The 55,368-nt window shown below is 71.1% G+C and carries 53 protein-coding genes (1 of these 53 only partly in view); 23 read left to right on the top strand and 30 right to left on the bottom strand.

The features are described 5' to 3' along the window. From tolA to FJ694_RS23700, 3 genes are all read left to right on the top strand, one after another. Positions 1-678 carry part of the coding region annotated (tolA, locus tag FJ694_RS23710; RefSeq protein WP_157269787.1) for a cell envelope integrity protein TolA on the top strand (this coding region is incomplete at its 5' end). 151 nt of the annotated region lie to the left of the window's left edge, so 678 of the 829 annotated nt are shown. Between the two features lie 133 nt (positions 679-811). Then, positions 812-1,465 carry a response regulator gene (locus FJ694_RS23705; RefSeq protein ID WP_232540199.1) on the top strand — a complete coding sequence of 218 codons (654 nt, stop codon included), beginning with the start codon at positions 812-814 and terminating at the stop codon, positions 1,463-1,465. Between the two features lie 263 nt (positions 1,466-1,728). Next, positions 1,729-3,321 carry a methyl-accepting chemotaxis protein gene (locus FJ694_RS23700; RefSeq protein WP_157269786.1) on the top strand — a complete coding sequence of 531 codons (1,593 nt, stop codon included), beginning with the start codon at positions 1,729-1,731 and terminating at the stop codon, positions 3,319-3,321. Positions 3,322-3,347: 26 nt separating this feature from the next. Here the strand turns inward: FJ694_RS23700 and FJ694_RS23695 are convergent, their stop codons facing one another. From FJ694_RS23695 to pedF, 7 genes are all read right to left on the bottom strand, one after another. Further along, entirely contained in the window at positions 3,348-3,647 is a 300-nt protein-coding gene (locus FJ694_RS23695; RefSeq protein WP_232540198.1) for a hypothetical protein, read from the bottom strand. 11 nt (positions 3,648-3,658) lie between these two features. Continuing rightward, a complete protein-coding gene (gene thiS, locus FJ694_RS23690; protein ID WP_157269798.1) occupies positions 3,659-3,913 on the bottom strand; it encodes a sulfur carrier protein ThiS in 255 nt (84 codons plus the stop codon). 38 nt (positions 3,914-3,951) lie between these two features. Next, the gene (locus tag FJ694_RS23685; RefSeq protein ID WP_198320959.1) at positions 3,952-5,235 is read right to left on the bottom strand and encodes an NAD(P)/FAD-dependent oxidoreductase; all 1,284 of its coding nucleotides are present in this window, start codon (positions 5,233-5,235) and stop codon (positions 3,952-3,954) included. A gap of 110 nt (positions 5,236-5,345) precedes the next feature. Continuing rightward, on the bottom strand, positions 5,346-7,193 hold the full coding sequence (locus FJ694_RS23680; protein ID WP_157269785.1) for an aldehyde ferredoxin oxidoreductase family protein: 1,848 nt from the start codon (positions 7,191-7,193) through the stop codon (positions 5,346-5,348). Positions 7,194-7,217: 24 nt separating this feature from the next. Beyond that, on the bottom strand, positions 7,218-7,694 hold the full coding sequence (locus tag FJ694_RS23675) for a 4Fe-4S dicluster domain-containing protein (protein WP_157269784.1): 477 nt from the start codon (positions 7,692-7,694) through the stop codon (positions 7,218-7,220). A 245-nt stretch (positions 7,695-7,939) separates the two neighbouring features. Further along, the gene (locus FJ694_RS23670) at positions 7,940-8,785 is read right to left on the bottom strand and encodes a substrate-binding periplasmic protein (RefSeq protein WP_157269783.1); all 846 of its coding nucleotides are present in this window, start codon (positions 8,783-8,785) and stop codon (positions 7,940-7,942) included. A 2-nt stretch (positions 8,786-8,787) separates the two neighbouring features. Then, the gene (pedF, locus tag FJ694_RS23665; RefSeq protein ID WP_157269782.1) at positions 8,788-9,282 is read right to left on the bottom strand and encodes a cytochrome c-550 PedF; all 495 of its coding nucleotides are present in this window, start codon (positions 9,280-9,282) and stop codon (positions 8,788-8,790) included. A gap of 272 nt (positions 9,283-9,554) precedes the next feature. On the opposite strand from pedF, the gene FJ694_RS23660 reads away from it, so the two are divergent. From FJ694_RS23660 to FJ694_RS23610, 11 genes are all read left to right on the top strand, one after another. After that, entirely contained in the window at positions 9,555-11,768 is a 2,214-nt protein-coding gene (locus FJ694_RS23660; RefSeq protein WP_232540197.1) for a sigma-54-dependent Fis family transcriptional regulator, read from the top strand. Positions 11,769-12,068: 300 nt separating this feature from the next. Next, positions 12,069-12,740, top strand: a complete 672-nt coding sequence (locus FJ694_RS23655) for an MBL fold metallo-hydrolase (protein WP_157269780.1) — start codon at positions 12,069-12,071, stop codon at positions 12,738-12,740. Positions 12,741-12,745: 5 nt separating this feature from the next. Next, entirely contained in the window at positions 12,746-13,513 is a 768-nt protein-coding gene (gene pedB, locus FJ694_RS23650; RefSeq protein WP_375140251.1) for a lanthanide ABC transporter ATP-binding protein PedB/LutE, read from the top strand. A gap of 132 nt (positions 13,514-13,645) precedes the next feature. Continuing rightward, complete coding sequence (locus tag FJ694_RS23645) at positions 13,646-14,602, top strand: PQQ-dependent catabolism-associated beta-propeller protein (RefSeq protein WP_157269795.1); 957 nt, start codon at positions 13,646-13,648, stop codon at positions 14,600-14,602. Beyond that, a complete protein-coding gene (locus FJ694_RS23640) occupies positions 14,602-15,777 on the top strand; it encodes a type 1 periplasmic-binding domain-containing protein (RefSeq protein ID WP_157269779.1) in 1,176 nt (391 codons plus the stop codon). Before FJ694_RS23645 ends, FJ694_RS23640 begins: the two co-directional genes overlap by 1 nt. 50 nt (positions 15,778-15,827) lie before the next feature. After that, on the top strand, positions 15,828-16,616 hold the full coding sequence (pedC, locus tag FJ694_RS23635) for a lanthanide ABC transporter permease protein PedC (protein WP_157269794.1): 789 nt from the start codon (positions 15,828-15,830) through the stop codon (positions 16,614-16,616). 10 nt (positions 16,617-16,626) lie between these two features. Further along, positions 16,627-17,331, top strand: a complete 705-nt coding sequence (locus FJ694_RS23630; RefSeq protein WP_157269778.1) for a MotA/TolQ/ExbB proton channel family protein — start codon at positions 16,627-16,629, stop codon at positions 17,329-17,331. Positions 17,332-17,338: 7 nt separating this feature from the next. Continuing rightward, entirely contained in the window at positions 17,339-17,944 is a 606-nt protein-coding gene (locus FJ694_RS23625) for a DUF2135 domain-containing protein (RefSeq protein WP_157269777.1), read from the top strand. Beyond that, positions 17,941-18,435 carry a hypothetical protein gene (locus FJ694_RS23620; protein ID WP_157269776.1) on the top strand — a complete coding sequence of 165 codons (495 nt, stop codon included), beginning with the start codon at positions 17,941-17,943 and terminating at the stop codon, positions 18,433-18,435. Before FJ694_RS23625 ends, FJ694_RS23620 begins: the two co-directional genes overlap by 4 nt. Next, positions 18,435-19,154 carry a hypothetical protein gene (locus FJ694_RS23615; protein ID WP_157269775.1) on the top strand — a complete coding sequence of 240 codons (720 nt, stop codon included), beginning with the start codon at positions 18,435-18,437 and terminating at the stop codon, positions 19,152-19,154. Before FJ694_RS23620 ends, FJ694_RS23615 begins: the two co-directional genes overlap by 1 nt. Then, a complete protein-coding gene (locus tag FJ694_RS23610; protein ID WP_157269793.1) occupies positions 19,151-20,158 on the top strand; it encodes a tripartite tricarboxylate transporter substrate binding protein in 1,008 nt (335 codons plus the stop codon). Before FJ694_RS23615 ends, FJ694_RS23610 begins: the two co-directional genes overlap by 4 nt. A gap of 10 nt (positions 20,159-20,168) precedes the next feature. Here the strand turns inward: FJ694_RS23610 and FJ694_RS23605 are convergent, their stop codons facing one another. From FJ694_RS23605 to FJ694_RS23585, 5 genes are all read right to left on the bottom strand, one after another. After that, positions 20,169-20,927 (bottom strand): hypothetical protein, encoded by a 759-nt coding sequence (locus tag FJ694_RS23605; protein ID WP_157269774.1) that lies wholly within the window; start codon positions 20,925-20,927, stop codon positions 20,169-20,171. 42 nt (positions 20,928-20,969) lie between these two features. After that, the gene (locus FJ694_RS23600; protein WP_157269773.1) at positions 20,970-22,709 is read right to left on the bottom strand and encodes a PQQ-dependent methanol/ethanol family dehydrogenase; all 1,740 of its coding nucleotides are present in this window, start codon (positions 22,707-22,709) and stop codon (positions 20,970-20,972) included. Positions 22,710-22,852: 143 nt separating this feature from the next. After that, entirely contained in the window at positions 22,853-23,887 is a 1,035-nt protein-coding gene (locus tag FJ694_RS23595; RefSeq protein ID WP_157269772.1) for a quinoprotein relay system zinc metallohydrolase 1, read from the bottom strand. Positions 23,888-24,054: 167 nt separating this feature from the next. Then, positions 24,055-24,864, bottom strand: coding sequence for a quinoprotein dehydrogenase-associated SoxYZ-like carrier (locus tag FJ694_RS23590; protein WP_157269771.1), 810 nt, complete (start codon positions 24,862-24,864; stop codon positions 24,055-24,057). Between the two features lie 127 nt (positions 24,865-24,991). Next, on the bottom strand, positions 24,992-27,226 hold the full coding sequence (locus FJ694_RS23585; RefSeq protein ID WP_232540196.1) for a TonB-dependent receptor family protein: 2,235 nt from the start codon (positions 27,224-27,226) through the stop codon (positions 24,992-24,994). Positions 27,227-27,360: 134 nt separating this feature from the next. On the opposite strand from FJ694_RS23585, the gene FJ694_RS23580 reads away from it, so the two are divergent. Next, positions 27,361-28,479, top strand: coding sequence for a substrate-binding domain-containing protein (locus tag FJ694_RS23580; protein WP_157269770.1), 1,119 nt, complete (start codon positions 27,361-27,363; stop codon positions 28,477-28,479). A gap of 13 nt (positions 28,480-28,492) precedes the next feature. On the opposite strand, the gene FJ694_RS23575 is transcribed toward FJ694_RS23580, so the two are convergent. The 5 genes from FJ694_RS23575 to FJ694_RS23555 form a co-directional block, all read right to left on the bottom strand. After that, complete coding sequence (locus tag FJ694_RS23575; RefSeq protein WP_157269769.1) at positions 28,493-28,825, bottom strand: cupin domain-containing protein; 333 nt, start codon at positions 28,823-28,825, stop codon at positions 28,493-28,495. A 4-nt stretch (positions 28,826-28,829) separates the two neighbouring features. Further along, the gene (locus FJ694_RS23570; RefSeq protein WP_157269768.1) at positions 28,830-29,867 is read right to left on the bottom strand and encodes an extracellular catalytic domain type 2 short-chain-length polyhydroxyalkanoate depolymerase; all 1,038 of its coding nucleotides are present in this window, start codon (positions 29,865-29,867) and stop codon (positions 28,830-28,832) included. A gap of 297 nt (positions 29,868-30,164) precedes the next feature. Next, complete coding sequence (locus FJ694_RS23565) at positions 30,165-31,016, bottom strand: ABC transporter substrate-binding protein (protein ID WP_157269767.1); 852 nt, start codon at positions 31,014-31,016, stop codon at positions 30,165-30,167. Continuing rightward, the gene (locus FJ694_RS23560) at positions 31,007-31,768 is read right to left on the bottom strand and encodes an ABC transporter ATP-binding protein (protein WP_375140252.1); all 762 of its coding nucleotides are present in this window, start codon (positions 31,766-31,768) and stop codon (positions 31,007-31,009) included. Before FJ694_RS23560 ends, FJ694_RS23565 begins: the two co-directional genes overlap by 10 nt. A gap of 8 nt (positions 31,769-31,776) precedes the next feature. Then, positions 31,777-32,487 carry an ABC transporter permease gene (locus tag FJ694_RS23555; protein ID WP_157269766.1) on the bottom strand — a complete coding sequence of 237 codons (711 nt, stop codon included), beginning with the start codon at positions 32,485-32,487 and terminating at the stop codon, positions 31,777-31,779. A 133-nt stretch (positions 32,488-32,620) separates the two neighbouring features. On the opposite strand from FJ694_RS23555, the gene FJ694_RS23550 reads away from it, so the two are divergent. Beyond that, positions 32,621-33,328, top strand: a complete 708-nt coding sequence (locus FJ694_RS23550; RefSeq protein ID WP_157269765.1) for a pseudouridine synthase — start codon at positions 32,621-32,623, stop codon at positions 33,326-33,328. Between the two features lie 87 nt (positions 33,329-33,415). On the opposite strand, the gene FJ694_RS23545 is transcribed toward FJ694_RS23550, so the two are convergent. From FJ694_RS23545 to FJ694_RS23505, 9 genes are all read right to left on the bottom strand, one after another. Continuing rightward, entirely contained in the window at positions 33,416-34,300 is an 885-nt protein-coding gene (locus tag FJ694_RS23545) for a S1/P1 nuclease (protein ID WP_157269764.1), read from the bottom strand. A gap of 8 nt (positions 34,301-34,308) precedes the next feature. Then, positions 34,309-34,866, bottom strand: coding sequence for a hypothetical protein (locus tag FJ694_RS23540; RefSeq protein ID WP_232540195.1), 558 nt, complete (start codon positions 34,864-34,866; stop codon positions 34,309-34,311). A 190-nt stretch (positions 34,867-35,056) separates the two neighbouring features. Continuing rightward, positions 35,057-35,257, bottom strand: coding sequence for a hypothetical protein (locus FJ694_RS23535; protein WP_157269763.1), 201 nt, complete (start codon positions 35,255-35,257; stop codon positions 35,057-35,059). A gap of 260 nt (positions 35,258-35,517) precedes the next feature. Continuing rightward, a complete protein-coding gene (locus tag FJ694_RS23530) occupies positions 35,518-36,597 on the bottom strand; it encodes a purine-nucleoside phosphorylase (protein WP_157269762.1) in 1,080 nt (359 codons plus the stop codon). 64 nt (positions 36,598-36,661) lie between these two features. After that, positions 36,662-37,216 carry an HNH endonuclease gene (locus FJ694_RS23525; RefSeq protein WP_198320958.1) on the bottom strand — a complete coding sequence of 185 codons (555 nt, stop codon included), beginning with the start codon at positions 37,214-37,216 and terminating at the stop codon, positions 36,662-36,664. Next, entirely contained in the window at positions 37,213-38,010 is a 798-nt protein-coding gene (locus FJ694_RS23520; RefSeq protein WP_157269761.1) for a hypothetical protein, read from the bottom strand. The genes FJ694_RS23525 and FJ694_RS23520 overlap by 4 nt, the downstream gene beginning before the upstream one ends. A 53-nt stretch (positions 38,011-38,063) precedes the next feature. Further along, entirely contained in the window at positions 38,064-40,127 is a 2,064-nt protein-coding gene (locus FJ694_RS23515; protein WP_157269760.1) for a PKD domain-containing protein, read from the bottom strand. A 163-nt stretch (positions 40,128-40,290) separates the two neighbouring features. Further along, positions 40,291-41,244, bottom strand: a complete 954-nt coding sequence (locus tag FJ694_RS23510; protein ID WP_157269759.1) for an alpha/beta hydrolase — start codon at positions 41,242-41,244, stop codon at positions 40,291-40,293. Between the two features lie 145 nt (positions 41,245-41,389). After that, positions 41,390-42,553 (bottom strand): MFS transporter, encoded by a 1,164-nt coding sequence (locus FJ694_RS23505; RefSeq protein WP_232540193.1) that lies wholly within the window; start codon positions 42,551-42,553, stop codon positions 41,390-41,392. Positions 42,554-42,705: 152 nt separating this feature from the next. On the opposite strand from FJ694_RS23505, the gene FJ694_RS23500 reads away from it, so the two are divergent. The 3 genes from FJ694_RS23500 to lspA all read left to right on the top strand — a co-directional run bounded on the left by FJ694_RS23500 (position 42,706) and on the right by lspA (position 47,363). Further along, positions 42,706-43,671: a bifunctional riboflavin kinase/FAD synthetase gene (locus FJ694_RS23500; RefSeq protein ID WP_157269757.1), complete on the top strand. Its 966-nt coding sequence runs from the start codon at positions 42,706-42,708 to the stop codon at positions 43,669-43,671. Between the two features lie 249 nt (positions 43,672-43,920). Beyond that, complete coding sequence (gene ileS / locus FJ694_RS23495) at positions 43,921-46,809, top strand: isoleucine--tRNA ligase (RefSeq protein WP_157269756.1); 2,889 nt, start codon at positions 43,921-43,923, stop codon at positions 46,807-46,809. Positions 46,810-46,835: 26 nt separating this feature from the next. Continuing rightward, positions 46,836-47,363, top strand: coding sequence for a signal peptidase II (gene lspA / locus FJ694_RS23490; RefSeq protein WP_232540192.1), 528 nt, complete (start codon positions 46,836-46,838; stop codon positions 47,361-47,363). 9 nt (positions 47,364-47,372) lie between these two features. Here the strand turns inward: lspA and FJ694_RS23485 are convergent, their stop codons facing one another. Continuing rightward, the gene (locus FJ694_RS23485; protein ID WP_157269754.1) at positions 47,373-47,984 is read right to left on the bottom strand and encodes a hypothetical protein; all 612 of its coding nucleotides are present in this window, start codon (positions 47,982-47,984) and stop codon (positions 47,373-47,375) included. A 126-nt stretch (positions 47,985-48,110) separates the two neighbouring features. On the opposite strand from FJ694_RS23485, the gene FJ694_RS23480 reads away from it, so the two are divergent. Next, on the top strand, positions 48,111-48,983 hold the full coding sequence (locus FJ694_RS23480; protein ID WP_157269753.1) for a DUF2189 domain-containing protein: 873 nt from the start codon (positions 48,111-48,113) through the stop codon (positions 48,981-48,983). Here the strand turns inward: FJ694_RS23480 and FJ694_RS23475 are convergent. Both FJ694_RS23475 and FJ694_RS23470 read right to left on the bottom strand, forming a co-directional pair. Further along, on the bottom strand, positions 48,974-49,513 hold the full coding sequence (locus tag FJ694_RS23475) for a GNAT family N-acetyltransferase (RefSeq protein ID WP_157269752.1): 540 nt from the start codon (positions 49,511-49,513) through the stop codon (positions 48,974-48,976). The two genes, FJ694_RS23480 and FJ694_RS23475, sit on opposite strands and share 10 nt — an antisense overlap. Further along, positions 49,510-50,502, bottom strand: coding sequence for a quinone oxidoreductase family protein (locus FJ694_RS23470; RefSeq protein ID WP_157269751.1), 993 nt, complete (start codon positions 50,500-50,502; stop codon positions 49,510-49,512). Before FJ694_RS23470 ends, FJ694_RS23475 begins: the two co-directional genes overlap by 4 nt. Before the next feature lie 178 nt (positions 50,503-50,680). Between FJ694_RS23470 and FJ694_RS23465 the strand changes: the two genes are divergently transcribed. From FJ694_RS23465 to FJ694_RS37820, 3 genes are all read left to right on the top strand, one after another. After that, positions 50,681-50,998 (top strand): putative signal transducing protein, encoded by a 318-nt coding sequence (locus FJ694_RS23465; RefSeq protein ID WP_157269750.1) that lies wholly within the window; start codon positions 50,681-50,683, stop codon positions 50,996-50,998. Further along, a complete protein-coding gene (locus FJ694_RS23460; RefSeq protein ID WP_157269788.1) occupies positions 50,998-51,909 on the top strand; it encodes a DMT family transporter in 912 nt (303 codons plus the stop codon). Before FJ694_RS23465 ends, FJ694_RS23460 begins: the two co-directional genes overlap by 1 nt. Positions 51,910-52,177: 268 nt before the next feature. Then, entirely contained in the window at positions 52,178-53,872 is a 1,695-nt protein-coding gene (locus FJ694_RS37820; protein WP_157269749.1) for a M10 family metallopeptidase, read from the top strand. Between the two features lie 28 nt (positions 53,873-53,900). Here the strand turns inward: FJ694_RS37820 and FJ694_RS23450 are convergent, their stop codons facing one another. Then, positions 53,901-55,226, bottom strand: a complete 1,326-nt coding sequence (locus FJ694_RS23450; protein WP_157269748.1) for an HlyD family type I secretion periplasmic adaptor subunit — start codon at positions 55,224-55,226, stop codon at positions 53,901-53,903. Positions 55,227-55,368 lie beyond the last annotated feature (142 nt).

Raw genomic sequence — 55,368 nt, 5'->3', positions numbered from 1 at the left:
AGGGAGAAGGCGGACAAGGCCGAAAAGGCCGAGCAGGAACGCCAGGCCCGGTTGAAGGAACAGCGCGAGCAGGCCGAGAAGGAACGCCGCGCCAAGGCCGAGGCCGAGGAAAAGCGCGCCAAGGCCGAAGAGGCCGAAAAGCGGGCCAAGGCGGCAGAAGCCGAGAAACGCGCCAAGGTGGCCGAGGCGGAGAAGCGCACCAAGGCCGAGGAGGCCGAGAAGAAGGCCAGGGCCGAAGCCCAGGCCAAGGCCGCGGCCGCGGCCGACGAGAAGCGCCAGCAGGCGCTGGCCGACAAGCTGCGCAAGGAGCAGATGGCCCGCATGATGGGCCAGGTCGGCGGCGCCGCCGACAGCCCCAGCGGCAACGGCGCGCCGGGCTCCACGGGCAAGGCCGCGCGCGACAGCGGCCCCTCGGCCGGCTACGCCGGGCGCATCGTCGCGCGCGTGAAACCCAACATCGTCTTCAGCGACGACATCAACGGCAACCCGATGGCCGAGATCGAGGTGCGCACCGCGCCGGACGGCACCATCATCGGCCGCAAGGTGGCGCGCAGCAGCGGCAACGCCGACTGGGACCAGGCGGTGCTGCGCGCTGTGGACCGCACCGGCGTGCTGCCGCGCGACACCGACGGGCGCGTGCCCGCGGTGATCATCATCGGCTTCCGCCCGCGCGACTGACCCGGTGCGGCCGGCGTGCCGCACCCTCGGTTTCCAGCCCCGGTTCATGCCCCCATCCCGCCGCAATCGGTGAATTTGCTATTCCTGCAAACACGGACGCCCACAAAAGCAACAAGTCGGCAAAAATGGACGAATGGCTGCCATCCGTCCCGCTCCTGAAAGTCCCGCCGCGATGGAGAACGCGGCCGACCACTGCACCACGCTGGAGGTGGCACGATGGCTGGGCATGGCGGTGCGCTCGGTGCAGCTGATGGTGGACCGCGGCGAGCTGCAGGCCTGGAAGACGCCGGGCGGGCATCGCCGCATTTCCCGCAGCTCCGTGGAACGCTGGCTGGCCTCGCACCACAGCGGCGCGCTGCAGGCGCCACAGCCCGTGCCCGCGGCCTCGCGCACCGTGCTGCTGATCGAGGACTCCGCGCATGCCCAGCACCTGGTGCAGCTGCTGGTGCGCGAGCAGTTTCCCGAAGTCGAGTTGCACGTGGCCGACGACGGCATTGCCGGCCTGGCCATGGCCGGCGAGCTGCAGCCGGCGGTGCTGATCGTGGACATCCTGCTGCCGGGCATCGACGGCGCCACGCTGCTGACCAGCCTGCGCACGCACCCGCAGTTCTCGCGTAGTCAATTAATCGTGCTGACCTCGCTCGACGAGGACCAGCGCGGCCCCTACGCCTTCGCGCTGGCCGGCGTGCCGGTGGTGCACAAGCCGCGCCTGGTGGTCGAGCTGCCGCCGCTGCTGGCCGAACGCCTGGCCCGCGCCGGCGTCGCACCGGGACCGCTGGCGCGCTGAATCCGGCGCCGCGCCCCGGCTGCGGCGGCGCAATTCCAGCATTTTGATCGGCCCGCCAGGCGGCCCGGCCGACAACCATGCGTGAAAACCTCACGCGCATTGCGTCACGCCGCACCGGCCTGCGCGACGCTCCACGCCTGTCCGCGGTCAAGCTTCTTCTAAGATGGGTTTCGTTACAACAACGTCACCTGGAGCGCCGGGCGGACGCGTCCGGTGCGCCGAGCCCGGCGCCACGCCGCCGCCGCGACGCAGGTCTCTTGCGCATGCGCTACAACGGACCCGTGACCGGCCGCGAATTCGTCCTGGAGGACGGCACGACGCTGGTGACCACCACCGACCTGAAGAGCCGCATCACCTACTGCAACCCGGCCTTCATCCGGGCCAGCGGTTACAGCCGGGATGAACTGCTGGGCCAGCCGCACAACATGATCCGGCATCCGGACATGCCGGCCGAGGCCTTCCGCGACCTCTGGGCCACGCTGCAGGCGGGGCTGCCCTGGTCGGCGCTGGTGAAGAACCGGCGCAAGAACGGCGACCACTACTGGGTGCAGGCCAACGTGACGCCGGTGCTGGAAGACGGCCGCGCCGTGGGCTATTTGTCGGTGCGCGTGAAACCGTCACGCGCGGCGGTGGCACAGGCCGAGGCGCTGTACGCGCGCATGCGCGAGGCGCCGCGGCGCTTCGCGCTGCACCACGGCGCGCTGCGCGAGCGCAGCCTCGCGGGCGCCGTGCGCGCGGCGCTGCGCTGGGGGCTGGGCACGCGCATCGTGGCGTTGAGCCTGGCCGGCACGCTGGGCAGCGGCGCGCTGGCGGCCAGCGGCCTGCACTGGGCGCTGGCGCTGTCGTCGGCGCTGGCGCTGGGCGGGGGCTGCGCGCTGCTGGTGCGGCGCATGGCGCTGGCGCCGCTGCGCGAGGCGGTCGCCACGGCGCAGCGCCTGGCCGCCGGGCAGCTTGGCACGGCGCCGCCGGCCACGGGCGACGACGAGGTCGGGCGCCTCATGCGCGGCCTGTCGCAGCTCGACGTCAACCTGCAGGCCATCGTGGGCGACGTGCGCCGCGAGGTGGAGGGCATCCGCCTGGCCTCGCGCGAGATCTCCAGCGGCAACCGCGACCTGGGCGAGCGCACCGAGTCGCAGGCCAGCAGCCTGGAGCAGACCGCGGCCTCGGTGGAGGAGATCGCCGTGACGCTGCGCCACAGCGCCGAGCATGCCGAGAGCGCCCGCGGCCTGGCGCAGCACGCCAGCGACGCGGCGCGCCGCGGCGGCGAGGCGATGCAGGCGCTGCTGCAGCGCATGGCCGAGATCCGCGAGGCCTCGCAGCGCATCGGCGAGATCATCCAGGTCATCGACAGCATCTCGTTCCAGACCAACATCCTGGCGCTCAACGCCGCGGTAGAGGCCGCGCGCGCCGGCGAGTCCGGCCGCGGCTTCGCCGTGGTGGCCGGCGAGGTGCGGGCACTGGCGCAGAAGACCTCGGAGGCGGCACGCGAGATCAAGCAGCTCATCGGCGAAGCCGCCGGGCGCGTGGAGGCCGGCAACGCGCTGGCCGAGAACACCGGCCACACCGTGCGCGAGAACGCGCAGGCCGTGGAGCGCGTCTTCAGCCTGATCAGCGACATGAGCCGCGCCGCCCAGGAGCAGGCCAACGGCGTGGCGCAGGTCAATGCCGCCGTGAGCCAGCTCGACGGCGTGACGCAGCAGAACGCGGCGATGGTGGAGCAGCTGTCGGCGGCGGCGCTGTCGCTGCACCGCCAGGCCGAGGTGGTGGCGGACTCGGTGCGCATCTTCCGCATCGGGCACGGCACGGCGGCACCGCGGCGCGAGCCGCAGGAGCAGGAGCAGACGCAGGCGGCCTGAGACGCCGCCCGCCTCCCCTCGCCGCCTCAGCCGCCGCCGCGCTGCGTGTAGAGGTCGAAGCGGCGCATGAACCGCACCCGCGCCGCCTCGTCCACGCCCTCGAACGCGAAGCGCAGCTGCAGCCGCGGCACGCTCAGCAGCGCGATGCGCCGCGGCGCCAGCGCTTCCCAGCGCAGCCGCAGGCATCCCGCGTCGATATCGATGTCGGCGCCGTTGGGTTGCGTACGCACCGGGTGCGGCGCCGCCGCGCCGGGCAGCCAGTGGCCCAGCTCGGCGGCGGTGCAGCCCATCTCCCGCTCGAACTCGGCGGGACAGTCCTGGAGCACGATCACCGGCGTCAGCCCCCGGCGATCGGCGGCCAGATGGCGAGCACGTCGCCCTCGACGAGCCGGCGCGTGGCGCGCTCCTCGGCCGGCACGAAGGCGCCGTTGACGAGCACCAGGTGCACCAGCTTCATGGGCAGGCCGTAGGGTTCGACGGCCTGTGCCACGGTACTGCCTTCGGGCAGCTCCAGCTGCACCGCGTTGCCGCGGCGCGCCTCGGGCGGCAGATACTCGGTGAGGCTGGCGTAGAGCTTGAAGGTGATGTGCATGTCGGCCACGGTACTGCAGGAGCTCAAGGCTTGTCCGGTCAGTGCGCTTGCGCGCTGACCAGCCCGCGCTGCTCCTGCGCCTGCGCGCAGGCAAGATAGGCCGGCACCAGCTGCGTCGGGTCGGCCTTGAGCTTTTCCTTCCACTCCGGCGTCAGGCGCACCTGGCCTTCGACCAGGCCGCGCATGGCGCCCACGTGCTGGGTCCAGCCCACGCTGTTGCAGCCCACCAGCAGGTCGCCGTCGAACTGCAGGCTCAGCGCCTTGCCTGACTCCATGTCCACCAGCTCGGCACTTTCGCCGCCGGGCACGCCCTGCCAGTTGCCGAAGCTCGTGGAGATCAGGCCCAGCGTGTCGAGCACGTTGATCTGCGTGACGCCGTTGAGGTAGGCCTTCTGGCCCACCATGTTGAGCGCGGCCACGCGCGCCTGCTCTGCGGCGTTGGGCTGGATGGCGCTGACAATGGTGCGGCCGCTGACGCGGTCGAACGCCTCCGCGCAGTCGCCCGCCGAATACACGCCCGGCACGCTCGTCTGCATGTGCTCGTCGGTGAGCACGCCCTGCAGGCAGCGGATGCCGCTGCCCCACAGGAAGCCGATGTTCGGCCGCACGCCGGTGGCGCTGATGACCAGGTCGGCGGGCAGCACCTCGCCGTTGGACAGTTTCACGCGCAACTCGCTGCCCGCGCGCTGGATCTCCTGCACGCGCGCGCCGGTGTGCACGTCCACGCCCTTGGACTGCACCCACTGGCGGATCATGCCGCCGGCGGTCGGGCCCATCATGCGCGGCACCATGCGATCGCCGGTCTCCACCACGCTGAGCTTCACGCCGCGCAGGGCCAGCGCCTCCATGATGATGCAGCCGATGAAGCCGGCGCCGACCTGCACCACGCGCGCGCCGGGCTGCGCGCGCTCGGCGATCGCGCGCGCGTCGGCCAGCGTCCAGCAGGTGTGCACGCCGGGGCTGTCGATGCCTGGCACCGGCGGCTGCACCGGGCTGGAACCGGTGGCGATGAGCAGCCGGTCGTACTCGACGTCGGTGCCGTCGTCGAAGAAGACGCGGCGCGCCTTGGAGTCCACCGCCTTGGCGCGCACGCCGCGCTTGAGGTCGATGCGCAGCCGCTCGTAGTGGTCGGCGCCGTGGCGCAGGTGCGTGCCGGGCTCGCCGACGCGCCCGACCAGCAGGTACGGAATCGCCATGCGCGAGTACGGCGGCTCCACCTCGTCGCCGATGAGGAGGATGCGGTCCCGCGGCGCGTGCTTGCGGATGGTCTCCGCCGCGATGACGCCGGCCGGGCCGGCGCCGAGGATCAGGTGAGTCAACATGGACAGCTCCATAGAAAAAGGCGGCCTCGGACCGCCTTTCCACTGATTTACCAGCGAAGTACTTCCGTGCGCCCCGACGGATCACTCCACGGGGCGCGACGGCTCCGGGATCACAGGCCCAGGCGCTCCCGGGTGTCGGGCTTCAGGCGCCCCTCGGCGTCCCAGCCACGAATCTCGTAGTACTTGGGCAGCATCTCGGGCAGCTTGTTGACCAGGCCCTTGGCCGGGCCGGTCTTGGCCGGCTCGGTCAGCAGCCGCTTGGGCAGCGTGTCGTCCTTGGCGGTGAAGCCGGCGCGGTTGTTGAAGTCGCGCTCCATGTTCCAGATGCGCTCGCCGATCTCGTTCATCTTCTCCAGCGTGAACTCCGGGCCGCAGGCCGCGGCCACCTGGGGCTGCACGTCGGCCACGGTCCAGGCGAAGCTGGTGAAGATGCAGATGCCCGCGGCGTCGAAGGCGGCGGTCGCGTCCTGGAAGGCCTTGACCAGCTCGGGCTTGCCCTCGGCGGTCAGCGGGTCGGTCTTGACCGGGATGCCCAGCACTTCCGAAGCCACGGTGTACGAGCGCAGGTGGCACGCGCCGCGGTTGCTGGTGGCGTAGGTCAGGCCCATGCCCTGGATGCCGCGGCTGTCATAGGCCGGGAACTCCTGGCCCTTGACGCTCATGCTCAGGTCGGGGTGGCCGTACTTGGCGGTCAGCCGCGCCGAGCCCAGGCCGATCTCCTTGCCGAAGCCCTCGCCCTTGGCGGTCATCTCGACGAGCTCGCACAGCGCCTTGGCCGAGCCGAACGGGGCCTCGGTGCCGATCTGCTCGGCGGTGAGCACGCCCATCTCGTAGAGCTCCATCACCGCGCCGATGGTGGCACCGAAGCTGATGGGGTCCATGCCCTGCTCGTTGCACAGCAGGTTGGCGTACTGCAGCGCCTCCAGGTCGTTGACGCCGTTGGCCGCGCCCAGGGCCCAGGCCGCCTCGTACTCCAGGCCGCCGGAGGCGCCCCAGTACTGCGGCTTGTTCTGCACCGAGAAGTGCGTCTCGTCCATCTTGGAGATGCGCCCGCACGCGATGGTGCAGCCGAAGCAGGCCTGGTTCGTCACCAGGTGCTTCTTGCCGTCGGTGGCGCGCGGGGCGGCCATGGCCTCGGCCGAGATGTCCTTGGCGCCGTCGAACTGCACGTCGCGATGGTTGCGCGTGGGCAGCGCGCCGATCTCGTTGATGACGTTCATCAGCACCTGCGTGCCGTAGGTCGGCAGGCCCTGGCCCGTCACGGCGTTGTCGGCGAGGATCTTCTTCTTCTCGAAGGTGACCTTCATGAACTCCTTGGGGTCGGCCACGTTGCCCACGCCCAGGGTGCCGCGCACGGCCACCGCCTTGAGGTTCTTGCTGCCCATCACGGCGCCCACGCCCGAGCGGCCGGCGGCGCGGTGCAGGTCGTTGACGATGCACGAGAACAGGACCTGGTTCTCGCCGGCCAGGCCGATGGTGCTGATGCGCAGCAGCGGGTCCTGGTGCAGCTTCTTGAGCGTCTCTTCCGTCTCCCAGACGCTGTGGCCCCACAGGTGGCTGGCGTCACGCAGCTCGGCCAGGTCGTTCTCGACGTACAGGTACACGGGCTTCGGGGACGCGCCCTCGAAGATGATCATGTCCCAGCCCGCGAACTTCAGCTCCGAGCCCCAGTAGCCGCCCGAGTTGGAGCAGGCGATGGCGCCGGTCAGCGGGCCCTTGGTGATGACGGTGTAGCGCCCGCCCGTGGAGGCCATCGTGCCGGTCAGCGGCCCGGTGGCCCAGATGATCTTGTTCTCGGCCGACAGCGGGTCGACCTTGGCGTCGACTTCCTCGACGAAGTACTTGGTGCCCAGCCCGCGCGAGCCGAGGTATTCGCGCGCCCACTCCATCTTCAGCGGCTCCGACTTGACGGTGCCTTCGGTGAGGTTGACGCGAAGGATCTTTCCTGCCCAGGACATGTGCTGCTCCTTAGTCTTGTTGAATCAAGCCGCGCTGGGCTGGTTGCCGAGCTTCTCGGCCCAGGCGGCCATCTTGCCGAGGCCGGTCCAGTTCGAGTCGACGTAGGTGATGGCGCCGGTGGGGCAGGCGGTGGCGCACGCAGGGTCGCCGCCGCAGAGGTCGCACTTCTGGACCTTGCCCGTTTCCTGCACGTAGTTGATGGTGCCGAAGGGGCAGCTGATGGTGCAGACCTTGCAGCCCACGCAGGTCGTCTCGCTCACGACCTTGGCGCCGGTGAGCGCGTTGATCGTGATGGCTTCCACCGGGCAGGCGTGCAGGCACCAGGCCTCGTCGCACTGCGTGCAGGTGTAGGGCACCTTGCGCCCCGTGTGGTGGAAGTCGAACACCTTGATGCGCGACTTGGCCGGCGCAAAGGTGGCGTAGTTCTCGAAGCTGCACGCCATCTCGCACTGGAGACAGCCGGTGCACTTGTCCGGATTGATGTGAAGCGACTTCTGCATGAGTTTTCCTTCCGATTGGCCGCGTTTCGCCGGTGCACCGCGCCGGGACCGCACTCCCCTATGCACACCACTGCCTATGTGAAGGCAGAAAACGAGGCGCCCGGCCGCGCGCGGCTCCAACACCGCACCGCCGGACGCCCAGGGTCCGAGGACCCTATGCACTTGCATACCTATGTTGTCGGCGCAAGAGGGCCCCGCCTACATGGGTGAAACCCCCAAACGGCCGGGCTCGCTGCTCCAAGTTGCTACACCGGGCGCCAGGCGACGTTGTGGCGCTCGAACATGGCGGCCAGCCGCCCGTCCTTGACCAGTCCGTTGAGCGCGCCCTGCAGCGCGTGCGACAGCTCGGTGGCGTCCTTCTTCACCGCCATGCCCACCGCCCAGCCCTCGCGCGGCGCGCGCGGGCTCGGCAGCGGCTCGATGGCGAAGCGCTCGTCGCCGCGCAGCACGCTCTGCAGCTCCGACATGAGGCCGGCCGCGGCCTGGACCTCGCCGCGCTGCAGCGACTTCGCCGCCTCGACGCCGTCCTTGAGCTTGGTGTGCAGCTGCTCCTTGTAGGCGCCGCCGTCGGCGCCGATGAGCAGCCAGCCCGCCAGCGACAGCCCCGGCACCGCCACCTGCGCCTTGCCCAGCTGCGACAGGCTCTCCAGCGTGGGCAGCGCGTCCAGGCGCCGCGCCACGGCGACGCGGTCGCGGTAGTACGGGCCGAAGATGCTGACCTGCGGGTTCTCCTGCATCAGCGGCCGGTCCACCGGCACGTGCAGCAGCACGTCGGCCGGGCCGTAGCCCAGGTAATGACCGCGCCAGACCATGTTGCGCAGGTCGTCGTTCATGGCCTCGCCGGCCGGGAACGGCAGCACCGACAGCTTCACGCCCAGCGCCTGCGCCAGCGCGCCGGCGAGCTCGACGTCGATGCCCTTGCCGTTGTCGTGGAACGGCGGCATCTCGGTGTAGAGGCCCACGACCAGCGAGCCGCGCGCCGTGATCTTGTCCATCGGGGTAGCCGCCAGCGGCAGGCCCAGCGCCATGGCACCGGCGCCGGCCAGGGCGCGAAGCGCCGTGCGGCGCCCCATCAGCTGTGAGCGCGCCATGGTCACAGCGGCTTCTCGCGGCGGGTTTCCAGGTAGGCCTTGATCGACCAGATCGCCTCCTGGTTGAGCATGCCCTCGAAGGGCGGCATGTACACCGCGCCGTTGCGCGTGCGGCCGTTGCGCACGGTGGTCAGGTAGTAGTCGTCGATTTCCTTGGCGCAGGCCTTCTTCTTGGCCTCGGCCTTCTGGTTGGCGCACTCATTGTCGAGCTTGCGCAGGTCGGGCGCGATGCCGCCGGAGATGGCCTCCAGGCCGTGGCAGCGGGCGCAGTTCTGGTTGTAGGCCGAGGAGCCGATCTTGATGGCCTTGTCGTTGCCGCTGAACGGGTTCTGGTCGCGCCAGCCTTCGCCCAGCGAGGGCAGCTCCCTGGTGTCCACTGCCTGCGGCGTGACGTCGCCGTGGGCCAGGGCGGCACCGGCCACCAGCAGGCCGGCCATCAGGGCGGCAAGGCGCGCAGGGCGGCGCACGGCCATGCGGGCGTTGGAACGCTCGGTCATCTTTTGTCTCCTGGGGTTGTTGAGCGGGAACGGGCCGGAGTTTTGCAAGGGCTGTGCCACGGACGCCGCAGCGTGAATTCGTCACTGCGCACGGGGTCCGCCGTGCGGGTATGCCGGGTGGACAGTGCTATACGATTGCTACAGCATTGCGCCCGCGCAGGGTGAACCTGCTCAAGAATGAAACAATGCCGCGGCCCGCTGTCACAGCAGCGCCGACACCTCGGCCCCACAAACGGACGTGCCCGGACGCACGCCACGGAGACCTCGCCACCATGTCGATCCACCGCAGCAGCATCGCGGCGCCGCCCGAAGGGCCGGCCGCCCACGTGGACCTGATCAAGCAGTCGCACGAGCGCTGCGCCGCGCTGGGGCTCACGCGCATCGAGCGTCCGGACTACGAGCCGCTCATGCGCAGCGACCTCAACGACGCGCGCGAGCGCAACCGCAAGCTGCACACGCACGCGGCGCCGGTGATGGAGCTGCTGCTGGAGCAGATCGCCGGCACGCAAAGCATGATCGTGCTCACCGACGCGCACGGCACCATCCTGCACAGCGTGGGCGACGAGGAGTTCGTGACGCGCGCGGGCAAGGTGGCGCTGTCGCCGGGCGTGAATTGGGCCGAGCACTCCAAGGGCACCAACGCCATCGGCACGGCGCTCTTCGCCGAGCGGCCCACGCTCGTGCATGCCGAAGAGCACTTCATGCACGCCAACCAGTTTCTGACCTGCTCGGCGGCACCGATCTTCGACCCGCGCGGCAACATGCTCGGCGTGCTCGACGTCAGCGGCGACCACCGCGCCTACCACCAGCACACCATGGGACTCGTGCGCATGTCGGCGCGCATGATCGAGAACCACTGGCTCAACGACCATTGCGCCAACCGGCTGCGGCTGCACTTCCACAGCCGCCCGGAGTTCATCGGCACGCTGCTCGAAGGCATCGTGGTGGTGGGCGCCGACGGCAAGCTTCTGGGCGCCAACCGCAGCGCGCTCGACCAGCTCGGCATCTCCGGCGTGGCGCTGCGCAACCAGACGCTGACCTCCCTCTTCGGCACCACCGTCGGCGCCGTGGCCGACCATTTCCGCGGCCCGCTGGCCTTGCCCATGAAGCTCACGCTGCCCGACGGGCGCCAGCTGCTGGCCAGCGCCCGCATGGACTGGGCCACCCTGGCCTTCTCCGCCGTGCCCGCGGGCGCGCCGGCCATCGAGCAGCGCGCCGCGCCGCGCGAGGCGGTGGCGCAGCCCACGCAGCCGGCAAGCGCCGCGCTGGCGGAGGCCGGCGCCGCGGCGACGCAGCTGCCCGCGGCGCTGCCCACGGGGCTGTCGTACCTGCAGACCGGCGATGCGCAGATCGAGGCCGTGGTGCAGAAGGCGCGGCGCATCATCAACCGCGACATCCCGCTGCTGATCCTGGGCGAGACCGGCACCGGCAAGGAGTTGTTGGCGCATGCGGTGCACCAGGACTCGAACCGCGCCAAGCAGCCCTTCGTGGCGGTCAACTGCGCCAGCATCCCCGAGACGCTGATCGAGGCCGAGCTCTTCGGCTACGAGGAAGGCGCCTTCACCGGCGCGCGGCGCAAGGGTGCCACCGGACGCATCGTGCAGGCCAACGGCGGCACCCTCTTCCTCGACGAGATCGGCGACATGCCGCTGCAGCTGCAGGCGCGGTTGCTGCGCGTGCTGCAGGAGCGCTGCGTCACGCCGCTGGGCAGCGGCAAGGCCATCGCCGTGGACATCGCCGTCATCGGCGCCACGCACCGCAACCTGCGCGAGATGATCCAGCGCGGCGAGTTCCGCGAGGACCTGTACTACCGGCTCAACGGCCTGGTGCTGCGGCTGCCGCCGTTGCGAGAGCGCAGCGACCTGGCGCTGGTGGCGCAGCGCATCCTGGCCGCGGAATGCCCGCAGGGCGCGCCGCGCATCAGCCCCGAGGTCATGGCGCTGTTCCAGCGCTGCGACTGGCCGGGCAACATCCGCCAGCTCGCCAACGTGCTGCGCACCGCCGCCGTCATGGCCGCGGGCGAGCCCATGATCACGCAGGCGCACCTCTCCGACGACTTCCTCGACGACGTGCGCCGCCTGGCCCAGCAGCAGCAGGCGCAGGCGCAGCAGCAGCCCGTGGCAGCCGCCCCCGCCGCCTTCGCCACCGCGGGCTTCGCGCCGTCCGGCACCGCGCTGCCGGCCCAGGCGGCCATGCCGCCGGCCGCCGGCTTCGATGCGCACTTCCCTGCCGCCGCCGCGGCGCCCCAGCCGCCGGCCGCGCCCGCGGGTTTCGCGCCCGGCCTGCCGCCCGGTGCGGGCGCAACTTCGGCGTCCATGCCGGCATCGACGGCGCGCACGCTGCACGAGCAGGAGATCGCCATGATCCAGGCCGCGCTCGACGCGGCCGGCGGCAACATCTCCGAAGCGTCGAAGCGGCTGGGCATCAGCCGCAACACCATCTATCGCAAGCTGCGCTGGAACCGCCCGGACAGCGACGTCTCCTGACCCGCTCGCGGGTTTGCACTGTGTCAGACTGAAGCGATCCTGCTTCACCGAGACACAAAACCCGGCCGCCGCGGGGCCCACCGAAGCCGCGGATGCCGCCATGGCGGCATCAATCGGCACCCCGGCGCGCCATTTCGGCGTCAAAGCGCCGCGAATGGCCCGCCGAAGCCCCGGCGGCACGGGTCTTGCGAAACGCCCTGAAAAGCAAGACCGGCCCGCCACGACGGCGGGCCGGGACTCACCGGAGACACCCGTGCCCCACCAACGCAACCGCGCCGCGCCGGAACGCCGCGCCGCCGCATGATGAAACTGTTGCTGCTCGGTGCCGAGGGCAGCGCAGCGCGCGCCGCCGCGCTGTCCGACGGCAGCCGCTGGGTACTGCTCAACGCACCGACCGACCTGGAACGCCAGCTCCAGCGCCATCCCCAGCTGCAGGCCCAGCCGCTGGCCGGCGTGGTGCTGATGGACGCGCAGCTCGACCACGTCTCGGGCCTGCTGGGCCTGCGCGACGGCCCGCCCGTGGAGCTCTATGCCACGCCGGCGGTGTTCGAGACGCTGACCACCGAGCTGCCGCTGCTGCAGGTCGTGGACCGCTGCTGCGGCGTGCGCTGGCACCTGCTGCCCGTGGCCGGCGACAGCGCCGTGGCGCCCTTCCGCATCGAGGCCCTGCCGGGGCTGCGCTTCACGGCCTTTGCCGCCGGCGACGAGTTCGCCCCCGGCGCCACGCTGGCACTGGAGGTGGAAGACCTGCGCGACGGCCGCCGCCTGCTCTACTGGCCCGGCCCCTGGCCGCTGCCGCCCGACCACGGCGCCGACTGCCTGCTGCTGGGCGACGGCGGCGCGGCGCTGGCGGGCGAGAGTGCCGGCGCAGGCCGGCGCGTGCTGCTGCACCCGGCCGCACCGCCGCCCGCGCCCGTGCCGGGCGAGCCCGTGCTGGAACAAGCCTTCGACGGCATGGAGATCGAGCTTTGAGCAGCGTGCCCGCATCTTCCCCCGACACCGCCGCCGCCGGCGCGGGCGCAACCCCGCAGCGGCTGCGCCTGGCCGGGCTGCACAAGCGCTACGGCGAGCGCGTGGCGCTGAAGTCGCTGGACCTGACGCTGGCGCCGCGCAGCTTCGTGGCACTGCTGGGCCCCAACGGCGCGGGCAAGTCCACGCTGTTCCAGCTGCTCACCGGGCTGTTCGCGCCGGACGCGGGCGAGGTCGAGGTCGATGGGCTGTCGCTGGCGCGCCAGACGCGCCAGGCGCTGGCGCGCATCGGCGTGGTGTTCCAGCAGATGTCGCTGGACCTGGACCTGAGCGTGCGGCGCAACCTGCAGTTCCACGCGCAGTTGCACGGCCTGCCCGCGGCGCTGGCGCGCACGCGCATCGAGGCGGCGGCCGAGACCTTCGGCCTCGCCAAGGACCTGCAGCGCGCGGTGCGCGAGCTCTCCGGCGGCAACCGGCGCAAGGTGGAGCTGGCGCGCGCGCTGCTGCACCGCCCGGCGCTGATCCTGATGGACGAGCCCACCGTCGGCCTGGACCCGAAGTCGCGGCGCGACCTGCTCGCCGCCATCAAGGACGACGTGGCGCAGCGCGGCTCCACCGTGCTGTGGGCCACGCACCTGGTCGAGGAGGCGCAGGCCGCCGACCGCGTGCTGGTGCTGCACCGGGGCGTGCTGCTGGCCGACGGCGCGCCCGATGCCGTCACGGCGCAGCTGGGCGGCGGCTCGCTGGAGGAAGCCTTCGTCAAGGCCACGGCCTGAGGCGTTGAAGCACCGATGCGCTGACAACTTTCTGCAATTCGAGGGCCGCGGCCGGCGGCCCGCCAGGAACCCCCGGCCTCACGACGACACCAACGAGGCCATTGCAATGGCACAGGAGACAAAGACGTGAAGATGCGACTGCTGACCGCCGCCCTGCTGGCCCTGGGCGCCGGGCTGGCCTCGGCCCAGACCGCCTGGGTGTCGAGCGAGAAGGACCACGCCCTCACGCTGGTGGACCTCAAGACGATGGCCGTGGCCGGCGTCGTCAACACCTGCAAGCGCCCGCGCCACATGCAGCTCGCACCTGACGGCAAGCGGCTGTTCGTGGCCTGCAGCGAGTCCGGCCAGGCCGACGTGATCGACGTGGCCAGCCGCAAGTCGGTGGCCCGCGTGTCGCTGGGCGACGAGCCCGAGGCCTTCGACTTCTCGAAGGACGGCAAGGCGCTGTACGTGTCGGCCGAGGACGAGGGCGCGCTCGTGACCATCGACGCCGCCAGCGGCAAGACGCTGGCCTCGGTGCCCGTGGGCAAGGAGCCCGAAGGGGTGAAGACCTCGCCCGACGGCAAGCTGGTGTTCGTCACCTCCGAGGTGGCCAACATGGTTCACGTGGTGGACACCGCCACGGGCAAGGTGGTGAAGAACATCGCCGCCGGCAAGCGGCCGCGGCGCATGGTGTTCACCCCCGACGGCGCGCAGCTGTGGGTGAGCAACGAGCTGGGCGCGAGCATCAGCGTCATCTCGGTCAAGGACCTGGCGGTGACGCACACCATCGCGCTGTCGCTCAAGGGCGCGCGCGCCGAGGACATCACGCCCGTGGGCCTGGCCATGACGCGCGACGGCAAGACGGCCTACGTCTCCATGGGCCGCGCCAACCACGTCGGCGTCATCGACGTGGCCAGCCGACAGCTCACCAAGACGGTGCTGGTGGGCAAGCGCGCCTGGCACGTGGCGCTGAGCCCCGACGAGACCCGCCTGGTGGTGAGCAACGGCCTGAGCGACGACGTCACGATCATCGACACCGCAACGGCCAAGGCGCTCAAGAGCGTGCCGGTGGGCCGCGTGCCCTACATGGCCGTGGTGCTCGACTGATGCGCCGCCGCCGTCTTCCCCTGTTGCGCCCCCTGGCCGCCGCGGCGCTGCTGGCCGCGGCCGGCGCCGCGCTGGCCGCGCCCTACAAGGTGACGCTGCTCGTGCGCGCCGACGACCCGCGCCTGGCGCGCGACCGCCTGGAGCGCGCCTACCTGGGCCAGCCCGGCGGCCCGGCGCAGGACGGATTGAACGTCGCGCTCAAGGAAGCCGCCTTCGAGCTTGAAGCCGCCGGCACCGCGCTGACCCTGGAGACCGTGGCCGTGGCGGATGCGGCGGCCGCGCGCGCCGCGGCGCAGAAGGCCGAGAAGGCCGGCGCCGCCGTGCTGCTGACCGACCTGGACGCGGCGGCCACCATCGCCGTGGCCGACGCCGTGCAGCGCCCGGTGCTCAACCTGGGTGCCGCGGACGACCGCCTGCGCGGCGCGGACTGCAAGGCAAAGCTGTTGCACCTGGCGCCCAGCGAGCGCATGCGCGCCGACGCCCTGGCGCAGACGCTGGCCGCGCGCAAGTGGCCGCAGGTGCTGCTGCTCACGGGCCCCTCGCCGCGGGACGCCGAGCGCGCCGCGGTGGCGCAGGCCGCGATCAAGCGCTACGGGCTGAAGCTGGTGGCGAGCAAGCCGTTCAAGCTCTCGGCCGACCCGCGCGAGCGCGACCTGGCCAACCCGCTGCTGCTCACCGGCGGCGCCAGCTACGACGTGGTGTGGGTGGTGGACAGCGACGGCGAGTTCGCGCGCTCGCTGCCCTACCGCACCGCGCTGCCGCGCCCGGTGGTGGGCGACGCGGGGCTGGTGGCGCTGGCCTGGCATGCGCAGTTCGAGCGCTTCGGCGCGCCGCAGGTGGCGCGCCGCTTCCAGAAGGCGGCGGGCCGGCCCATGACCGCGCCCGACTGGGCCTCGTGGATGGCCGGCAAGGCGCTGGTGGCCGCGGCCGTGGCGGCGCCCAAGGGCCAGGCGGCCGCGTTCGAGAAGGCGCTGTTCGAGGGCGGCGTGGACGGCTCCAAGGGCGTGGTGATGAGCTTCCGCCCCTGGGACGGCCAGCTGCGCCAGCCGCTGCTGCTCACCGACGGCCAGGCCGTCGTCTCCAGCGCGCCCATCGAGGGCGTGCTGCATCCGAAGAACGTGCTCGACACCCTCGGTGCCGATGCCCCGGAGAAGCTGTGCAAGGCCCGACTGTGACCACTACTTCGGCCGGGCGCGAGCGCCTGGGCGCCGTCGCCCACGCGCTGATGGCCATGCAGGCCATCGTCTGGCGCGAGCTGCTGAAGTTCTCGCGCCAGTCCGGGCGGCTGGTGTCGGCGCTGGTGCGGCCGCTGCTGTGGCTGGCGGTGTTCGCCGCGGGCTTTCGCAACGTGTTCGGCGTGGCCATCGTCGAGCCCTACGACAGCTACATCCCCTACGACGTCTACATCGCGCCGGGGCTGGTGGGCATGGTGCTGCTGTTCAACGGCATGCAGTCCAGCCTCGCCATGGTCTACGACCGGGAAATGGGCCTGATGCGGCTGCTGCTCACCGCCCCGCTGCCGCGGCCGTGGATCCTGCTGTCGAAGCTCACGGCCACGGCCGTGCTGTCGCTGGCGCAGGCCGCGGCCTTCGTGGTCGTGGCCGCGCTGCTGGGCACCGAGCTGCCGGTGCTGGAGCACCTGCCCGCGGTGCTGCTGGCGGCGGTGTGCGGCGCGCTCATGCTGGGCGCCCTGGGGCTGCTGCTGTCGGTGCACATCAAGCAGCTGGAGAACTTCGCCGGGACGATGAACTTCGTCATCTTCCCCATGTACTTCATGTCCACGGCGCTGTACCCGCTGTGGAAGCTGGAGGAGTCGGGCGCGAACTGGGTCTACCAGATCGCCCGCTTCAACCCGTTCACGCACGCGGTGGAGTGGATGCGCTTCGCGCTCTACGGCAAGGACCCGGGCATCTCGCCCTGGATCGTGCTGGGCACGCTGGTGGTGTGCTTCGCGGTGGCGAGCTGGGGCTACGACCCGCAGCGCGGCTTCGGCCAGCTGACCAAGCGCGGCTGAGGGGGGCGCGATGAAGCTGCTGTCCCTGCTGCCTTCCATCCGGCCGCAGCGCGGCCATGGCCACGCGCGCACCGATGCGGCGCCGATCGAGCCCATCGCCTTCGAATGGCTGGCCCTGGCCGGGCTGCTGGCCTTCGCCACCTGGCTGCTGGGCGTGCGCGGCGTGTGGGCGCTGCTGCTGTCGGCCGACCCGACGGGGCTGACGCTGGTGATCATCGTCATCTTCTTCACCGCCACGCTGTGGTGCGGCACGCGCACGCGCGCGCTGCAGCGCGAGCGCGCGGCGCTGCTGCTGGGCACCTCCGGGGGCGGCTGGGCCGCGGAGTACCTGCGCGCGCTGCGCGCCCGGCCGCAGGACTCGGGCGCGCCGATGGACCTGCTGCTGGAGCGCACGCACGGGCCGCACGGCACGGCGTGGTGGGTCAACGGCATCCAGCTCAAGCTGGGGCTGCTGGGCAAGGTGATCGGCTTCTCGATCCTGGCGCTGCAGATCGGCAAGCTGCAGAACTTCGACGCGGCGCAGTCGCAGGACCTGCTGCGCCAGCTCACCACGGGCCTGGGCGTGGCGCTGCTGACGACCATGGTCGGCCTGGTGGGCAACATCCTGCTGGGCCTGCAGCTCACGCGGCTGGACCGCTATGCCGACGCGCTGGTGGCCGACATCCAGCGCGCGGGCCTGGCACAGGACGCCGCGGACGCCGCGGCGCGCGGGTGAGGCGGCCATGCGCCGGCGCCGCACGGCCCGCGAGGCGGAGGTCGATCCGTTCTATGACATGTTGTTCAACATGCTCATCGCCTTCGTCTTCTGCTTCATCGTGGCGCTGCTGGCGATGAACCCGAAGGCGCTCAAGGCCGGCGACATCCCGGCCAAGGCGGAATACATCATCAACGTGTCCTGGCCGGACATGGACCCCAACGACATCGACACCTGGGTGCAGGACCCGGCCGGCGAGCTGGTGTGGTTCCGCGCCCGCGAGGCCGGGCTGATGCACCTGGACCGCGACGACCGCGGCCTGTCCAACGACGTCGTCATCATCAACGGCAAGCAGGTGGTGAACCCGCTGAACCAGGAGGTGGTGACGCTGCGCGGCATCGCGCCGGGCGAGTTCACCGTCAACGTCAGCTACTACGAGACCAAGAACGGCAAGCCGGTGGAGGTCACCGTCTCCGTCATCAAGGTCAATCCCCGCGCCGACGTGGTGTTCTACGGACAGGTCACGCTGGCCCGCAAGGGCGACGAGGCCACGGCCGTCCGTTTCACGGTGCTGCCCGACGGCAACGTCGCCAACGTCAACACGCTCCCCAAATCCCTGGTGCAACGGCTATGACCCTCGCCCTCATCCTTTCCCTGGCGGTGCTGGTGCTGCTGTGCGCGCTGGCGCTGGTGTGGTCGCGCTGGCCGGCCTGGCTCAAGGGCCTGCTGGTCGTGGGCGTGACCGTCTTCTACTTCTTCGCCGACGACACCGCGCACGGGCTGGCGGGCTGGCCCAACGCCGACCCGCTGCCGGAGAAGTTCGTGCTGCTGGCCGCCGTCATTGAGGAGCCCAACAAGGGCAACCCCGGCGCGCTCTACGTCTGGGTCAACGCGCTGGAGAACGGCAAGCCCGCGCGCCAGCCGCGCGCCTACAAGCTGCCCTACGCGAAGGACCTGCACGCGCTGCTCGACGAGGGCATGAAGAAGGTGCGCCAGGGCGTGAGCCAGGTCGGCACCGCCGAGCCGCGCGCGGGCAAGGGCGGCGTGTCGTGGCTGCGCCCGGGCAGCGACGAGCAGCGCATCTCCATCCGCGACCTGCCCGCGCCGCAGCTGCCGGAGAAGTGATGCGCTCGCAACCTCTACCGATTGCGGCGGCGCTGGCGGGCGCGCTGCTGCTGCTGTCCGGCTGCGGCTCGAAGGCGCCGGGCGCCGAGCTGTTCCCGCTGGAGTCCGGGCACCGCTGGACTTACGAGGTGCGCACCGACTGGGAGGACCAGCGCGTGGAGCGCGAGACGCGCCGCTTCGAGACGCTGGGTGCCGACGACTCGCTGGCCGACGGCAAGGCCTACGTGCGCCGCAGCGACGCGGGCATGGACTACTGGCTGCGCATGGACGACAGCGGCGTGTACCGCGTGGCCAGCCGCTCCATGGCGCAGGCCGAGCCTGAAGCCGACGCGGCCCGGCGCTACGTGCTCAAGGCGCCGCTGGCGGTGGGCACCACCTGGTCGGCGCCGACCATCACGTACCTGCTGACGCGGCGCCAGGGCTTTCCGGCCGAGGTGCGCCACAGCGCGCCGCCGGTGCCGATGAACTACGTGATCGAGGCCACCGGCGAGGCGGTCGAGACCCGCGCCGGGCGCTTCGAGGGCTGCCTGCGCGTGCAGGGCAAGGCCGATTTGCGGCTGTTCGCCGACCCGGTGGCGGGCTGGAAGGACGTGCCCCTGGTCACCACCGAGTGGTACTGCCCGGGCGTCGGGCTGGTGAAGATGAAACGCGAGGAAGCTGCGGGCTCGCCCATGCTGCTGGGCGGCACCGTGACCATGGAGCTGTTGTCATGGCAATGAATCCCAACGACCTCACGGCGCGCCGCGGCGCGCTGCGGCGCATCGCCGGCACGCTGCTGGCGCCCATGGCCGGCACGGCCAGCGCGGCCGTGCTGGCCCAGCCCGGCGACCGCTTCCCGAGCCGCGCGGTAACGCTGTGGGTGCCCTGGGCCGCGGGCGGCGCCACCGATCTGACCATGCGGCTGCTGGCCGAGCTGGCCGCGCGCCACCTGGGGCAGAAGGTGCTGATCGAGAACCGCGGCGGCGCCGGCGGCACGCTGGCCATGCCGGTGCTGCAGCAGGCCGCGCCCGACGGCTACACCATCGCGCAGCTGCCGCAGCCGGTGTTCCGCGCGCCGTGGGTGCAGAAGGTGCTGTGGGACCCGATCCGCGACACCACGCCGATCATCCAGGTCAGCGGCGTGACCTTCGGCATCGTGGTGCCGGCGGGCAGCCCGTTCCGCACGCTGGAGGAGCTGTTCGCCTGGGCGCAGGCGCACCCGGGCGAGGTGACGGTGGCGACCAACGGCATCGGCACCACGCCGCACCTGGTGATGGACGAGCTCTTCGGCCGGCGCAACACGGCATGGGTGCACGTGCCTTTCAAGGGCGTGTCGCAGCAGATGCTGGCCGTGGCCTCCGGCCAGGTCATGGCCGGCGTGACCTCCAACGGCTTCGGCCCCTTCGTGGACAACGGGCAGCTGCGGCTGCTGGCGACCTTCGGCGAGCACCGCACGAAGCGCTGGCCCAGCGCGCCCACGCTCAAGGAGCTGGGCCACGGCATCGTGGCCACTTCGCCCTACGGCCTGGCCGGCCCGCGCGGCCTGCCCAAGGCGGTGGTCACGGTGCTGCACGACGCCTTCAAGGCGGCGATGTACGACCCGCAGCACGTGGCCGAGCTGGCCAAGTACGACCAGGAGCTGGCCTACCTGGGCCCCGAGGAGTACGGGCGCAGCATGCGCGAGACCTATGCCGCGGAGCGGCGCGCGGTGGAGAGGATGGGGCTGGCGGCGAGGGGGAGCTGAGCCTCGGGCCCTACAGGTCGTACGCTACCACCCCGATCACCACCCCGTTCCTCCACCCGCCCTCACCCTGCTGGCGCTGCACGCTCACGTCCAGCGCCAGCCGGTCGCGGCGCAGCCAGTGGCGGATGCCGGCGTGCAGCAGGTGCTGCCCCGGCTGGTAAACCACTTCGCCGAAGCCCCAGGTGCGGCCCTGCAGCGGCCGCTCCAGGCCCAGGGCGACGAAACCCTGGCCGCCGCCGAAGGGCCGGCGCTGCCAGCCCAGGTTCGCGTGCGCCTGCCCCTCCTGCGCCTGCGACAGCGGCATGCTGCCCAGCAGCTGCACCAGCGCGCCGCGGCGCGCGCGGCGTGGCCCGGCGGTTGCGCCCGCATCGTCATCGCCACCTTCCGCCCGCGCGCGGTCGAGTCCCAGCGACATGCTCAGTCCCAGCCCGAAGCCGTCGCGCGCGATGTCGTTGAAGACGTGCTTGAGCTCCAGCTCGGCCTCGCGCTCGCTGCGCTCGCCGCCGCCGGGGCGCTCGGCGCTCCACTCCAGCTCCAGCGAGGTCGCGCGCGTGAAGCCGTACTCCAGGCCGAGCTGCAGCGCGTTGGCCGCGCCGCTGCGCAGCCAGCGCCCGCCCAGGCTCCAGGCGGCCGCGTCGTCCTCCAGGGCGGCGCTGCCCAGCACGAGGTAGGGCCGGTCGCCGGCATGCGCCGCCGGCACGGGTGAAAAGCAAAAAGCCAGGGCCGCGCACAGCGCGAGCCCTGGCTGAAAGCCAGGCATGCGTGTCATCGCTGACAGCTTAGCCCGGCCACCCCGGTTGCTGGTTGTCGATTACTTCATGAGCTTGAAAACCCACACGGAGCCACCCTGCTCCAGGTAGCTCACGCGCTTGGCGACGTCGCCGCCCCACAGCGGCACGGCGCCGCCCCAGCCGGAAACCACGGCCACGTACTGCTCGCCCTTGTCTTCCCAGGTGACCGGGGGCGCCACGACGCCGGAGCCGGTCTGGAACTTCCACAGCACCTTGCCGGTCTTGGCGTCGGCGGCCTGCAGGAAGCCCTCGGGCGTGCCCCACCACACCAGGTTGCCGCCGGTGGTCAGCACGCCGCCCCACAGCGGCGCGTTGTTCTTGACCTCCCAGGCGATCTTGCCGGTCTTGGGGTCGATGGCGCGGAGGGCGCCGATGTAGTCCTCGTTGAGCGTCTTGATGGTGAAGCCGGCGCCCAGATAGGCCGCGCCCTTCTTGTAGGTGATGGGCTCGTTCCAGATGTCCATGCCCCACTCGTTGGCCGGCACGTAGAACAGCTTCGTCTCGGGCGAGTAGGCCATCGGCATCTGGTTCTTGCCGCCCAGGAAGCCCGGCGCGGCGAACACGGTCTGGCCCTTCTTGCCGTCGGCGCTGGCGGTGGGGTCGCCCGGGCGGTTTTCCGGCACGAAGTTCGGGCGGCCCGTCTTCATGTCGATGCCGGTAGCCCAGGTGATCTTCTTGACGAATGGGAAGGCGTTGACCAGCTCGCCGGTGCGCGCGTCGTTGACGTAGAAGAAGCCGTTGCGGTCGGCCTTGCCGCCCAGGATGCGGCCGCCGTCGTCATAGGTCACGAACTCGTTGACGCCGTCGAAGTCCCAGCCGTCGTTGGGCGTGTTCTGGTAGTGCCACTTGATCTGGCCGGTCTTGATGTCGATCGCGACCGTCGAGCACGAGTACAGGTTGTCGCCCTTGCGCAGGTTGGAGTTCCACGGGGCGGGGTTGCCGGTGCCGAAGTAGGCCAGGCCGGTGCGGGCGTCGTAGGTGCCGCCCAGCCACGTGGCGGAGCCGCCGGTCTGCCACAGGTCGCCCGGCCAGCTCTTGCCCGGGGTGCCCGAGACGCCGTTCTCGGTCTTGTTGCCGTCCTTGTCGTACTTGTAGCCCATGTGGCCTTCGACGGTCGGACGGGTCCAGACCAGCTGGCCGGTCTTGGCGTTGCGCGCCTCGACGCGACCCACCACGCCGAACTCGCCGCCGGACACGCCGGTCAGCAGCAGGCCGTCAACGATCAGCGGCGCGGCCGAAGCGGAGTAGCCGGCCTTGTAGTCGTCGATCTTTTCCTTCCAGACCACGTCGCCGGTCTTCTGGTCCAGCGCGACGAGCTGCGCGTCGAGCGTGGCGAAGATCACCAGGTTGTCGTAGAGCGCGGCGCCGCGGTTGATCACGTCGCAGCAGGGCATGATGCCTTCGGGCAGGCGGTGCTCGTACTTCCACAGCTTCTGGCCGGTCTTGGCATCCAGCGCGTAGATGCGCGAGTAGGAGCCCGTCACGAACATGATGCCGTTGTGGATCACCGGCTGCGATTCCTGGCCGCGCTGCTTCTCGCCGCCGAAGGAGAAGGACCACACGGGCACGAGCTTGTTGATCGTGCCGGCGTTGATCTGCTTGAGCGGCGAGTAACGCTGGCCCTGCGTGCCCATGCCCCACGACAGCACGTCGCCGGTGGTCTTGGCATCGTCCAGGATCATCTTGTCGGTGACCGCGGCCTGGGCGGTCATCGCGCCCATCGCCAGGGCGACCATGGTGGTGATCATCTTGAAGCGCATGTTCTGTCTCCTTCGTGAGTGGATGCGTGTGTGTTCGACCGGGGAACGGCGGCCGCTGCGCGGGGACATCAAACGCATGGAGCGTGCCACCGCCCGAACGGGCGCCAAACGGGGTTTTCGGACGCGGAAATAGCCCCCTGAAGTCAGGGTTTTTCCGCAACTTGTCCCAGGTTCGCACAGCCCGCGCGCGCCTTGCTGTCACAGGCTGGCGGCAGCGCGGCCTGCTCGTAGCGCGGGTACAGGTGCACGACGTTGCGGGTGTACTCGGTGGCGCGCGCGGCCCAGGCGTCGAACTCCGCGGGCAGCGGCGCGCGCAGCAGCTCGGCCATCTCCAGGCCCTGCGCGGCGCCGCGCGTGAAGCGCTCGTCGAGCCACTGCAGGTAGCGCGCGGTCATGTCCAGCCCCGCGGTGTCGGCGCGCACCGGGCCGTGGCTGGGCACCAGCGCCGTGAGCTTCGGGGGCAGCACGGCCGGCAGCTCGGCCAGGCTGCGCCGCCACTGCGGCAGCTTCGCGTGCGGCGTGGTGGGAATGCGCTGCACGAACACGAGGCCGCCGGCGAAGGCGACGCCGCTGGCGCGGTCCACCAGCACCAGGTCGCTGTCGGTGTGGCCCTGGAACTCGCGCAGCTCGAACTCGCGCTGGCCCACCTTGAGCGTGCCGGGCCTGGCGTCGGTGTCGGGCAGCAGCGCCTGCGTGCCCTTCATCCAGTCGCCGCAAGTGCGAAAGAGGTTGTCCTCGTAGGCCTGCGCCTCGCGCGCCATGCCCGCGCGCGTGGCGGGCGTGGCCAGGCGCGGCACGTCGGCGAAGGCCTGGTTGCCCAGGAAGTAGTCGGGATGCAGGTTGAGGTGGATCACCTGCTTCACCGGCTCGTTGGTGGTGCGCTCGATGAGCGCGCGCAGCTGCTGCCCGTACTTCAGCGACGGCCCGGTGTTGACGACGACCACGCCGGCGCCGGTGGCGATGAAGCCGGTGTTGATGATGTTGCAACCGTTGGCCGGCTCGAAGTCGGCATTGGCGCCCTCCACCACCCACACCCCCGGCGCCAGGGCGCGGGCTTCAAGCCTGTAGTCGAGCGTGGCCCGGTCGGGCTGCGCGCCGAAGGCGGCGAAGGCGGGGACGAGCAGGGCCAGGGCGAAGGCTTTCCGGACCAGCGATTCGCCAATGAAGCGTTTCGTCATTCCGGCGAAAGCCGGAATCCACGAGCGCTGCGATGCCCCGCCGGCCAAGGCAGGCACGTGCCCATGCCGGCCGTTCCTCCGCAACGGGGCGCGTGGATTCCGGCTTCCGCCGGAATGACGGATCTGTGGGCCGGCATTGCAGCCATCGGCCACGTCAATGAAAGGCGTCATGGCAGCAGGCGGCGCCCGATGGCCGCGTCGATGCGGTTGCCGTTGTTGTCGCTGCCGCGCACGCGCAGCGACGCGCTGGCGCGCCCGGGCAGCTCGAAGCTGAGCACCGGGTTCTCGCTCAGCGGCTCGTAGCCGTTGAAGACCAGCAGCTCCGCGCCGCCCTCGTCGAGCACGGCCAGGCGGTTGATGAAGAAGGCCGGCACCCCGGCCACGAGTCCCGTGTCCATCGGGTGCATCACGCGCAGCCGCAGCCGCGTGGCCTCGGCCGCGAGCGGGCTCTCGAACAGCGCGCCGCTGACCTGGCCCAGCGTGCTGGCCCAGCTGCCGTCGCTGCGCGTGACGCCGGGCAGCGTGCAGCCGCCGCCGCTGGACTCGACGAAGGTGCCGCCCACGTGCCAGACGCCGTCGGCCGTCTTCACGGCCGCGCGCACCGGGCTGGCCTGCTCCAGCTTGAAGCGGAAGCTCAGCGCCGGCAGCGCCTGACGCGGGTAGAAGTCCAGCACCTTCCTGATCGGGTTGCGCTCGACGATCACGGCGATCTGCGCCACGTCGCGCAGCTCCAGCGCCGACACGCTCACCGGCACCGCCATCGGGTCCTCGGCGAAGGCCGGCCCGACGACCTTGACCCGGTCGTCGAACACCACCGGCGCGTTGCCCAGGAACTCGCGCCGGATGTCGGGCCACTGCATCGACTCCAGCGGATCCTTCTGGCCTGGCATGGCTCCCGCGCGCGGTTGCGCCCGCACCGCCAGCGGCGCCGCCAGCCCGACCAGCAGCCTGCCCATCGCATGACGTCTGTTCAGCATGGGCGCGACTGTGAGGGTTGACCCCGACCGCCGACAGTGAGGGGCAACCCGGGGCGCTGCTACAGCCTGGAGCAAAGCGTGACCGGGTTCACGCTCGCCACCGCGCGGCGGGCGGCGGCGGCCGGACTCAGAACCCGCCGTACAGCCGCACGCCCAGCAGGAAGCTGCGCGGGGCGGCGGTTTCGTAGTAGCGGCGGTTGCCCTCGTTGACGATCACGCTGCCGGCATAGGTCTTGTCGGCGAGGTTGTCCACGCGCGCCAGCAGCTCGACCTTGCGCCCGCCGGCCAGCGGCCAGCTCCTGATCCAGCGCAGGTTGGTGACGACGTAGCCTGGCGCGAACTCGTCGTTCACGTCGTTGACCGCGGTGCGGCCCAGCGCCCGCGCCTCCAGCGCCCACTCGCCCAGGCCCGCGTCGCGCCAGGCCAGCTCGCCGAAGGCGCTGGTGCGCTGGGTGCCGGCGATGCGGTTGCCGGCGGCCACGGGCAGCGTGGGCGTGGCGCACGGCGGCGCGCCGCAGGTCAGGAAGCCGTCGCGGTAGCTCGCGTCCAGGTAGGTCAGGCCCAGCTGCGCGCGCCAGGCCGCGGCCGGCTGCCAGGAGGTGGACAGCTCCGCGCCCTGGCGCCGGGTGCGGCCCACGTTGCGGAAGCTGGCACGGCCGCCGAGGTTGGAGGCGACGCCGATCTCGTTGTCCACGTTGGCGCGGAACAGCGCCGCGTCCGCGCCCCAGGCGCCCTCGCGCCACTTGGCACCGAGCTCGAACTGGCGGCTCTCCTGCGGCTGCAGCGCGGTGTTGAAGCCGGCGCCGGCATTGGTACCGGGCTGGTAGGCCAGCTCGGTGAGCGTGGGCGACTCGAAGCCGCGCGCCACGCTGGCATGCAGCTGCAGCGCCGGCAGCGCCTGCCAGCGCAGGCCCAGCACGGGGTTGGTGTAGTCGAACTTCAGGTCACCCGAATCGTCGGGGTTGCCGGGGCGGACGTAGCGGTCGCGGGTGCTGAGCTTGACCTCGCCGCTGCGCACGCCGGCGCTGGCGGTGACGGCCGAGGTGAGCTTCCAGTCCAGCTGCGCATACGCGTCGCGCGTGGTGGCACGGTTGCGCTCGTCGCGGCGCAGGTTGCCGGTGACGCCGATCGCCGTGGGCGCCGTGGCCGGACCGGCGAAGTTCTCGAAGCCACGGCGGTCGTCGGCCTGGGTCTCGAAGGCCACGCCGGTGAGGAGGTCCACGTCGTCCCAGCCCCAGCGCAGCCGCGCGTCCACGCCCTGGAAGTCGCGGTCGAAGTCCACCACGCCGCCGCTCTGGCGCGGGCTGGCGGCCTGGGTGTTGAGCGCGATGGCCTGCCACTGCGTCACGCTGCGCCGCCCGGTGTAGGCCGCCACCTGGCTGTCGCGCAGCGCCCCTTCGGCAAATCGGTGCGTCCAGCTCGCGCCCAGCTGCGCCTGCTCGGCGTCCTTGCGCGTGTTGAAAGCCTGAGCCACGGGCACGGTGACGGTGTCGGTGGTGCGGATGCGGCCCTGCGTCGTGCCGTAGGGGTTGGCGTTGAACTCGTTGCGCGTCAGCCCCAGCGGGTCCTGCGCCGGCTGCGTCCAGTAGCTGGCCTGCACCACCACGCGGTCGCGCTCGCCCTGCCAGCCCAGCCGCGCGTTGAGCGTGCGGCGCTCGGCGTCCATCTGCGGCCGGAAGCCGTCGTACTCCATCGTGGAGCCGCTCACGCGCAAGTCGAAACCCTCGCCCAGCGGCGCCTGCACGCTGCCGCGCAGCTGGCGCAGCCCGTCGCTGCCCACGTCCAGCGCCACCTCGGCCTGGCGCTCGCGCACCGGCGCGCTGAAGAGGGCGATCACGCCGCCCGAGGAGTTGCCGTAGAGCACCGAGAACGGCCCGCGCAGCACCTCGATGCGCGAGGCGCCGGCGATGTCGAAATGCGACACCTGCCCCTGCCCGTCGGGCATCGTGGCGGGAATTCCGTCGCTGTACAGGCGCAGCCCGCGCACGCCGAAGGTGGCGCGCGCGCCGAAGCCGCGCGAGCTGACCTGCAGGTCCTGCGCGTAGTTGTTGCGGTTGTTGACGACCAGCCCCGGCACGCGGGCGAGCGCCTCCGACAGGTTGATCATCGGCCCGGCCGCGCGCAGCTCCTCGCGCGAGACGATGCCGATGGCATACGGCACCTCGGCCGCGGCGCGCTCGCGCACCGAGCCCGTCACCACCACCTGCGCCGGCGCGCCGTCGCTGGCATCAGGCGCGGGCACCTCGCCCTGCCCCGCGCCCACGCCCTGCTGGGCCACGGCGGACATCGACCACAGCGCCGCCGCGCAGGCCAGCGCGCAGCTGCTCAAACGGGGGGTCGGCGGGAAAACTCGGATGTTCATGTTCGGAAAATGCTGGACGGAAAATCGCAGCCCGGCATCAGACCGATGAATGGCGCGCGTGCCAAGGGAGCACAAACCCCTGTTGCGCCTGTACCGGGATGGAGCAAACCGCCCCGCTACCATCCCGCGCCATCATGCAGACGCGCGGCATCCATCTTCAGTACAGCTTCGAGTCCCGCGGCCAGCGCGGCCCGGAGGTCGAGAACCCGTTGTTCGACCTGCTCAACCGGTTGCAGGAGCACGGCTCCATCCGCCACGCCGCCACGGCCATGGGCGCGTCCTACCGCCACGTCTGGGGCTCGCTCAAGCACTGGGAAGAGGTGATGGGCGAGCCGCTGGTGCAGTGGTCGCAGGGGCAGGCGGCGCGGCTCACGCCCTTCGCGCAGCGGCTGCTGGCCGCCGAGCGCCAGGCGCGCACGCGCATGACGCCGCACATCGAGGCGCTGCGCGCGGAGCTGGAGCACGTGCTGGCGCAGGCGCTGGACGGCGCGCAGCTGGTGCTGGAGGTCTTCGCCAGCCACGACCCGGGCCTGCCGCTGCTGCGCGAGCTGGCGCAGCAGCAGCATCAGCTGCACGTGGGCCTGCGCTTCGCCGGCAGCGTGGACGCGCTGCGCGCGCTCGCGCACGGCCGCTGCACGGTGGCGGGTTTCCACGTGCCCGCGCTGCCCGACGGCTCGCCCGTGTTCTCCGCCGCGCTGAAGCCGCTGCTCAAGCCCGGCCTGCACAAGCTGATCGGCTGCCTGCGCCGCCAGCAGGGGCTGATGCTGCGCCCGACCGGCGCCATCGAGCGGCGGCTGTCGCTCACCGACCTGCCCGGCTCGGGCCTGCGCTTCGTCAACCGCCAGCCGGGCTCGGCCACGCGGCTGCTGATGGACCATCTGCTGCAGGCCGCCGGCGTCGATGCGGCGTCCATCGACGGCTATGCGGCGCGGCCCGAGGATTCGCATCTGGCGGTGGCCGCCGCGATTGCCGGCGGGCAGGCCGACGTCGGCCCGGGCATCGAGGCCGCGGCGTGCGAGTTCAACCTCGACTTCATCCCGCTGGTCGAGGAGGACTATTTCCTGGTGTGCCTGAAGGACGCGCTGGACAGCGCCCCGGTGCGCGCGCTGCGCACGGTGCTGGAGAGCCCGGCGTGGCCGCAGGCGCTGCAAGCCCTGCCCGGCTACGCGGCGCCGGACGCGGGGCGGGTGCTGTCGCTGACCAAGGCGCTGCCGTGGTGGCATTTCAGGACGCCGAAGGGGCAGGCGGCCTGATGCGGCTTCCGCGCTATGCCGCCCAGAACACCGCCAGCCACACCGTGGCCTGATCCGGATTGGTCCACGCCACCCGGTGTTTCACCCGCGCCGGGATGTCCACCCAGTCGCCCGGGCCCATGGCCAGCACGCGGCCATCCTCGAACTCCAGCCGCCCGGCGCCCTGCAGCACCAGCACCCACTCGTGCTCGGCCTGGTCGTACCAGCCCTCGGCGGGCGAGGACTGGCCCTGCGAGACGATGCGCTCGATGCGCACGCCGCCGCGCTGCAGCAGCGTCTCGAACAGCTCGGCGTCGAGCCGCGCCGGCAGCGACGCGAGGAGGTTGCCGGCGCGGCCGGGGCTCATGCGCTCACAGGTCCTTGGCGGCAGCGGCGGCCGGCGCCTTCAGTGCCTTGACCATCTTCATGATCGCCGTGATCTGCGCGCCGGACTTCACCGCGTAGTCCACGCCGGTGTAGCCCCACCAGTCCCAGCAGCCCTGCGGATTGGTCGGCACGATGCTCTTGTTCACCTGCGGGTACAGCACCAGCATGTTGTTGGTGTCGGCCCATGCGTTGTAGCCGGTGTTGTTGATGAAGGCGTCGCCCACCGACTCCGCCGACTGCACGCAGCCATGGATGGCCACGTGCACCTTGCACGACTGGCCCTGCTCGCAGGACTTGGGCACGTAGAGATAGGCCTGCTCGGCCATGGCCGTCGAAGCCGGCGCGAAGCTGCGCTGGTCGAAGGTCACCATGCGTCCCGAAGGCGTCGCGGCCTTGTCCTTGAGGTTGCCGTAGATGTGCTTGAGCAACTCGCCGGCCTGGTCGTAGCCGCTGCCGTCGACGGTGCAGTGGCTGATGTAGGGCGAAGCGTTGGCGCTGCAGGCGTTGCCGAAGCCCGGCGTGATCACGGCATGGCCGGCCGGCACGGTGTTGACGTACTTCAGGTTGGCGCCGGAGACGCCCGCCTGCGTGAAGAAGCTCACCGTGGCGTCCACCGCCGGCTGCTTCACCACCGTGTCGTCGAAGCCGCTGAACACATAGACACGGCGGCCGGCCAGGTTGGAGAGGCTGTCGATCTTGCGCTGCGAGGCGAAGTTCTTCGCGGCCGTCACCATCAGCGCGGCATTGGGCGTGACGAACGGGACCTGGCCCATGCAGATGGCGGTGAACATCATGTTGTCCGCCGCGCAGTAGTACGGTCCGCCCGCCACCACGCCTGCGCCCTTGATGCTGGCCGAGTGCGCGACCTGCAGCTGCACCGCCATGAAGGCACCCGACGACAGGCCGGACACCGAGGTCTCGGCCAGGTCCACGTTGAACGCCGGCAGCTTGTCCGCCGCCAGGGCGCCTTGCGCCAGTACCGCTGCGCCGGCCGCAGCCAGCAAGGAATGCATCAGCTTCATGTTTCCCCCAAGGATTTCGATCGCAGGACTACCGCCCTGGTCGTGATCCCCCGCGCCGGAACGGCATGGGGCTTGGGCGGTACTGCGCCTGCGCGAAAAATGTAATGGAAAGAAACTGACTTTTGTGCGGCGCAGCAAACCATGCGCAATGGCTATGGCTTTGACGCAACAGTGGCGGCGGCCGGGCTGCGAGGCGTGCCTGCAAGGCGCACAGGGCGGCGGCCGCCTGCCGGCTGCCCCGCCCCGCGCCATGCCCTCCTCCCGGGCCCCGCGGCCCGGGAGGGCCGGCTCAGCCCGTCACTGCCCGTTCGCGTTCGGGAAGAACAGCCGCTCGCCGTTGATCCTGTAGGCCGCGATGGTGGACTGCCCCGCCGGCGACACCACCCAGTCGGCGAAGCGCTGCGCCTCCTTCACCTTCACGTGCGCGTGCCTGGCCGGGTTCACCACGATCACGCCGTACTGGTTGAACAGCCGCCGGTCGCCCTCGACCAGCACGCCCATGTCGCCGCGGTTCCTGAAGTTCAGCCAGGTGCCGCGGTCGGTAAGCACGTAGGCGCCGCTGGAGGCGGCGATGTTGAGCGCCGGGCCCATGCCGCAGCCGCATTCCCTGTACCCGCCCGGCTTGGTTGCGGCCACATCCACGCCCGCGAGCTTCCAGAAGCGCAGCTCGGCCGCGTGCGTGCCGCTCTTGTCGCCGCGCGAGATGAAGGGCGCGCCCGCGGTGGCCACCTTGCCCAGGGCTGCCGCCACGTCCTTGCCCTTCGTGCCGGCCGGATCGTTCTTCGGGCCGACCAGGATGAAATCGTTGACCATGACCGGCTGGCGCTTCAGGCCGAAGCCCTCGGCCACGAATTTCTCCTCGGCCGGCTGGTCGTGCACGAACACGATGTCGGCGTCGCCGCGGCGCGCCGAGTCCAGCGCCTGGCCCGTGCCCTGCGCCACCACGCGCACCTCGATGCCGGTGGCCTTGGTGAAGGCCGGCAGCAGGTGCGCGAACAGGCCCGACTGCTCGGTGGAGGTGGTCGAGGCCATCACGATGAACGGGGCCTGCTGCGCCTGCGCCGCGCCGGCGGCCAGCGCCAGCGTGGCGCCGGCAACGGCGGCGAGCAGCCGGCGGCGCAAAGGCGGGTGGTTGCTCGTCAATGCCATGGCAGTTCGCCTTTCAGGAACAGGGCTGCCTCCTGCGGCAGCGGATCGTTGAAGAAGTTCGCGACGGGGCGGTCCACCACCAGGCGGCCGTCCTCCAGGTAGATCACGCGCGTGGCCATGCGCTTGGCCTGGCCCAGGTTGTGGGTGCTCATCACCACCGTCATGCCTTCGGCGGCGAAGTCCAGCACCAGCGCCTCGACCTCGCGCTTGGCCGCCGGGTCCAGGCTGGCCGTGGGCTCGTCCAGGAACAGCACCTGCGGGTGCACCGCCCACGCGCGCGCGAGCGCCAGGCGCTGCTGTTGGCCGCCCGAGAGCACGCGTGCCGGGCGGTCACGGTGCTCCTGCAGGCCCACGCGGCGCAGCGCCTGCTCGGCACGCCCGGCGCGCTCGCGGCGCGGCACGCCCGCGAGCCACAGCGCCAGCAGCAGGTTGCGCCACACCGACAGCCGCAGCAGGAATGGGCGCTGGAACAGCATCGCCTGGCGCGGCTCGCGGCCCTGCGCGTCGCGTTGCACGCGGCGCTCGCCGGCGGTGACGCGCAGCTGGCCGTGCAGCAGCCGCAGCAGCGTGGTCTTTCCGCTGCCGTTGGGGCCGATAAGCATGACGCGCTCGCCCGGGTGGATGCGCAGCGACAGCGGCTGCAGCGCCTGGTGCTCGGCGAAGCGCACGCTGGCGTCGTGAAGCTCGATCAGGGGCGACTCCTCGCGCCTGCGCAGCGGGTCGAGCGCGCCGGGCGGCAGTTCCAGGTGCAGCGGCGCGTTCACCGGGCGAGGCTTTCGGCGGGCTGCAGGCGGCGCAGCGTGGCGATGAAGAGGTTGACCAGCGCCACCACCGCCAGCAGCAGCAGCCCCAGGGCCAGCGCCTGGGCCAGGTCGCCCTTGGAGGTTTCCAGGGCGATGGTGGTGGTCATGACGCGGGTGATGCCGTCGATGTTGCCGCCCACGATCATCACCGCCCCCACCTCGCTGATGGCGCGGCCGAAGCCCGTGAGCAGCACCGTCAGCAGCGCCACGCGCTCGTGCACCAGCAGCAGCAGCGCGCTCTGGAAGGGGCTGGCGCCCATGGAGCGCAGCTGCTCGCCGTTGCCGCGCAGCGCGTCGGCCACGAGCTGGCGCGTCAGCGCCATGACCAGCGGCAGCACCAGCAGCGTCTGCGCGATCACCATCGCGCCGGGCGTGAACAGCAGCCCGTAGCTGCCCAGCGGCCCGGAGCGCGACAGCAGCAGGTACACCGTGAGGCCAACCACCACCGGCGGCAGCGCCAGCAGCGTGTTGAGCAGCAGCAGCACGGCGCGCTGTCCGGGGAAGCGGCTCACCGCCAGCCAAGCGCCGCCGGCGAGGCCGAACACCGCCGCGAGCGCGCTGGCGCCGCCGCTGACCGCCAGGGACAGCAGCACCACGTGCCAGAGCTTCGGGTCGGCCTGGCCGATGAGCGCGGCGGCGGCCTGCAGGGATTCGGTGAAACCGTTCATGGGGACTGCGTCTGGGGGATTGCGCGCGCCGCGGCGCTCCGGGGGCAACTGCGCGGGCGGGATTGTCCGGGAACGGTCAGAAGCGGGCGATATGCCGCCTCGTGCATAAGTCGCGGCGGCTACAGTGCCGCGCATGCGACTGGCACAGATCCTTTTTTCCCAGGGCTTCGGCACGCGGCGCGAGTGCGCGGGGCTGATCCATTCCGAACTGGTCACCGTGGACGGCCAGGTGGTGGACGACCCGGACGCCGACTTCCCGACCGAGGGGCTCGTCTTCACCGTGCGCGGCGAGCCCTGGCGCTTCTTCGACAAGGCGCTGGTGCTGCTGCACAAGCCCGCCGGCTACGAGTGCTCGATGAAGCCCAGGCACCACCCCAGCGTGATGAGCCTGCTGCCCACGCCGCTGCGCAACCGCGGCGTGCAGCCGGTGGGCCGGCTCGACGAGGACACCACGGGTTTTCTATTGCTCACCGACGACGGGACGCTGCTGCACAAGCTCACCTCCCCGAAGCACCACGTGCCCAAGGTTTACGAGGTGACGATGAAGCACCCGGTGGACGAGCAGCAGGTGCAGCGGCTGCTGGCCGGCGTGGTGCTGGACGACGACCCGGCCCCCGTGCGCGCCGCGGCCTGCGAGGCTACCGGCGAGCGCTCCCTGCGCCTGACGCTGACCGAAGGCAAGTACCACCAGGTCAAGCGCATGGGCGCCGCGGTGAGCAACCGGGTGGAGGCGCTGCATCGCAGCGCCATGGGCTCGCTCACGCTGGAGGGGCTGGCGCCGGGGAAATGGCGCTGGGTGGAGGCGCCGGAGCGGGCGGCGCTGGGGTTGAAAACGGCTTGATACCGGGCAGTCGGCCGGAGCTTGCGCAAACAATCATTTAGCCGCGAGCTGGATTGGAATGAGGCCACGCCCGGGCGCCCGGGACAGCTACCGCCTCGGACAGGCCCGCGACGCATAGGCCTGGTTCAGCATGCCCGCCAGCCGCACCCCGGCCAGGCCGAGCTGCTGCATCAGCACCGGCGCGGCGCCTTCCAGGTAGGCGTCGTCGAGCACGGCGTCGGCCGGGCGCCAGAAGCGCCCGCCCAGCGCGTGGCTGGCATTGGCCCAGGCGACCGGGTCCAGCACCGCGCCGGCGCCCATGCCGGCCTGCGCCGCGCGGCCTTCGGGCGAGGACAGGAAGCCCTCCTCCACCTGCGCCACCAGCGCGCCCCAGCTGGGCGCGAGTTTCCCGAGCAGCCCGAAGTCCCAGGCGGCGTGCAGGCTCATGGGCTGCGGCTGCGGCTGCGGCTTGCAGCGATCCCCGCACAGCGGGCCGCGCGCCTGCAGCGTCACGGGGATGTCGTTGCCGCCGCGGGCGTCGCCGTAGGCGTGCAGCGGCTGGTGCAGGTCGCCGACGAGGTGCACGGTCCAGATCAGCGCCTCGCGCCGCGCCTGGGGCGTGGGCGCGCAGCGCAGGTCCCGGCGCAGCCGCTGCAGCTGCGCCACGGCGCAGGCGTCGGGCGCCTCGGGCTTGCCGCAGTCGCGCGCCGGCTCGTAGCTGCCCGCCTGGGACGGGATGTTCACGTAGTGCCACGGCCCGGTGCCGGGCAGCCGGGCGCGGTGGTCGTCGGGCCAGCTCGCCACCGAGGCCAGGGAGCGGCCCGGGCCGAGCACCTCGGCCACGCGCGCCGCGGCGGCGCGCGAGAGGCGGTGCTGGGCGATCTCGGCGACGGCCGAGTGCCCGTCGTCGCCCCAGGCGAAGGCCGCGCCGGCGGCGGCGAGCAGCGGCAGCGGCAGGACCTGGCTCAGGCGCAAGGCGGGGAGGCGGCTCATGTCTCGGCTCAGGGCCGCGCCGTCGTCACCAGCGCCGTGTCGCAGCGGCCGCCGCGGGTGTAACCCTTGAGATAGGCGCGGCGGGCGTTGCCGGCGGCGATGGCGGCATCGACCTCGCGGGCGTGGCGCTCGGCGCCAGTGAGCTTGCGCACCCAGCCGCGGAACGGGATCACGTCCGCCGCGGCGCTGCGCACCGCGCCGACCGCCGCCTTGCCCGCCATGCCGGCGCCGCGCTCCAGGGCAGAAGACTTGCGCTGCTCCGGCGTGGCGTCGAAATCGGGCTCCAGCACGGCGTCGAGTTGCTCGACCTCGGCGGTGACCTCGGCGCAGACCGGGCTGTCGGGCAACCGGTACGGCGCCTTGCGCGCCTCGGCCAGCAGCGGCGGAATTTTTACCTTCATGAGATTCAGGTCCGACAGCGGCGTGGTGAGGGCCTGGCCCATCTCCTGGACGGCCTTGGGCGGCGGCGCGTCGGGCGGGGTGTCGGCGGTGGCGTCCGGCGCCGGCCGGGTGGAGGCGCAACCGGCCAGCAGGGCAGCCACGGCAAGAAGAAGGATGGATTTCATCGGTTCGGTGGCATGGAGGTGGAATCCATACGGCCTGAAACTGCGCCGCACGGGCGAGCGTGCCGGGCGGGGCCGGCCGGTGCAGTCTTTCACCGATCAAGGGGCGGGCTGGGCGGGACTTACATCCGGGGGCGGCGCATCCACAGCCCCTGGACGGCGAAGGAAAAAGCCACGACCAGAAGAAACCCGCTTACTGCGCCCCACCCCGCGCCTTCTCCCGCTCCTTCTGGTAATCCTCATAACTCGTCCCATCGCGCCGCGCGCAGTCCGAGGAGGTTGGGGACGAAGCCTTCTGGCATTGCGCGCGGCTGTATTGCTGGCCGGTTTCGTAGAGTCCGGCGCAGGCGGACAGGGCCAGGGAGGCGAGGACAAGGAGGAACAGGTTTTTCATGCTGTTGGAAGGCTTCCTTCAAATCAGTGTTGCCGTGCTGCTGGACAAGAAAACCTGGAACCGACCGGCATCCCGGTAACACGGGCGCCCGCCTTCTCAGTCGTCATTCCGGCGAAAGCCGGAATCCACGAATGCTGCAATGCTTCGTTGGCCGGTGCATGCACATGCCAAGGTCGTCCCGCCACCGCAACAGTGCGCGTGGATTCCGGCTTTCGCCGGAATGACGACTCTTGTTTCATTATTGAACGGGCTATTGTCAATCAATTCCCCGGCACCCCCACCCGCCACTGCCCCCAGTTGGCGACAATATCCCGCACCACTGGCCAGGCCGCGTTGTAAAGATTGGCGGTGGCCGCCGGATATCCGCCCGACTTGGTATTGAGCGAATCCAGCGCCGACTGCCCTGGCGCCTGCCGGTCGAAATTCGAGCCGGTGCGCATGACGGCCACGCGCTTCAGCTCCAGCCGGCCGGCATTCGCGCCGCGTTTCAGCGCCTCGAACACCGCGTTGTCCTCCTGCTGCGTGGTGCAATAGTTTCCCTGCCCGTCGGTCAGCAGCGAAACCCATTTAGCAGCTCGATTGCCGAGCATTTCCCCGTGCCAGTAGGTATCGCCACTGGCGGTGTCGCACTGGATCACCGAGGGTTCCGCACGCGCCGCGGCCTGCGGATATTTGGCCCGGTACAGTTTCGCCTCCGCCGTGTCGACCAAAATGGCACCGCGCGACAGCGACAAGGCTTTCTGCAACAACGCCTCGTCCACTTGGAACACCTCATTGCCGTAGCGCAGCGGGGGTTTCGTGTCCGGGTCCGGCGACTTGATGCCGAAATAGCCGGTGTCCCAGCTCGCCGGCTTCTCGCGCGCGTCGAACTCGTGCGCCAGCCCGAAACTCACCACGTAGCGCGCCCAGGTCGCCGCGCCAACCGTGCCCACGTTCGGATTCATGCCGCCGACGCCGGTGACGATGAAATACGATTTCGACAAATCAAACTGAGGGCTGAACGCCACCGCCATCATGGATGCCGCCGCATTGGCATGGCCCATGTCGGTGGTCATCAGGCAGATGTCGTCGTCGGTGCACTGGATGGCGGGGAAATTGGTGGACAGGCCCGGGATTTTATAGGTCTGGGTCCAGCGCAATTTCGGCTGCCAGGCTTGGGCTTCGGGGCCGTAGAGGGTGATGAGCAAGACTTTGACGGGGCGGGCTTGGGAAACTGGTGGCTTGGCGGTGGGAGCTGAGGGTTCGGGCGGGGTGGAGGGTTGCAGGGGGACGGCAGTGCAGGCGGACAGGATCGCCAGAATGGACACTGTCGCCCCAACAGATGCGGTTCTGGAATTCATTGGCAATATTTCCGGCGGCTTGGAGAAATCAACCGCTTCTTTATTCTTCAAGACGGGCGATGTGTCAAGCTTTGGCCGACTGGTTGGTCGCCGGGAGTGGCGTGATCCACAAACGAAGTTGATCCGGGGCGGGGAATGTTTGCGGGATGGCGGACAGTGAAAACGGTAATGGCGGCGCTTCGGTCAGCAGTGTGTCCATGACGCCTTGCTCCTTGCTGATGTCGATGGCGATTTTGAGATAGCGTCGCAGACGCAACAGCGGCGGAAATTGGTCTCGACTGCTTAGCCATTCCAGAGCGTCTCGGGCACCCTTGGAACTGTTGCATGAGCGGCAGGCCCAGACGATATTATCGCCAGTGTCGGCCCCGCCTTTTTCCCTGGGAATCAAGTGGTCGATGGAAAGCCGTTCCGTGCTGCTGCAATAGCAGCAGGCTTGCGGCAGGATCGTTTTCAAGCGTTCGTCGTCGGCGAGCGGGCCAGCATTCATGGCTCCAGCATTAAGCTTTTTAAAGCTTGGAACGGATTTTGGAATGCACGGGCCGTATTTGCTTAAGTATTGAAATACGGCAGCACAAACCATCGCCAGAATATCGAAACTTGAAGAATCAAAAGCCTTCACCGAAATGGGTTCGTCGAAGAAGGATAGGCCGGCGAAGGAAGAATATATGGAGCATTAAATTTATTATCCGATCTAGGAGTAACACTAGATGGTGCTCCAGCAGTACCGGAGGCAGCTGACGCGGCAGGCGCGGCGGATGTTGGCTGTCCAGAATCCAAGCGCTGTTGATTCAAGAAAGACGCCTGCAAAGCCGTTTGCAAAGTACCAGATCTGTAATACTCGTCCAAGTCGAGCAAGGCATCTCCAAGCGTATATTCCTTATTTAAAAGACTTCTTCTAATCTTCCCCAAAACCTCAGTGCGACGTATTTCCATAATTGATGTTAAAGCAAACACCGCTTTATCGTCGAAAATATTCTTGTCGATAGACTGTTTTTGCCCCTGAAAAAATGTACTAAGAGCAGCAAATGCAGTTTTTGTGGCAACTGGCGTAACAACAGCAGCAGCCCCAGTTAGACCAAGGTTCGTACTATCATATGTAACATTTAAACTAGCTTTTCCACTAGTTAGATTGGTTACGTACATTGCGTAGTCATAGTTGATTTTATTCAGATAATCAGAAAGAAACTCTCTTCCCTTTGAATCTATAGCGCTACCTCTCTCTAACCCTGACAAACGCATAGAATAATTTTCATCCATGTAATGACGCGGGGCATATAACGAAGCCCCAAGTTGACTCACAGCTTGATTGGTTTTATCAATACTGCTGCAACCCCCAAGCAATCCCAACCCAATTAACACCACAAGAAGCGCTCGCGAAAGATTTTCTGAAACGCCTTTATGTTTGAGCTCCATAACACCAGTCCTCTTCAATTGTTAAAACACTACAACCCACCCCAGATAACACCTTATCTGAAAATGAAATCCCTCGTCTCCGTATTCGCCCCCGCCGCATACGAATACCCACTCCGGGCCACGTTGGTGACGGCAAACACGAATGACCCGGATTTCTTGGAACTCGCCGAGGTGAACGCGGCCACCCCGCTCGCATCGGTGGTCGCCGTCACCCCCGAAGCCGACACCAGCCCGCTCCAGGCCCCGGTCACCACCGCCCCGGCCACCGGCAACCCGTTCGAATCCACCACCTTCACCCGCGCCGAGGCATTCGCATTCCCGCCCTTGTTGACGGTCAGCCCCATGGCGATGTCCGCCACCCGCATCGGAATGATCACCACCGGCGCGTCCACCGTCACCGTCACGCTGGCGCTGGCGGACAGGCCGGTGTTGTCGGTCACGCGCAGCGTGGTGGCGTAGCTGCCGGCGGCCGAGAACACGCGCGAGACGGCGGCGCCGCTGGCCGTGCCGCCGTCGCCGAAGCTCCAGTCGTAGGCGGCAATGCTGCCGTCCGGGTCACCGGAGCCCGCGCCGGAGAACGTGACCGCCAGCGGCGCCGTGCCGCGCAGCGTCGAGGCACCGATCACGGCGGTGGGCGGCTGGTTCGCGGCCGTCGGGTACGACGCCGTCAGCGCGTACTGGCCCAGGCTGCCGTAGCTGGAGTAGCCCGTGGTCAGCGGGTCGCCCTTGCCCGTGCCCTGCACCCACAGCGTGTAGGTGCCCGCGGCCGGCAGCGTCACGCTCAGCGTGGCGTTCAGGGCTTCCAGCGGGTTCGCCGTCGCCAGCGTGGTGCCGGCGGCGCTCTTCAGCGTCAGCACCCCGTCCAGGTTGGCCGCGCGCGCGGCGGGCGCCAGCGTGAAGCTGGCTGCGCCGGCAGCGGCGGCGAAGGAGAACACGTCCACGTCCGCGGGCGTGCCGATCACGCCCTGCGCCCGGGCGGTGGTCACGCCGGCGGCGGCGGTGCCCGTCAGCACGGTGGCCGTGCCGGCCGTGTCGCCGTGGTCGTCGGCGCGCAGCGGCAAGCCGTTGCCCTGCATCACCGCGTAGTCGTCCTGCAGGTTGCTGGCGTCGGTGTACTCGCCCTTGCTCCACTGCGACAGCGGCTGGTAGTAGCCCACGCCCATGATCGGCGCCCAGCCCGTCGCGCCCGAGCCCTGGCCGGTGTAGTAGCCGGCGGTGGAGGTGCCGTCATGGGACAAGCCCATGTTGTGGCCGGCCTCGTGCGAGATCGCCTCGGCCACGTACTTCTCGCTGCCCGGCCCCAGCGCGTCGTAGAACACCAGCGCGGGCTTGTAGTAGTCGCTGGTGTCGTCGAAGACGCCCAGGTAGGCGACGCCGCCGCAGGAGTAGCTGTACACGCCGGCGCGCGTCGTGATCACCACCTGCGTGCCGTAGAACTCGTCGCTCGTGCCGCTGCGCGTGATGAGGTCCTGCGCCACCGCCTCGGTGGTCACGTTCACGTCGAAGGGCGCGAAGTCCTCCGCCACGCGCTGCCAGATGTACTGGATGCGCTCCAGCTCCGCCGCCGAGAAGCTGTAGGGCACGCCGTCGGTGTCGAAGGGCGGCGCGGTGATGGTCGTGCCGCTGCTGTTCCAGGCCGTGTTGTTGAGGACGGCGCCCTTGAAGTTCAGCCAGATCGTCCGCTTCGCGCCCGGCTTGCTGTGCAAGGTGAAAGTCTGGTCGAGCGGCGCCAGCGTGCCGTCGAGCGCGCCGGTGCTGGCGGCCGAGGCGGGGGTGGCCGGCAGCGGGAAGTCGATTTCCTCGACGAAGAACACCCGCCCGCGCTTGTCCACGCGCATGCGCTTGTCCTTGAGCAGCTGCTCCCTGAACTCGTCGGGCGACTTCCCGTACCACGCCGCCACCTCGGGCAGCCGATCCCCGAGCACATCGATGGCGCGCTGCCCGGCGTGCTCGCGGTCGGGCAGGTTCAGCTGCGGGAACGGCCCCTTCTCGCGCTGCGGCACCGCGTTGGGGTTGGCATGGGCGTTCGGGCCGGCGGCAAAAGCGGCCGGCGTGGCGAAGGCGCCGGCCAATGCCAGCGCCAGGGCGCTCAGCGCCCAGCTTTTCGTTTGGGTCATCGTCGCCCTCCTCCCCCGGGGGCGCCGCGGCCTCACGCCTTGGTACTGCCGGCTCTCGGTCCGCAGGTACTACGTGTTCGCTGACAGGCTAAGCCTGAATGGGGGATGGCGGAAACCGTCTGATTCAGATCAGCAACGGCGCGTTGAATCAGCGTGAACTGCGTCACGAACCGGGCCGAGTGCGAGGCCTTGCGCCGTTCAGCGCTTCCCGCGCTGGGGGAGCCGGCTTCTCGATCGGCTGCAGCGGCGCCATCACCGCGTCGAAGAGGGCATCGCCGGCCTGCTGCCAGGTCGAGGAATGCGTGGCGCCTTCCACCACCCGCACCTTCACGCGCTGCGGCAGCCCGGCGCGCAGCAGCGACTCCAGCGGCGTCACGTCGTCGCGCGAGCCCTGGAAGATCACCACCGGCAGCTCCTCCGCCCGGGACAGCGCCTCGGCCAGCGACGGGTCCTCGGGCAGCAGCGCCGACACCGGCAGCCCCGCCAGCGGCGCCGACCACCAGCGCGACGCCAGCCGCGTGCGCACCGCGTCGGACAGCGACGCCGGCGCGCCTTCGAGCACCAGCGCCGCCGGCCGCGCCAGCGCGGCGCCGTAGGCCGCCGGCATCGCGCCCAGCGAGCGGCCCAGCACCACCGTGGGCAGCGGCGCGCAGTGCTGCATCACCTCCTCGATGGCCTGCGCCGCCATGCGCGGCTGCTCGCGCAGCCGCGGCTGGCCCGGCGCGCCGTCCTGCCCCGGGTACGACACCGCGAACACCGCCGCCCCGCGCGCCAGCAGCGGCGGGAACAGCGCGGCCACGTAGTCGGCCACGCCGCCCTTCTGGCCGGGAAAGAACACCACGCAGCCCAGCACCGGCACGCCGAAGCGGCGCAGCATCAGCGCGGAACCGTCGCCCTCGCTGCCGGGCACCAGCCACGTCTCCTGCGCGTTGACCGTCCCGTACAGCTCGACGGGCGGGAACAGCATCCGGTCCAGCCCGGCGCGCAGCGCCCACAGCACCGCCAGCGGGCCCAGCACGGCCAGCACCAGCAGTCCCGCCAGCAGCCGGTGCCGGCGCCGCCGGCGCGCCGCGGGTTGCGGGCCGCGCACCTGCCCCGCAATGACCCTCTCTCCCATGCACTCCCTCCCCGTTCCGCGGCCGATCCCCTCACGGCTCGTCGTCATCGGCGGTGTCCGGGCCCACCGGCCCGGCCGCCGTCTCGCAAGGGTGCCACCGCCCGCAACGCCGGCCCGGTACCACGCCGGCCGGAGCAGCAATATTTCACGCAGCGCCGGCACGGCCCTGCAGCAGCGGCCGCAGCAGCAGCAGCCCCGCCACGGGCCCAAGCCCCAGCCACGGCAGCAGCTGCGCCAGCGGCACGCTCTGCGCCAGCCGCACGAACAGCTCGATGCTCAGCACCGAGATGGAAAAGCCGATGCAGTTCACCAGCGTCAGCACGCTGCCCACGGCCTCGCGCGGCGCGTTCTGCGCGGTCAGCGCCGAGAACTGCGGCGAGTCCGGCGACACCGTGAAGCCCCAGGTGAAGAGCCACAGCAGGAACACCGCGTCCGGCGCCTGCAGCGCCCAGGGCGCGAGCAGGCAGCACGCGCCGCTGCAGCCGATGAAGAAGGCCGCCACCCGCGCCCCGCCAACGCGCCGCACCGCCAGGCCGCCCAGCACCGAGCCGACCGCGCCCAGGGCGATGGTCGCGAAGGCCATCCAGGACAGCGTCGCCCCGGCCCAGCGCAGCCCGACGATCGCCGGCACCAGCACCCAGAAGGTGTAGAGCTCCCACATGTGGCCGAAGTAGCCGCCGACCGAGGCCCGCACCTTCGCGTCGCGCCAGATGCACGACAGCCCGCTGAAGTTGAGCCGGGCCGGCTTGCGCGCGCCCGGGCCGTCGGGCACCAGCGCGTAGAGCAGCAGCCCGCCGCCGGCGGCCAGCGCCGCCGTGGCCAGCATCACCTGCTGCCAGGGCCAGTGCGTGCCCAGCGCGCGCAGCGCGTGCGGCGCGGCGGTGCCCAGCATCAGCGCGCCCACGATCAGCCCCAGCGCGTTGCCCAGGCCGCGCGTCCACCAGCTCGCCGCGATCTTCATGCCCACCGGGTAGATGCCGGCCAGGAAGAAGCCGGTCGCCCCGCGCAGCAGCAGCAGCCCCGTCCACGACGGCGGCAGCAGCGCCGCCAGCACCGTGCAGGCCGCGCCGGCCAGCGCGCAGAGCAGGAACACCAGCCGCGCCGAGACCCGGTCGGCAATGGCCAGCAGCGCGAAGACGAAGGTGCCGGCGATGAAGCCCAGCTGCACCACGGAAGTCAGGTTGCCCACGGCCGAGGCCGGCAGGCCCAGCTCGCGCTGCAGGTCGGGCATCACCGCGTTGACGGCGAACCACAGCGAGGTGCCGGCGAACTGCGCCAGCGTGATCACGGGCAGGATGCGCCGCGGCACGGGCGCATCGGCGGCGGCAGGCGGGATCGGGGACGAGGACGGGGACGGGGACGAAGTCGATGTCGAGGCCATGGCCGGGGAGCTTAAGCGCCGGGAATGGCCGCTCCCCTCCGAAGAGGGACCGGGTTTGCCCCAGCCGCGATAATCCGGCCATGCGCGTCTTCCGCGGTTTCAACCATCCCGGCATTGCGAGCGCCTGCGCGCTCACGATCGGCAACTTCGACGGCGTCCACCGCGGCCACCAGGCCATGCTGGCGCTGCTGACCAACGAGGCGAAGCACCGCGGCGTGCCCAGCTGCGTGCTGAGCTTCGAGCCGCACCCGCGCGACTTCTTCGCCCGCCGCGCCGGCAAGCCGGCGCTGGCCCCGGCGCGCATCGCCACGCTGCGCGACAAGCTCACCGAGCTGGAGCGCTGCGGCATCGACCAGGCCGTGATCCTGCGCTTCGACCAGCGCCTGGCCGACCTGTCGCCGCAGGCCTTCGTGGACGAGGTGCTGGTGCGCGGCCTGCGCGCGCGCTACGTGCTCGTGGGCGACGACTTCTGCTACGGCGCCCGGCGCGCCGGCGACTACGCCACGCTCGACGCCGCGGGCGACGCCGCCGGCTTCGACGTGGCGCGCATGCTCAGCTACGAGGTGCACGGCCAGCGCGTCTCCAGCACCGCCGTGCGCGAGGCCCTGGCCGCCGGGCGCATGGACGTCGCCGCCACGCTGCTGGGCCGGCCCTTCAGCATCAGCGGCCACGTGCTGCACGGCCGCAAGCTCGGCCGCGACCTGGGTTTCCGGACGCTGAACCTGCGCTTCGAGCACCCCAGGCCCGCGGCCATGGGCATCTTCGTGGTGCGGGTGCACGGCCTGACGGAGAAGCCGCTGCCCGGCGTGGCCTCGCTGGGCGTGCGCCCCACGGTCGAGGACGCCGGGCGCGTGCTGCTGGAGACGCACTGCCTGGAATGGCCGCTGGCACTGGACGCCGGCTACGGGCGCTGCATCCGCGTCGAGCTGCTCCATAAATTGCACGACGAGCGCCGCTACGCCTCGCTGGAGGCGCTGCGCGAGGGCATTGCCCAGGACGAGGCCGACGCGCGTGCGTGGTTGCAGGCCGAGGCCGGCGCGGCCTGACGGCCCGGCAGCCGGCGCGCCTCGGGGCCGACCCTTAAAATCAGGGGATGCCCTCCTGCCTGTTCCTGACGCCGCTGCGCCGCTGGCACGCCTGCACCCGGCGCCAGGCGACGCGCGACCGAATTCAATAGTTGGCCGCCGCGCGCGCGTCCCACCACGCGCGCCCCGCTCCCGCAAGTCCCGCTGCCGCGGGCCTTCGCGCCCATCGCCCCCTTCCTTGCCGCGCCGGCCGACCCCCGCGCCACCGCCATGAACGACTCGACCACCGCCGACCAGGCCGCCGCCCCCGCCGCGGACGCCGCCACCGACTACCGCGCCACCCTGAACCTGCCCGACACGAAGTTCCCCATGCGCGGCGACCTGCCCAAGCGCGAGCCGGGCTGGGTCAAGGACTGGGAGAACCAGGGCATCTACAAGCGGCTGCGCGAGGCGCGCTGCGGCGCGCCGCGCTTCGTGCTGCACGACGGCCCGCCCTACGCCAACGGCAAGCTGCACATCGGGCACGCGGTCAACAAGATCCTCAAGGACATGATCGTCAAGTCGAAGCAGCTCGCCGGCTTCGACGCACTGTACGTGCCGGGCTGGGACTGCCACGGCCTGCCCATCGAGAACCAGATCGAGAAGACCCACGGCCGCGGCCTGCCGCGCGACGAGGTGCAGGCCAGGAGCCGCGCCTACGCCGGCGAGCAGATCGCGCAGCAGATGGCCGACTTCAAGCGCCTGGGCGTGCTGGGCGACTGGGAGCACCCCTACCGCACCATGGACCGCGGCAACGAGGCCGGTGAGATCCGCGTCCTCGGCAAGCTCATGGAGCGCGGCTACGTCTATCGCGGCCTCAAGCCCGTGTACTGGTGCTTCGATTGCGGCTCGTCCCTGGCCGAGTTCGAGATCGAGTACGCAGATAAAACCTCGCCGACCATCGACGTGGCCTTCAAGGCCGCCGACCCCGCGAAGCTCGCCGCCGCCTTCGGCCTGAGCGACCCGGACCTGCCGGCGCTGGCGCAGGACGCCTTCATCGTCATCTGGACCACCACGCCCTGGACCATCCCCGCCAACCAGGCCCTGAACCTGAATCCGGAGCTGCCCTACGCGCTGGTGCGCACGTCCCGGGGGCTGCTGGTGCTGGCCGAGGCGCTGGTGGAGAAGTGCCTGGCGCGCTACGGCCTGGAGGGTGAAACCGTCGCCGTCACCGCCGGGCGCCACCTGGCCGGGCTGGAGTTCCACCACCCGCTGGCCGAGGTGGATGCCGGCTTCGCGCGCACCGCGCCGGTGATCCTGGCCGACTACGCCACGGCCGAGGACGGCACCGGCATCGTCCACTCCGCGCCCGCCTACGGCGTGGACGACTTCAACTCCTGCATCGCGCACGGGATGAAGTCCACCGACATCCTCAACCCGGTCCAGGGCAACGGCGTCTATGCCGCGGACCTGCCGCTCTTCGGCGGCCAGTTCATCTGGAAGGCCAACCCGAACATCGTGCAGGCGCTGCAGGATGCCGGGCGCCTGATGAACACGGCGCAGATGCAGCACAGCTACCCGCACTGCTGGCGCCACAAGACGCCGGTGATCTACCGCGCGGCGGCGCAGTGGTTCGTGCGCATGGACGAGGGCGAGGGTGTGTGCACCGTCAACAAGGCGCCGGGCACGCTGCGCCAGACGGCGCTTGCCGCCATCGACGCGACCAGCTTCTACCCCGAGAACGGCCGCGCGCGGCTGCGCGACATGATCGCCAACCGCCCCGACTGGTGCATCAGCCGCCAGCGCAGCTGGGGCGTGCCGCTGCCCTTCTTCCTGCACAAGGTCACGGGCGAGCTGCACCCGCGCACGCTGGAGTTCGTCGAGCGCGCGGCCCAACTGGTTGAGCAGGGGAACATCGAGGCCTGGAGCAAGCTGGACCCGGCCGAGTGGCTCGGCGACGAGGCGGCCGACTACGCCAAGAGCACCGACATCCTGGACGTGTGGTTCGACTCGGGCTCGACCTTCTTTCACGTGCTGCGCGGCAGCCACGCCGGCCAGGGTCACGGCAGCGGCCCCGAGGCGGACCTCTACCTCGAAGGCCACGACCAGCACCGCGGCTGGTTCCACTCCTCGCTGCTGATCGCCTGCGCGCTGGAGGGCCGCGCGCCCTACAAGGGGCTGCTCACGCACGGCTTCGCCACCGACGGCCAGGGCCGCAAGATGTCCAAGAGCCTCGGCAACACCGTCGAGCCCCAGGCGGTGAGCAACAAGCTCGGCGCCGAGATCGTGCGGCTGTGGTGCGCCTCCACCGACTATTCGGGCGACCTCAACATCGACGACAAGATCCTGGCGCGCGTGGTCGATGCCTACCGCCGCATCCGCAACACGCTGCGCTTCCTGCTGGCCAACGTCTCCGACTTCAATGCCGCCGACGACGCCGTGCCGCTGGAGGAGCTGCTCGAAGTCGATCGCTACGCCCTGTCCCGCGCCTCGCAGCTGCAGGCTGAAATCCTGGCGCACTACGACCGCTACGAGTTCCACCCGGTGGTGGCCCGGCTGCAGGTGTACTGCTCGGAGGACCTGGGCGCGTTCTACCTGGACGTGCTCAAGGACCGGCTCTACACCACCGCGCCGAAGTCGCACGCGCGGCGCAGCGCGCAGACCGCGCTGTGGCACATCACGCAGGCGATGCTGCGCTGGATGGCGCCGTTCCTGAGCTTCACGGCCGAGGAGGCCTGGAAGGTGTTCGACGGCGGGCAGACCATCTTCACCGAGACCTACTGGCCGTTCACGCAGGCCAATGAAGCGCTGCTGGCGCGCTGGCAGCGCGTGCACGAGGTGCGCGACGCGGTGAACAAGGCCATCGAGGCGGTGCGCAGCGCAGGCGGCGTGGGCTCCTCGCTGCAGGCCAACGTGCGGCTCAGCGTCAACGAGGAGGACTTCGCGCTGCTGTCCTCGCTGGGCGACGACCTGAAGTTCGTGCTGATCGTCTCGGCGGTGGAGCTGCTGCGCGGCGCGGGCGACGAGCCGGCGATCGAGGTCACGCCGTCTTCGGACACCAAGTGCGAGCGCTGCTGGCACTGGCGCGCCGACGTGGGCGCGGACGCGGCGCACCCGACGCTGTGCGGCCGCTGCGTGAGCAACCTCTTCGGCGCGGGCGAGCCGCGCGTGGTGGCCTGATGGCCAGCGGCGGCGGCAAGGCCGGCATGAAGCCGGCGAAGGCTTCCCCCGTGAAGCTGGCGAAGCGGCCCGCCACCGGGGCGCCGAGCCTGTGGCTGTGGCTGGGGCTGGCGCTGCTGGTGATCGTGCTGGACCAGTTCAGCAAGACGCTGATCCTGGGCTGGTTCCAGTACGGCGAGGGGCGCGTGGTGACGGGCTTCTTCAACCTGGTGCGCGCGCACAACACCGGCGCGGCCTTCAGCTTCCTGGCCAACGCCGGGGGCTGGCAGCGCTGGTTCTTCACCGGGCTGGGCCTGGTGGCCTCGGTCTTCATCGTCTGGATGCTCAAGAAGCATCCGGGCCAGAAGCTGTTTTGCTTCGCGATCACCATGATCCTGGGCGGCGCGCTGGGCAACGTGATCGACCGGCTGCTGCACGGCTACGTGGTGGACATGCTCGACTTCCACTTCGGCGGGCGGCATTTCCCGGCCTTCAACCTGGCCGACAGCGCCATCACGCTGGGGGCGATCTGCCTGATCGTGGACGAGATCAGGCGGGTGCGCGAGGGGAAGTAGACCTCACCCTCACCTCGCCGGCATCGCCCTCTCTTCCACCCCCAGCGCCGCGCGCAGCACCGGGCTGCTGGGCGGCGGGATGAGGCGCTGGCGCCGGATCGCCGCGTGCAGCCCGTCCACGCTGCCGAAGGCGCCGGCGTAGCGGCGTGCCAGGTCGGCGGCGAGCTGCTCCAGCACCGGCTGCGGCAGTGCCTCGGGACGCTGGTCGAACACCGCCCGCGCCGGGCCCAGCACGCGGCAGCCGTCCGGGCCGATGTCCAGCACCGCGCCGCGCGCATCAGGCTCCAGGCCGGCGCCCGCCTCGCCGCCGGCCACGAAGCCGCCCAGCACCACGTAGCGGCGCCCGCCCGCGGACACGTCCGCCAGGTCCCACGCGACGCGCGCGCCCGGTCCGCTCAAGCCCGCGCAGCCGGCCAGCACGGCCGCCGGCAGCGTCTCGAACTGCACCCGCCCGGTCGGAAAGCGCAGCCCCAGCACCGGCTCCACGCCGGCAATCGGCAACTCCGGCAGCGCCTGCGCCGTCGCCGTCCCCACGCTGGCGAACGCCGCGCCCGCCAGCGCCGCCGCCCGCAGCACCCGCCCCACCGCCCCGCAAGGGCGATTGACAAACCATCCTGACATCCATGGCTCCTTTCGCCGCGCATGGTGCGGCGTGACGGAATGGCGCGAACCCCCGGGACTACCCCAGGCATCCGGCCGCCCTTGCTCCCCTACGCTGCACCGCACAGCACCCATTGGAGGGAAGCCATGGCATCCGAACCGTTCAACCGCGGCACCGTGCCGCCAACGGGCTCCACGGCGGCGACTGCGGGCGCGCAGCAGCCCGCGGCCTTCGCCATCGAGTTGCGCACGCTGCGCTTCTCCGACCCGCTGCACTGGCTGGCCCTGGGCTGGCGCGACTTCGTCCGCTGCCCCGGCCTGGGCCTGTTCTACGGCGCCGCCTTCGTCGCCATGGGCTACGCGCTGATGTGGGTGTTCGAGGAGGCGCCGGCCTACGTGCTGGCGCTGTGCGCGGGCTTCCTGCTGGTCGGGCCGTTCCTGGCGCTGGGCCTGTACCAGGCCAGCCGCCACCTGGAGCGCGGCGAGAAGCCCGACCTCGGCGACTCGCTGCTGGCCTGGGACACCCGCACCGGCACGCTCGCGCTCTTCGGCGGCGTGCTGCTGGTGCTGGAGATGATCTGGGGCCGCGCCGCCATGATCGTCTTCGCCGTCAGCTTCGACGGCATGCCCGACTTCAAGGGCTCGCTGCTGATGCTGCTGGAGCCGGAGAACGTGGGCTTCACCGTCACGTACCTGGCCGTGGGCGCGATCTTCGCGGGGCTGATCTACGCCATCAGCGTGGTCTCGATCCCGATGCTCCTGGACCGCCAGACCGACTCCATCACCGCGGGCCTGACCAGCCTGCGCCTGTGCCTGACCCAGCCCGGCGTGATGCTGTTCTGGGGCGCGCTCATCACGCTGCTGGTGGTGGCGGCCATGCTGCCCTTCTTCCTCGGCCTGCTGGTGGTCGGGCCCTGGCTGGGCCACGCCTCCTGGCACGCCTACCGCGGCGCCGTGGCGCCGGACCGGCAGCCGGCCCCGGCCGCCGCCGACACCAGCGCCGCCGCCGGTCAGGGCTGAGGCGCGGCGCGCGACATCTCGATGTGCGGGATGTCGTCCTCCAGGTAGGTCGGGCCCTCGGCGCCGAAGCCGTGGGCCTCGTAGAAGCGCTGCAGGTGCGCCTGCGCCGAGATGCGCAGCCCGTGCCCGGGCCAGATCAGCGCGCATTCGCGCAGGCCCTGCGCCACCAGCTGGTGGCCCAGGCCGCTGCCGCGCGCCGCCGCCGACGTGACGACGCGCCCGATCGAGGCCTCGGCGTACTTCACGCCCGGCGGCACCAGGCGCAGCGCCGCCTGCAGCCGGCCGTCCGCGTCGAAGCCCAGCACGTGGAAGCACTGCGGATCGACCCCGTCGGGATCGAGGTAGACGCAGTGCTGCTCCACCACGAACACCTGCGAGCGCAGCTGCAGCAGCGCGTACAGCGTCTCCACGTCCAGCCCGCGGAACGGCACGCAGCGCCAGCGCAGGTGCCGGCGCTGCTCCCCACCCTCCGTTCGCCCCGGGCTTGTCGAAGGGCTGGCGACCTGGCCGAGAACGGAGTTCCCGCTCATGGCAGCAGCACGGTGCAGCCGGTGGTACTGCGTGCCTCCAGCTCGCGGTGCGCCTGCGCCGCGTCGGCCAGCGCGAAGCGCCGCTCCACGGGAATGCTCACCGCGCCGGAGCCCACCACCTCGAACAGCTCGTCGGCCATCGCCTGCGCGGCCTCGCGGCTGGAGAGGTGCGAGAACAGCGTCGGCCGCGTCAGGTACAGCGACTTCTTGTTGAGCAGCCCGATGTCCACCGGCGGCACCGGCCCCGAGGACGCGCCAAAGAGCGCCATCAGCCCGAACGGGCGCAGGCACTGCAGCGAGCGCTCGAAGGTGTCGCGCCCCACCGAGTCGTACACCACCTTCACGCCCGCGCCGCCGGTGATCTCGTTCACGCGCGCCACGAAGTCCTCCTTCGAGTAGTCGATGGCGTGCGCCGCGCCGTGCGCCAGGGCCAGCTCGCACTTGGCCGCCGAGCCGGCGGTGCCGATGAGCTGCAGGCCCAGCGCCCGGGCCCACTGGCAGGCGATCAGCCCCACCCCGCCGGCCGCGGCGTGGAACAGCACGAAGTCGCCGGCCTGCAGCCCCTGCGCCGGCAGCGTGCGGCGCAGCAGGTACTGCGCGGTCAGGCCCTTGAGCATCATGGCCGCGCCGGTCTCGAAGTCGATGGCGTCGGGCAGCCGCACCACGTTCTGCGCCGGCATCACGCGCGCCGTGCAGTAGGCGCCCGGGGGCTGGCTGGCGTACGCGGCGCGGTCGCCGACCTGCAGGTGCGTCACGCCCGCGCCCACGGCCTCGATCACGCCCGCGCCCTCCATGCCCAGGCCGCCGGGCAGCGGCTGGGGATAGGTGCCATTGCGGAAGTAGACGTCGATGTAGTTGAGGCCGCAGGCGTGGTGGCGGATGCGCACCTCGCCCGGGCCGGGCTCGCCCACGCTCACGGGCTGCAGCTCCAGCACCTCGGGGCCGCCGGTGCGGGCGAAGCGGATGGCTTGTTCGTTGGGGGTCGTCACAGGGTCTCCGAAGGGTTCGTTGCGGCGCCGCGGGCGCGGGCTGCGGGCGGTGCAGGCCCAGCGGGCGGGCTGCCGCGGGGTGCCGGGGCCGGGCGTGCGCCGGCGGCCGGGGCCCGCGCCGGTTATGGTGCCATGGCCCACGGCGCCGATTCGCCGTCCCCTGCCCCTGCCGCCCGCCATGCGCCGCCTCACCTCCGCTCCCAACCTCGCCATTGCCACGCTGTGGGCCGACCTGCTCAACCAGGCCGGCGTGGACTGCCAGGTGCAGCGCGCCTGGGCCGGCTCCATCGCCGGCGAGATCCCGGTGGACCAGGCGCTGCCCGAGGTCTGGGTGCTCGACGACGACCAGCTGGAGGAGGCGCGCGCGCTGCTGCAGGCGCAGTGCAGCCTGCCCGCGCAGCACTGGCGCTGCGCCGCCTGCGGCGAGCAGGTGGACGGCCCCTTCGGCCAGTGCTGGAACTGCGGCGCGCTGCGCCCGCAGGACGGCGCGCGGTGATGCGGCTGTCCGCGCGCACCCTGCTGCTGCTGACGCTGCCGCCGCTGCTGTGGGCCGGCAACGCCGTGGTGGGCCGGCTCATGGTGGGCAGCGTGCCGCCGCTGACGCTGAACTTCCTGCGCTGGCTGCTGGCCGCGGCGCTGCTGCTGCCGCTGGGCTGGCGCGTGCTGCGGCGCGGCGCCGAAGTGCGCGCGCGCTGGCCCTACCTGCTGCTCACCGGCACGCTGGGCGTGGGCATGTACAACGCGCTGCAGTACCTGGCGCTGGTGAGCTCGACGCCGCTCAACGTCACGCTCATCGCCTCCAGCATGCCGGTGTGGATGCTGCTGGTGGGCGCCCTCTTCTGGCGCGAGCACCCGCGCCCGCGCCAGTGGCTGGGCGCGGCGCTGTCGCTGTCGGGCGTGCTGTGCGTGCTCGCGCGCGGCGACGTGCACGCGCTGGCGCAGGTGCGCTTCGTGCGCGGCGACCTGTACGTGGTGGTGGCCATCGTCGCCTGGGCCTTCTACAGCTGGCTGCTGGCGCGCCCGCCGGCGTCGATGCGCGGCGCGCAGCGCCCCGGCTGGCACTGGTCCGAGGCGCTGCTGCTGCAGGTGCTGTTCGGGCTGCTGGGCGCGGGCGCGGCGGCCGGCGCCGAGCAGCTCGCCGGCACCCACGCCGTGCGCTGGGACAGCCCCTGGACGCTGGCCGCGCTGCTGTACGTGGCGCTGGGCCCGGCGCTGCTGGCCTACCGCTGCTGGGGCCTGGGGGTGGCCACCGCCGGGCCGGCGCTGGCGGCCTTCTTCAGCAACCTCACGCCGCTCTTCGCCGCGCTGATGTCGGCCGCGGTGCTGGGCGAGCTGCCGCACTGGTACCACGGCGCGGCCTTCGCGCTCATCGTCGCGGGCATCGCGGTGTCGCAGCGGCGCGGCTGACGGCGCAAGGCCGCTCCGGTTGCGGACGCAACGCGCCAGCGCGGGCCGCGTGCCCTGGACCGCTTCCGTCCGCCCGCCATGCCGGCACGGGCAGTTGCCGGCGCCGGTTCGGCCGGGCCCTTGTCCATACCCGAGGGCCAGGGTCAGCGCGCCGGGACAGGCACACTAACCCCTGGTTACACCAGTTCAAGCCCGGATTCGTCCGGGCGATGGCCTGCCGGCGTGCCCGCCCTGAAGAACGACCCGCGGCGCAGAGGGAGCGCAAACGATGCCTTCACCCACCACCTACTCCATCACCACGCCCATACGGCTCACCGGGCAGCGCAACGTCGACAGCCTGCTGGGCGACACGCGCTGGGCCTCCGGCAGCCTCAGCTACAGCTTTCCGAAGGCCTCGGCCTACTGGTCCACCGATCCCTGGTCGGGCTACGGCCCGTCCTCCCAGACCTGGAACGAACCCTGGAGCCCGGGCTACGACGCGCTGACCGACGCCGACATGGCGGCCGTGCGCACCGCGCTGCGCGCCTGGTCCAACGTGGCGGCACTGCGCTTCACCGAGGTCGCCGACAACGCCGCTGTCGTGGGCGACCTGCGCTTCGCCTACACCGGCGCCACCGACGGCCAGGCCCATGCCTGGATGCCCGGCAACAGCGCCAAGGCCGGCGACGTCTGGTTCGGCAGCGACGGCAGCTCCTACACCGAGGACTGGACGCCGGGCAGCTACGAGTACATGACCACGCTGCACGAGATCGGGCATGCGCTGGGGCTCAAGCACTCGTTCGAGACGGAGAGCTACAACGCCGCGATCCTGCCCGCGTCGCTGGAGACGCGCTCCAGCACGCTCATGAGCTACTCGGCGCAGGCGGGCAACCAGGCCACCTACTTCTCCTACGAGCCGACCACGCCAATGCTGCTCGACATCGCGGCCATCCAGCACCTGTACGGCGCCAACCGCGCCTACAACGCGACGAACACGACCTACAGCTTCTCCGGCAGCGGCAGCTACCACCAGACGATCTGGGACGGCGGTGGCACCGACACGCTGAGCTACGACGGCGCCACGGGCGCCCTGATCGACCTGCGCGAGGGCTACGCCAGCCGGCTCGGCGTGCCGGTCAACCTGCTCGACAGCCACGACACGGTCCTGGGCACGGTCAAGAACGTCTGGATCGCCTGGGGCACCGTGATCGAGAACGCCAGCGGCGGCCGCGGCGCCGACGACATCACCGGCAACAACGCCGCCAACCTGCTGCGCGGCGGCGCGGGCAACGACACGATCGGCGCCAGCGCCGGCAACGACACCCTGGACGGCGGCAGCGGCACCGACGCCCTCAGCGGCGGCGCCGGCAACGACGTGTACGTCGTGGACCACGCGCAGGACCGCGTCGCCGAGGGCGTCAACGCCGGCACCGACCTCGTGCAGGCCGGCGTGTCCTGGACGCTGGGCGACAACGTCGAGAACCTCACCCTCACCGGCACGGCCGCCCTGGCCGGCAGCGGCAACGGCCTGGCCAACGTGCTCACCGGCAACGCCGGCGCCAACCTGCTGCGCGGCGGCGCGGGCAACGACACGCTGCTCGGCGGCCTGGGCCACGACACGCTGGCCGGCGGCGCGGGCCGCGACCTGCTCACGGGCGGCACGGGCGCCGACGTGTTCGACTTCAACGGCGCGGGCGACGGCGGCATCACCGCGCAGGCCTGGGACGTGATCAGCGACTTCAGCGCCGCGCAGGGCGACCGCATCGACCTGCGCGACTTCGACGCCAACACGCTGGCCGGCCAGTCCGGCGTGCAGCACTTCAAGGGCCTCATCGCCGCGGGCGCCGCCTTCACCGCGCCGGGCCAGCTGCGCTGGTCCGCCGGCGTGCTCTGGGCCAACACCGACACCGACCGCGATGCCGAGTTCGCCCTGCAGCTCACGGGCGTGCAGGTCCTCACCGCCAGGGAGCTGTGGCTGGCGTAGGCCGCCGCCGGGCCGGCCCGGCCCGGCTTCACTCCGTCATCGACTGCCGCCAGCGTGCCGTCAGCGGCTCCAGCACGTAGTCCAGGAAGCTGCGCTCGCCCACGCGCACCAGCACGTCCACCGGCATGCCCGGGCGCAGCGGCGAGTTGACCGTGGGCAGCTTGGCGCGCTCGGACTCGGAGATGGTGATGCGCGTGAGCAGGTACGGGATGCCCGAGCGCTGGTCCTCCAGCTTGTCGGCCGAGACCGTGAGCACCTGGCCCCGGAGGTCGGGCAGCCGCACGCTGTCGCTGGAGGAGAAGTGCAGCTGCGCCGACTGCCCCACCTTGAGCTTGTTGGCCATGTTCACCGGCAGCCGCGCCTCCACCAGCAGCGCGTTGTCCTGCGGCACGATCTCCAGCAGCCGCTCGCCCGGTGCCACCACGCCGCCGATGGTGTGCACCGCCAGCCCCACCACCTGGCCGGCCACGGGCGCGCGCACCTCGGCCTGCTGCAGCCCGGTGGCGAGCGTCGTCACCCGCGCCTGGAGCGCGGCGGCGTCGTGCACCAGCGAGGCGCGCTCGGTCTCGACGTCGCGCACCTGCTCGCGCCGGCGGCGCTGCAGGCTGGCGGCGGCCTCCTCGATGGCGCGCGAGGTGCGCAGCGCCTCGGACTCGCTGCGGGCGATGTTGGTGCGCAGCTCGGCGATGGAGCGATCCAGGTCCATCAGCCTGAGCTTGGGATAGTTGCCCTCGGCCACCAGCTCCACCAGCGCCGCGTGCTGCTGCTGCGTGATGGCGAGCTGCTCGCGCAGGCCCGCGGCCAGGCGGCGGTGGCCTTCGAGCTCGGCCTCCAGCTGCGCCTTGCTGGCCTGCAGCTGCTGCAGCTCGGACTGGCGCGCGCCCAGTTGCGCGCGCAACAGCGACTGCTGCGCCTGGCCGATGGCCTGGAAGCGCGCGTCGGTGGGCAGGGCCGAGGCCGGCAGCACGTCGCGCCCGCCCGCGGCGGCCTCCACGCGCGCCAGCGCCGCGCGCGCCAGCGCCAGCTGCGCCTGCGACGCGTCGAGCTCGGCCTGCAGCTGCCGCGCGTCGAGCTTGAGCAGCAGCTGCCCGGCCTGCACCGTGTCGCCCTCGGCCACGTGCAGCGACTCGATGCGCCCGCCGCTGACGTGCTGCACCACCTTGCGCTGGTCGGCCACGGCCACCATGCCCTGCCCCGGCACGGCCTGGTCCAGCGGCGCCCAGGCCGCCCAGGCCAGGAAGCCGCCGAAGCCCAGCACGCCCACGCCCAGCCCCAGCCGGATCGCCGGCCAGGGATCGCCGTCGCGGCGCGTGTTGGAGGTGCGCGAGAGCGCGTCGATGAATCGGTTCAGCATGTGGGATCGGCCTTCAAACGGAGGAGCCCTGGCGGCTCGATGGCGCCTGCGGCCCCGGCGCCGCCGCGGGGGACGACGCGCCCGCGGCCAGCACCCGCGCCCCGGGCACCGCGCCCAGGGCCAGCACGGGCGCTGCCGCGCC

This window comes from Azohydromonas aeria, assembly GCF_009760915.1.
Lineage (GTDB): Bacteria > Pseudomonadota > Gammaproteobacteria > Burkholderiales > Burkholderiaceae_C > Azohydromonas > Azohydromonas aeria.
Note: the sequence above shows the minus strand (reverse complement) of the source record. Positions and strands in the feature narration are given on the sequence as shown.

Excerpts from the sequence above, each read along its gene's own strand:
- FJ694_RS23705 (WP_232540199.1), top strand. The coding sequence starts at position 812 with ATGGCTGCCATCCGTCCCGCTCCTGAAAGTCCCGCCGCGATGGAGAAC.
- FJ694_RS23700 (WP_157269786.1), top strand. The coding sequence starts at position 1,729 with ATGCGCTACAACGGACCCGTGACCGGCCGCGAATTCGTCCTGGAGGAC.
- thiS (WP_157269798.1), bottom strand. The coding sequence starts at position 3,913 with ATGCACATCACCTTCAAGCTCTACGCCAGCCTCACCGAGTATCTGCCG.
- FJ694_RS23685 (WP_198320959.1), bottom strand. The coding sequence starts at position 5,235 with ATGTTGACTCACCTGATCCTCGGCGCCGGCCCGGCCGGCGTCATCGCG.
- FJ694_RS23680 (WP_157269785.1), bottom strand. The coding sequence starts at position 7,193 with ATGTCCTGGGCAGGAAAGATCCTTCGCGTCAACCTCACCGAAGGCACC.
- FJ694_RS23675 (WP_157269784.1), bottom strand. The coding sequence starts at position 7,694 with ATGCAGAAGTCGCTTCACATCAATCCGGACAAGTGCACCGGCTGTCTC.
- FJ694_RS23670 (WP_157269783.1), bottom strand. The coding sequence starts at position 8,785 with ATGGCGCGCTCACAGCTGATGGGGCGCCGCACGGCGCTTCGCGCCCTG.
- pedF (WP_157269782.1), bottom strand. The coding sequence starts at position 9,282 with ATGACCGAGCGTTCCAACGCCCGCATGGCCGTGCGCCGCCCTGCGCGC.
- FJ694_RS23660 (WP_232540197.1), top strand. The coding sequence starts at position 9,555 with ATGTCGATCCACCGCAGCAGCATCGCGGCGCCGCCCGAAGGGCCGGCC.
- FJ694_RS23655 (WP_157269780.1), top strand. The coding sequence starts at position 12,069 with ATGATGAAACTGTTGCTGCTCGGTGCCGAGGGCAGCGCAGCGCGCGCC.
- FJ694_RS23645 (WP_157269795.1), top strand. The coding sequence starts at position 13,646 with ATGCGACTGCTGACCGCCGCCCTGCTGGCCCTGGGCGCCGGGCTGGCC.
- FJ694_RS23640 (WP_157269779.1), top strand. The coding sequence starts at position 14,602 with ATGCGCCGCCGCCGTCTTCCCCTGTTGCGCCCCCTGGCCGCCGCGGCG.
- pedC (WP_157269794.1), top strand. The coding sequence starts at position 15,828 with ATGGCCATGCAGGCCATCGTCTGGCGCGAGCTGCTGAAGTTCTCGCGC.
- FJ694_RS23630 (WP_157269778.1), top strand. The coding sequence starts at position 16,627 with ATGAAGCTGCTGTCCCTGCTGCCTTCCATCCGGCCGCAGCGCGGCCAT.
- FJ694_RS23625 (WP_157269777.1), top strand. The coding sequence starts at position 17,339 with ATGCGCCGGCGCCGCACGGCCCGCGAGGCGGAGGTCGATCCGTTCTAT.
- FJ694_RS23620 (WP_157269776.1), top strand. The coding sequence starts at position 17,941 with ATGACCCTCGCCCTCATCCTTTCCCTGGCGGTGCTGGTGCTGCTGTGC.
- FJ694_RS23615 (WP_157269775.1), top strand. The coding sequence starts at position 18,435 with ATGCGCTCGCAACCTCTACCGATTGCGGCGGCGCTGGCGGGCGCGCTG.
- FJ694_RS23610 (WP_157269793.1), top strand. The coding sequence starts at position 19,151 with ATGAATCCCAACGACCTCACGGCGCGCCGCGGCGCGCTGCGGCGCATC.
- FJ694_RS23605 (WP_157269774.1), bottom strand. The coding sequence starts at position 20,927 with ATGACACGCATGCCTGGCTTTCAGCCAGGGCTCGCGCTGTGCGCGGCC.
- FJ694_RS23600 (WP_157269773.1), bottom strand. The coding sequence starts at position 22,709 with ATGCGCTTCAAGATGATCACCACCATGGTCGCCCTGGCGATGGGCGCG.
- FJ694_RS23595 (WP_157269772.1), bottom strand. The coding sequence starts at position 23,887 with ATGACGAAACGCTTCATTGGCGAATCGCTGGTCCGGAAAGCCTTCGCC.
- FJ694_RS23590 (WP_157269771.1), bottom strand. The coding sequence starts at position 24,864 with ATGCTGAACAGACGTCATGCGATGGGCAGGCTGCTGGTCGGGCTGGCG.
- FJ694_RS23585 (WP_232540196.1), bottom strand. The coding sequence starts at position 27,226 with ATGAACATCCGAGTTTTCCCGCCGACCCCCCGTTTGAGCAGCTGCGCG.
- FJ694_RS23580 (WP_157269770.1), top strand. The coding sequence starts at position 27,361 with ATGCAGACGCGCGGCATCCATCTTCAGTACAGCTTCGAGTCCCGCGGC.
- FJ694_RS23575 (WP_157269769.1), bottom strand. The coding sequence starts at position 28,825 with ATGAGCCCCGGCCGCGCCGGCAACCTCCTCGCGTCGCTGCCGGCGCGG.
- FJ694_RS23570 (WP_157269768.1), bottom strand. The coding sequence starts at position 29,867 with ATGAAGCTGATGCATTCCTTGCTGGCTGCGGCCGGCGCAGCGGTACTG.
- FJ694_RS23565 (WP_157269767.1), bottom strand. The coding sequence starts at position 31,016 with ATGGCATTGACGAGCAACCACCCGCCTTTGCGCCGCCGGCTGCTCGCC.
- FJ694_RS23555 (WP_157269766.1), bottom strand. The coding sequence starts at position 32,487 with ATGAACGGTTTCACCGAATCCCTGCAGGCCGCCGCCGCGCTCATCGGC.
- FJ694_RS23550 (WP_157269765.1), top strand. The coding sequence starts at position 32,621 with ATGCGACTGGCACAGATCCTTTTTTCCCAGGGCTTCGGCACGCGGCGC.
- FJ694_RS23545 (WP_157269764.1), bottom strand. The coding sequence starts at position 34,300 with ATGAGCCGCCTCCCCGCCTTGCGCCTGAGCCAGGTCCTGCCGCTGCCG.
- FJ694_RS23540 (WP_232540195.1), bottom strand. The coding sequence starts at position 34,866 with ATGAAATCCATCCTTCTTCTTGCCGTGGCTGCCCTGCTGGCCGGTTGC.
- FJ694_RS23535 (WP_157269763.1), bottom strand. The coding sequence starts at position 35,257 with ATGAAAAACCTGTTCCTCCTTGTCCTCGCCTCCCTGGCCCTGTCCGCC.
- FJ694_RS23530 (WP_157269762.1), bottom strand. The coding sequence starts at position 36,597 with ATGAATTCCAGAACCGCATCTGTTGGGGCGACAGTGTCCATTCTGGCG.
- FJ694_RS23520 (WP_157269761.1), bottom strand. The coding sequence starts at position 38,010 with ATGGAGCTCAAACATAAAGGCGTTTCAGAAAATCTTTCGCGAGCGCTT.
- FJ694_RS23515 (WP_157269760.1), bottom strand. The coding sequence starts at position 40,127 with ATGACCCAAACGAAAAGCTGGGCGCTGAGCGCCCTGGCGCTGGCATTG.
- FJ694_RS23510 (WP_157269759.1), bottom strand. The coding sequence starts at position 41,244 with ATGGGAGAGAGGGTCATTGCGGGGCAGGTGCGCGGCCCGCAACCCGCG.
- FJ694_RS23500 (WP_157269757.1), top strand. The coding sequence starts at position 42,706 with ATGCGCGTCTTCCGCGGTTTCAACCATCCCGGCATTGCGAGCGCCTGC.
- ileS (WP_157269756.1), top strand. The coding sequence starts at position 43,921 with ATGAACGACTCGACCACCGCCGACCAGGCCGCCGCCCCCGCCGCGGAC.
- lspA (WP_232540192.1), top strand. The coding sequence starts at position 46,836 with ATGAAGCCGGCGAAGGCTTCCCCCGTGAAGCTGGCGAAGCGGCCCGCC.
- FJ694_RS23485 (WP_157269754.1), bottom strand. The coding sequence starts at position 47,984 with ATGTCAGGATGGTTTGTCAATCGCCCTTGCGGGGCGGTGGGGCGGGTG.
- FJ694_RS23480 (WP_157269753.1), top strand. The coding sequence starts at position 48,111 with ATGGCATCCGAACCGTTCAACCGCGGCACCGTGCCGCCAACGGGCTCC.
- FJ694_RS23475 (WP_157269752.1), bottom strand. The coding sequence starts at position 49,513 with ATGAGCGGGAACTCCGTTCTCGGCCAGGTCGCCAGCCCTTCGACAAGC.
- FJ694_RS23465 (WP_157269750.1), top strand. The coding sequence starts at position 50,681 with ATGCGCCGCCTCACCTCCGCTCCCAACCTCGCCATTGCCACGCTGTGG.
- FJ694_RS23460 (WP_157269788.1), top strand. The coding sequence starts at position 50,998 with ATGCGGCTGTCCGCGCGCACCCTGCTGCTGCTGACGCTGCCGCCGCTG.
- FJ694_RS37820 (WP_157269749.1), top strand. The coding sequence starts at position 52,178 with ATGCCTTCACCCACCACCTACTCCATCACCACGCCCATACGGCTCACC.
- FJ694_RS23450 (WP_157269748.1), bottom strand. The coding sequence starts at position 55,226 with ATGCTGAACCGATTCATCGACGCGCTCTCGCGCACCTCCAACACGCGC.